This window comes from Vibrio sp. OPT24 (genome assembly GCF_015163545.1).
Classification (GTDB): Bacteria; Pseudomonadota; Gammaproteobacteria; order Enterobacterales; family Vibrionaceae; genus Vibrio; species Vibrio cyclitrophicus.
Genome location: NZ_JADDYI010000022.1, coordinates 1 through 57,671 on the forward strand (window position 1 = coordinate 1; position 57,671 = coordinate 57,671).

Consider the following 57,671-nt stretch of genomic DNA (forward strand, 5'->3'; position numbering starts at 1 on the left):
TAGACTGCACTCAAGTCTTGGATATCGAAGCCCGCATGAATATGAAGTCATGACGGGTTAAAGAAGATAGGGTGTCCATTTTATCGGGTGAAGATCATATTGACGTTGTTTCCGTTGGGCAGTCAAGAAAAAGAGAGTGTTTGGAACCAACCGGAGAAATTCAATCGACTACTTGGGCAAATGGATCAGGGTTTTCAGAAACTCTACCGGGGCAGTCAAAGTCGTGATGTATCGTTAGCGGGATCAGGGCTGGAAGCAGCGCAAGCCACTTGCAAAGGCTGTCATCGTTCACACATATCAATAATACAACCTGTCGTCGGTTTCATTATTTATTTTAAAGCGTAAAATATATTCAGCTTGCAACCGTTTTGGCAACCAATTTGTTCGCCACGTTTTTTTACTTCCACATTATAGGTTTCCTATGTTCAAGAAACTCTCGCTTAAGAATAAGTTAGCGATCTCAGCTAGCATGGCCATCATCCTGGGGGGGATTTTGGTCGAAGCTCTATCTTTTCGTGCTTCATTACAACGACTTGATGTTGAAGTTGCACAACGTTTAGAAGGCACGTCGGCATCTTACAATCAATATGTTTCGGATTGGATCTTATCTAAAGAGCGCGCGCTGACTTCTCTTTCGAAAGAATCAAAACAAGAAAGTTTGGTAACTCACCTTAAACAAGTTCGTGATTCCGCATCTTTTGATAATGTGTTCTTGGCCTTTCCGGATGGCTCACAAAAGAACGCGAACGGAGTGGTACTGCCACCGGGTAATGATGACCCTCGTCAATGGGGTTGGTACACAAACGCGGTAGCGAACCCAAGTAAAGTCTTCATGGACAATCCAACGGTGGCCGCTGCGACGGGCGCTAATGTTGTTTCACTAGGAACCGCAATGCAATTGCATGGTCAACAAGTGGTGTTAGGTGCAGATGTTGAGATTACCGACATTCTTAACAGCCTTGAAAAAGTGATTCTTCCTGGTGAAGGGTATATGTTTATCGCGACCAACAAGGGCACGGTCTACACTCACCCAGACACTAAGTTACTGAACAAAGATATTAGCTCGCTAGGATTGGACTTTTCGGATGTACAAAAAGCGCTAGCGAGTAGAAAAGATATAAGTATTGAGTTGAATGGCACTGATTACGTGCTTTATGCAAGCGCGATTGAGGGAACCAACCTGATTACGGTTAGCGTGGTGAACCATAATTCGTTGGTAGCGCCACTGTTTGATGCAGTGATGGGGCAAGTTTTGGTGACGTTACTGGTTGTTATTGTATGTACTGTGTTGTTTAACCTGTTGTGTACGATTCTATTCCGTCCACTTAACCATGTTTCGAAAGCCTTGGCACAAATTGCCAATGGTAGTGGTGATTTAACTCAGCGTATTCATGTTGAAAACCAAGACGAAGTCGGCGAGTTAGCCAATAACTTCAATACGTTTGTTGGTAGTTTACAGCAGTTGATTGGTCATATTCGTGGTCAATCAGAACAACTCAACAGCCAATCAGAGCAAAGTACTCAGCGTGCGAACCGTTCGGTGAACGAGCTCAATCACCAACAGCAAGAAATCACGATGGTCGCGACAGCTGTGACAGAAATGGCTAGTGCAACGCAAGAGATTGCCTCACACGCAGAACAAACCGCAAAAGCAGCGCAAGACTCAGCGACGAGCACCAACAGTGGTCACGCTCTGGTAGTCGACACCAAAGGTTCGATCAATAACTTAGCTAATGAGGTGAACGAAGCGGGTAATGTAATCAGTGAACTGAACAAACATGCTCAAGAGATCTCGACGGTATTGGCAACGATCCAAGGCATTGCCGAACAAACCAACTTACTTGCTTTGAATGCTGCGATTGAAGCGGCTCGCGCTGGTGAACAAGGGCGTGGTTTTGCGGTCGTAGCTGATGAAGTGCGGGTGCTTTCGCAGCGTACTCATTCTTCGACTGAAGAGATTAAATCGACGATTGATATTCTGCAAAAAACTACAGGCCAAGCCGTTGAACTAATGGAGAGTAGTTCTAAGCTCGCATTGCATTCAGTAGAAGATGCCGATAGAGCTTCGCATGCCCTGGAAGAGATCAACACGGCTGTAGCTTTGATAAGCGATATGGCGACGCAAATTGCAACCGCAGCGGAAGAACAAACACACGTGACGGGTGAGATTACTCAAAACATAACGACCATCAAGGATGTGACTGACCACTTGGTTGTGGGTGCACAAGACAGTTTGGCTGAGTCTAACGAACTTAAGAACCAAGCTGCTGGCCTAAGTGACAAAGTAGCAACGTTTAAGCTTGCTTAATCGCTTTGTTCGCTGATGCCTGATCGGTGAACGAGTGGTTAGCAACGCGCCAAAGCGACGTATATTACGTCGCTTTTTTTGTATCTTAATTGTTTGCTCAAGCTTTATTCTGCTTCTGAAAACTCTCTAAGTGCGCTCATTGCCGCATCCGCTTTGTCTTTTTGAACGAAGATATGGTCGTGATAGTAACCCGCAATAACGTTGGCACTAATACCATATGAACCAAGCTTGGTAGCAAAAGCAGCCGTTAAGCCAACTGCTTCAAGGCTAGAGTGTACGGATAAAGTAATAAGGCTAAACACGCCTTCAAAATTGAGTTGAGCTTGAGTCGCAGCGTCTTCAGTTAATACCAACGTTAAGCCTTCTTTTTCGCGAAAAGTTGAGATCGGGTTTAACTCAACATAGTCAGCTAACACTCCGTCAACAGTACAAAAAACATAGCTACCTTCAATTAGCTCTGGTGACATCGATTTCAGCAGAATATCTAAATCGGTAATGGCGGTCATAATCTCTTTCCTTATGGGTATAGATGAACTTTGATGTGCTTTGAATCATGTCACCACGATAGGATTTAGCTGGTTATAAGTAAAATTAATAATTCTAATTAGTCATCAGTTATATTAATAACGTAGGCAGCCTACCAGTTTTTAGATTGTTCCATTTCACTGGATAAGTGATCGATAAAAGCTCTTAACAATGGTGTTACTTGTTTACGTGTTCCATAAATAGCATGCACACCAAGTATTTTTGGTTTCCACTCTGGCAATAGCTGTACTAATTGGCCTTGACGCACTAAGGCCTCGACAGAAGGGAAGGGTAACATGCTGATTCCATTACCCTTTAGTGTGGCCGACAATAATACTTCAGATGTGTTGGCACTGATATTCCCTTTGATTGGTACTGATTCAGAACCGTTAGGACCATGGAACGTCCAAGCTGTTCGACCAAAGTAACTGAACGATAGACAATTGTGATGAGCTAAATCTTGTGCGTTTGCTGGTGTTCCCTTTTTTTGCAAATACTGCGGCGAGGCACATATCACGGAGCGACATTCACCTAGCTGTTTAGCGACAATATTGGGTGTCAGTTCGTTAGTGATTCGAATGGCCAAATCGATACGTGACTCAACGAGATTAACGGTTTGGTCGGTAGAAATAACATCGATAGAAACCTCTGGCCATTTGGTAATAAATCGGTTGATTGCATCCATCAAGAAACTATCGACAATGGAGTAGCTCGCGGTGATTCGAAGTTGCCCTTTCAAGTCTTCTCGATTTTGGTTTCTGATTCCCGCTAATGATGCCTCAAGGGTCAGTAGCTCTCTGGCGACTTCTAGTGTCTCTTTTCCGGCGCTGGTTAAACTCAGTCTACGAGTCGTTCGATGAAGCAAGCGTGTGTCCATCCAGCTTTCCAGTTCTCCCAAATAGCGCGTAACCTTGGTCCGAGAAAGATCAAGGTGCTCTGCCGCTGCACTCAAACTGCCACGTTCGACTATGGTGACAAAGACATTCATTGCTTCAAGTTTATCCATTGTTGTTCCGCCTAAAGAATCTAATTGGTCTGATTACTTGTTTATAAACCAGTATCTCTGAAATCAATGTCTCTGAAAACTACGATATGTTCGAAAAGTGCAACAGTGAAAGTCAATATGATGCCTATTTAATCTAAATTCAATCAAATAAGATGTTCACATACTCAATGAGCTGACCGATATTCAGTTTTAAATTACGGAATAAAACTATGACAAAGTTATCTAAGATCCTTTTATCAAAAACCGCGCTGTTAAGAACGATGAGTCTAGGAACCATACTGGCGGCATCAAGTGCAGTGTCTGCGGGGGATTTAACGATCACTCACTATAATCCCGGTGAAAATGCGATATTTCCAGCAAGTTCAGTCTTAGTCTCAGGTGAAAAGGAAGTGATTCTGTTCGATGCTCAGTTTAGTGTCGCAGATGGAGAAAAGTTGGTTGAACAAATTAAAGCTACTGGTAAAGAGCTATCAATGATTTACATCAGCAGTGGCGATCCGGATTTTTACTTTGGTTTGGAACCGTTAGTTTCGGCATTTCCTCACGTAGATGTTGTCGCTAGCGAAGCGGTAGTTGCACACATTAAGCGCACTAAAGACGCGAAGTTGGCATATTGGGGCCCAATCTTGGATGACAGTGCGCCATCTAAAGTGATTGTTCCGACGGTATTGAACGACACAACACTCAGCCTAGAAGGCGAAACTATCGAAGTAAAAGAAATCAACACACACCAAGCTTACTTGTGGGTGCCATCAGAACAAACGGTGTTTGGTGGCGTGTCGGTATACAGTGGAGTGCATGTATGGATGGCTGATACTGCATCGAAAGAGATTCGTAGCCAGTGGTCACAATCTTTAGAACGCATGAAGGCACTTGAGCCTGAAGTTGTTATTCCAGGCCACTACTTAGGTGAAATGCCAACGGGCACTAACGGTGTTCAATTTACGGTGGATTATGTGGCAGACATTGAAAAGGCACTGGTAAGCACAAGTAATCCAACGTCTATTGATATCAGTGATCACATGAAGAAAGCATACCCACAATTTAAGGCAACAGAAGGCGACCTAGAACTGGGTGCCAAGGTGCTAAGTGGTGAGATGGAGTGGCACTAAGTTCTTTATCTCGGTTGTATCTCAGAAAAGCTTGAAGATTGTGTGCTAGATTTAAGTTGATACAAAACTGGAGATATCGATGATCTGGCTTTCAGTGAAGGTACTACAGATTGGACTTGTCTACGGATACAGGAAGTATCAAAAAACAAAAAGTGCTCCTATTTAGGAGCGCTTTTTTTTGCACTGCGTTGGTTCAATAAAGGTATGCCGATAGTCAATCTCTTATTGAGGTGAGGCATGTGTATAACTCAGCGATAGCAATTGGCTAGCCATTTGATAGTCGCGTACCGTCAAAACGCATCAGTAACTTCTCTCATATGAGCTTGTTGTACCGTGAAGACAACTTCTATTATGGCGCTAATGGTCAATTCCAGATGCGTCGTAACAGCACTGCTCCTCTTGACTATAAAGCTTGTTTGAATAGTGATGAACCGTTGGGGATAAAAGGAGCTAGGGAGGGTCCAGCAAGGCTTGCCTATAACCTATATTTTGACGAAATGTTGGATTACGCCAAACCTATTACTGCTCTATAAAGTCGATATTCGAAGGACACTAAAATGTGTCAAAGATCGTACCTTGCCTTGTTGCAGTTGCTACTATTTGTTGTGGGCCCAGCAATAGTAGATTGGCAGGATACGGATTCACTCATAAAGTTGGTTGATATATTAGATAGGGAATATGGTATTGTATCGGCTAGAGGGTCTTATTGCTTTTATGAGAACTTACACTGACCACAAATCTACCCTTAAAAAGCAAAACACTGATATATATTTGATTGAAACCACACTGAGTGGAAGAGATATATAATATAATCCGCGCACAAATATAAAAACAAAATTGAATCATAAAATAATCAAACGTTAGGGCTTAGGAAGAAAAGTATTTTATATGAATGCGATTCGTAAAGTTTACCAGTACGCAGAACCAAACCTCACCTTGGTGGGTTGGATGGGCCTTATCGGCTTTCCGGCTTATTATGTTGTTTGGGAGTTTTTGTTCCCTCAGCCATATGAAAACCTGACCGTACGTTTGTTATGCTCGGTACTGTTCTTTGGGATCATTTATCGTAATCGAGTCCCGTTTGAATGGCGAAAATATCTTCCGGCTTATTATCAAGTTGCCATTACACTCTGCTTGCCGTGTTTCTTTTTCTTCATGTTGTTAATGAACAATTGGTCCAATGTTTGGGTAATGTCGTTCATGTCTGCCATCTTCCTGCATATCTTGCTGGTTCATGTAACAAAAGTGATGTTCGCACAGACTTTTGCTGGAATAGCCATCGCCACATTGGGCGCATGGGTCGCTCAAGGTTTCTATCTCGAACTCTCAATGGATTGGACGCATGTGCCTATCTTTTTGTTCATCTATTTGTTCGGTAACTTATTCTACTTCCGAAACCAGGTAGAGCACGAAGCCAAGGTGTCGTTGGCTAAGTCTTTTGGTGCGGGTATTGCGCATGAAATGCGAAACCCTTTAAGTGGTTTATTGACGTCTATAGATGTAATGCAATCGATATTACCGAATCCAAAAGCTGGTCATCACAAAGGACAATATGAGCTGAGCGATCAAGAAGTAAGGCAGCTTCGCGAGGTGGGTGACGAGGCAATGGAGATCATTCATTCTGGCAACGAAACCATTGATCTGTTACTGACTTCCATCGATGAAAACCGTGTCTCTCGTTCTACCTTCAAGAAGCATTCAGCTAAAACGGTCGTCGAGGATGCGATAGAGAGTTTCAACTACAAGCGTGCATTAGACAGACAAGCAATATCTTTGGATGTGAAGGGTGAGTTTAGTTTCTTAGGCAGCGACACGTTACTGAAGTATGTGATGTATAACTTGTTCAAGAACGCGTTCCATCATCGTAGTCCTGAAGATTTTCATATTCATGTCACTATGCAAAGCGATGAGATGGTCAACCAAATCGTGGTGACAGATAACGGTTCAGGTATTCCAAGTGATGAGATTCGCCGTATCTTTCAAGATTTTTATACAACGGGTAAATCGGGTAACTATGGATTGGGCTTACCCTTCTGCCAAAAGGTAATGAGCTCGTTTGGTGGCGAAATTAAGTGTCAGTCTGAAGTCGATGAATGGACCCAGTTTACGATGATTTTCCCGGCGTTGACTTCAAATACAGTGAAAGATATTAAGAGTGAACTGGCTAAGTTAAAAAATGTGTTGTTTGTGAGTGAGCAAAATATATTGGTCACGAAAGCTAAGGAATTAGCTGGCACGATGGGGTTTGAGCTGACGATTCTAGACATAGCATCAACGCTCAATAAAAAAGAGTATCAATTTGAGTTCGATTTGATTTTTGTCGATATGGAGAGTTTAGATTTAAGAGCCAGTTGTCTTGATAAAATTGAGTCGTTGCTTTCATTCACAGAGTCTCGAATCGTCTACTTGTTTGAGAGTCACCCAATTAAACGGGTTCGTAATGTCTCTTTTGAACCTATATGGGTCGAAACGCAAGTTTGGCTTTTGAATACGCAGCCGACAATGGACCGATTGTTGTTTGATTCGAACTATGTGATACCAGCTGCGTCTGCGGCGCCGTTAGATACCGCGAACAAACGCACCATTATGGTGGTCGATGACAATGAATCTTTACGCCGCTTTACTGCGATGCTTTTGGAAAAACAGGGCTTTGATGTGATCCAGAAAGAGGATGGCCAGCAGGCACTAGATGCGTTGGATACCGACGATATCGATTTGATCCTGATGGATATTGAAATGCCAATTATGGATGGTGTTGAAGCTTCTCGCCGTATTAGAAATGCTAACAAAGCGTACTCATCGGTGCCTATTATTGCACATACTGGAGACAGTTCTCCCGTCACCTTAGAGAAGATGGATTCTTCCGGTATGTCTGATTTCATTGTTAAGCCAGCAGACAAGAACCGACTGTTTGACAAAATCGCGCTGTGGATTTAGCTTTTAATCGTTCAAAACAGATAAGACGACAAGAAAGAGCTCAGCGATATGCTGGGCTCTTTTTGTATTGGACATGATAGCTTCCATTCCGTCCTGCCGTTTTATTGATTAGCGTGGCTGTTTATACGAACTCTAAGTCAGGGTGATTAAAAGCCTCTTGGCATGCTGTGAGAACATGGTCGATGTCCCGCGGCGTCATGTCTGCGTTAATCGAAAAGCGGATGATGTTTTTGTTTCTTCCTGTTGCTGGCCGACAAAATACCGCACCAAACACGTCACGCTCTTCTAAGAAGTCACGTACACGCTCAGTGTTGCTTTCACTGCCACATTCTAATGCCACAATCTGAGATTCACTGCGAATGTTAAAACCGATTCGCTTTAGCCCTGTAGTCAGTGCTTTAGCGCGTTTGAACAAGGTGTCTCGCTTATCATCAGAGGCTTTAATAACCTCTAAAGTCTTTTCTAAGCGGATAACTTCTTGTGGTAGTACGGTCGAGCTAAAAATAGCAGGGTAAGCGACAAAGGGTAATGTCTCCGATAATCGCTTAGGGCCGAGTATAGCGCCAGCGCGATAGGCAAAGGTTTTGGCCAAGCTGACGGTAATGAAATCCACTTTGTTAGTCAGCCCTAATGCCTGAACCAAACCAGCACCATTTGAACCATGAGTGCCTAGTGAATGGGATTCATCGACGACCAAGGCACAGTCAAACTCTTGCGCCATTTCGTAGATGTCGCGGAGTGGGGCTACCGTACCTATGGTGCTGTAAACCGAGTCGACTACAATCACACCCGAACCATAACGTTGAATCTGTTTACGAAGGTGATTCATGTTGTTGTGCATAAATGGGTGGCCAGTTGCACCAGCGGCACGAATACCCTCCCATAGGGACATGTGTGCAAAAAAATCGATATACACAGGCATATTAGGAGGGCAGATCGTTTGCAATAAGCCAATGTTAGCCGCCCAACCTGATTGAGAGAGCAAGCAGCTTTCCATTCCCATAAAGTTAGCCAGATCGGTTTCAAATGCAGGTTTCGACTGTTCATCTTGTAAGAAGATGGCAGACATCACCACATTGTCATCGTGTTGTGAAATTGCGTCCCGATGTGCTTTCTGGATTTGTTCATTGTGCGACAAAGATAGGTAATCGTTGCTTTGCATTACCACTGCGTCATGGCTGGGGTGACTCCCCAATACCAAATGTTTTTGGCTTTCGTTTTGTGTAATGAGATCTTGAATATAGAAGTTCAAGCGTTCTTCAATAAAGGAAGGTAGTGGTTTGTTTTTAGATTTATCACTCATAATAAGTTCTCTTCGAATACAAAAAAACGCCAGCGCTGACGGGAGGTATATTGAAGAAAATAAATGAGCTGTCATTAGTCAAGTTGCATAATTTGGCGCACCCTTGCAAACTCGACATTTAAGGGTTTTAAGGCGTGTGTTTCTCCTTACTGTTCGGAATTCTAACTTGGTTTTTTATGCAGAATAATCACTATTTTTCCGTTAAAAGTCATACGGACTTGGCATTTGAACATTGGTGGATAAGTTGAATCAAATCATCCAATTGCTGCTTTGTTTGCCCTTCAATGGAGTAACCCATATTGATCCGTAGGCAGTTGCTATACAGATCTAGAGTGCTGAATAGTTGCCCAAGTCGGATATCTATCTGTTGCTGAACGATACCTTCTGAAAAAGTGTGTTGATCAAGGCTTGGGATTTGTAACCACAACACCATTCCACCTTGAGGATTACTTATTTTCACGCCTTTAGGAAGGTGTTGGGTTAAATAGCTCAGGTATTGCTGCCTTAATAAAAGGAGCTGAGTACGTCTTCTTCTAACATGTTTCGCGTATTGGCCTGATTCAATAAAGTCAGCAACAGCAAGTTGCGTGGGCAGAGCAACACCATAACTCGCTGCAGAGAACTGAGCCTTGTATTCCTCGATGTATCTGCCGGGTAGACACCACCCTAACCGATAGCTTGGCGAAAGGCTCTTAGACACTGAACCACACCATAATACATAACCACCTTTGTCATAATATTTTGCAGGTAGCGGGGTATGCGAGGAATAGGAAAGCTCTAGATAGACATCATCTTCAATGATCGGGGTTTGATATTGGTTAGCTAACTCAGCGAGTTTTTGTTTTTGGTTTGCTGACATATTGATCCCTTGAGGATTCATATGTGACGTACAGAATATCGCAGCATCAACCTGTTTGTTTTTAAGATGGGTTTCCAGTTGTTGTAGGTCGACGCCGTCATCTAAAGACGGGATCTCTATGATCTTGCGCGACATTCTTCCCAATAATTCTAGTATCCCATTGAAGCAAGGCGAGCTTATCGCAATCGTGTCGCCTTGTTTGGTACACGATTCCAGAGCCGCTTTAATGGCCGACATACAACCAGCGGTTACCACCATATCCTCGGACGCAAAGTGTAGGTCGAGTTTGGCGAAGTGGGTAGAAAGCGCCTGTCGTAACATCGGCTCACCCTGTGTATCAGGATAATGATTGAGCCTACCACCCATCCGTTTGATTGAGCGACGAAAGCTGCGCTCCAACTCAATGGTTGTTTGCTCATCGTTGGTGGTACTGGATACACCCAAAGGGCCATTAGTGGTGTTATGTGTCGAAGAGGTTTGCTTAACGATGGACACCTTGCTTTCAAACTGTGCCCATTCAGGGGTTGAATGAGAAGGTTTATGTGGTGAAACAAAATACCCAGCTTGAGGTCGTGAGTGGATCCAACCTTGAGATTCAAGCTCTTGGTAACAGCTCACCACCGTCGACATACTGATCGCTTGTTGTTTCGCCAACTGACGAAGCGAAGGCATACGCCCACCTTCGGGTCTTTTCCCTGCTTCAATCTCATCAATAAACTGATTAGCAAGCTTTCTGTAGATACTCATCGGCACGACCTATCACTAACTGTACTGGTTTTTATTGTAAAAATTGTATCTGTACTGGTTTTATTGTTCAAGGGATACTCTTCCAACATAAAAGAGGGGTGAGTATGAAAAGAAATGATTTGTTGTTAGCTGTGTTTGTCATGGCAATTTGGGGGTTCAATTTCTCAATGATCAAAATGGGTGTTACGAATGTCCACCCCCTGTTAGCAACGGCGGCCCGCTTCGCTTTGGCAGTGATTCCGGTGATCTTTTTCGTGGCGAGACCTAATGTCGCTTGGCGCTATCTAGTGAGTTACGGCTTTGTGTTCGGTGTTGGCATCTGGGGCATGGCTTCGTGGTCTATTACAGCGGGCTTGTCTTCGGGGCTGTCATCAGTGTTGCTTTCAACTAATGTATTAATTGGTATGGCGGTGGGTGTATGGGTTTTCAAAGAGAGTGCGTCAGTACGTAAGCTAATGGGAGCTGTGTTAGCGATGTGCGCACTAGCGGTATTGGTATCTGCTGCTACGGGTAATGTGACCCTGAATGGTGTTATCTTGATTATGATTGCGGCGTGCAGTTGGACTTTAATGGGTGTAATTGTAAAGGCATCGAAAACGACTCAAGCTTTTGCGTTTAACGTGTGGGGCATGTTGTTTGCGCCCATTCCATTGGTGTTGTTTGCTGTGATGTTGCATGGTGAGCAGATTATTTGGCAGGGAATAGAGTTGTGGGATTGGAGCACCACCGTCGCGGTTGTTTTCCAAGCGTACCCAACCACCTTGTTTGGTTATTGGGTCTGGAACAAGATGTTGATTCAGTATCCACTTAGTACGACAGCGCCGTTAACCTTACTTGTGCCAATCTTTGCGCTAATCAGTGGCTACTTTATGTATGACGAAGTGTTATCTGTGGCTCAAGTTGTTGCGTCTGCGCTGTTTCTTGTGGGGATTGGCTTGATAGTAAGACCAGAAAAAACCAATAGCTCTACCGTGACAGATAAACTCGCGAAACAGTCGTAAACGATAAAGCCTTGATGTAACACGTATTAAGCTCGGTGCAGCGTTGTAAATCAAATAGAACGCTGCAAACCAAGTTACAACGTTGAGTTTAAAATTTAAGGCCTCGTAAATACGAGGCCTTATTCATCTCCATTTATCAATTCTGCTTTGGGGTGTCAGCCGAGAACCATCTGTTTTGGAATGTTTGTTCTGGAATAACTACAGAAAATATTTCGGAGTTGTCTGGAGAATTGTATCAGTAATTGTTATGTTATATCGTATCATTTTAACGTGTGGTTTTATCACTCAATATTTGGACATCAATTACATGGATAGCATTAACCAACTCTTACTGGTTGCCGGAACTCACGGTAACGAACTTTCAGGTATCTACCTGAATAAGCTGATTAAAGATCGTTTGTATTCGGCGGATCGTTCGACGTTTTCTACTACTTCTGTCATCGCTAATCCAAAGGCAGTAGAGCAGAATGTGCGATATATTGAAACGGATCTAAATCGTCTATTTTCAAGTGTAAATGAAGACCTTTCTTCAGATTCCGCTGAGCATGCGGTCGCGCAATGGTTTGTTGATCAACATGTGGGAAGTGAGCAACAGTTAATTGTTGATCTACACAATACAACCAGCAATATGGGCGCGACATTGATTTTGCTATCGAATGATTCTTTCTATCAAAAAATGGGTTCATACGTGAAGCAGCGTATGCCTGATGCCAACATTTTGTTTGAAGATAGGAAACCGTGGGATGAACAGCCATACCTTTGCACAGCAGGGAAGTATGGCGTGATGATCGAAGTCGGGGCTCAAGCACATGGTTCGCTCAGGTTCGAAACGCTTACACTGATGAAGCAGATGTTGACTGCTGTATTGGATTACGTAGAGAAGCAAAACCTTAAACAGATTAAAGAATTGAAAGATTACAGTGCGTTTTTCTATGTTGAAGAGGTGAATGTACCACTTGATAAAGATGGTATGAGAATCGCTACGGTGCACCCCAAAATATGTGGCCGAGACTTCGAGGTAGTCAAGCAAGGTGAACCGTTGTTAGCGACATTCTTTGGCTATGATGTTTCTTGGGAGCGTGAGCAAGACATATACCCACACTTCATTAACGAGAGCGCTTATGCTAAAGCGAACGTTGCAATGGCATTGGCAGAGAAACGGTTAGTTTCGGTCAGTTAGTGCGTTGATAAGTTAATCGATTAAATCGTTAATCTAATAACCAGTTAACTGTTAGCAAAACTCATGAGTGCCGCGATTCGCTACACTCATGAGTACTTTGGATTATCAGTGTTTTGCTGCGCGCTTAATCAGTTAACCAAGCACGTGAGTAATTGGCTTTCTAAGTCATTGTCTATGTTATGTCCGATCACTTCAATTCTGGTTTCAAGACAATCATCCAGCTCCGACTCCGTCAAACCATCTTCTGTTAAGTTGTAACCGAAGATACCACTTTGTGTAATGAACACCGCTTTCATTCGTTCCGCTTTCAAGCCCACTAAAAAATTTCGTAAGCGCTGGTGGTCGAACTGTTTTTCGGGTGAAAATCGCCAACCCACACTTTCAAATCCTTCACCTTGGTTAGTTGCTCTTATCATGCCACTTTTTGGCATCGGCAACTCAGAGGCGAGCGGCTTATCGTTTTGGTGATGGTGATGATGATGGTGTTCATCTGCTTGATGACGATAAAAGCTGGTGTTTCCATCAAATTCAGCTTGAGGAATATTGCCGTGGTGAGCGAAAACTAGTTTTGTCTCGGGGTGACAAAATTGAGCGACGTACTCCGCCAGTTTTTCAGCGTCACCATTTTGGTAGAGATCGACTTTGTTCCCTACGATGGTATCAGCAATGGCGATTTGTTGATTGAAGGTATCGTGATCAGAGTAGCGGGTATCTGAAAGTTTACGTGCATCGACCAAAGTAATGTTCTTCTGTAGCGATAACACTTGTCGGTAATGCTCTGAAGATAAGACCTGCAACACTTCTTTAGGGTGACCAAGCCCCGTTGGCTCAATCAATAAGCGATCCGGTTTCGCTTCTGACAATAACTGATTAAGTGCTATCTGCATAGGCAAGCCAGCCGCGCAACACATACAACCACCGGGCACTTCTCGAATGAAAATTTGTTGTTGTTTGCTTTGGTTGCCTTGAAACAAGCTACCATCGACGCCAATTTCCCCAAACTCATTCACCAAGACCGCCCAGCGCTCATTTGTTGGTTTGTGTTTCATTAAGTTGAGGATTGCCGAGGTTTTACCTACGCCAAGGAACCCGGTAATGATGTTGGTTGGAACCCCTAATACAGGTGAATGATCAGAGCTCATTAGCCATTCTCCTATAACCTTGAACCAAAGTATGGTTGGCAGAAACCACTGATTCTGAAAATGCTGAATATTCAGGTGGCACCTTTGAGATGTTATTCAAATCAAACCCTGAGCCAATATTGGTCATCGGTGGTACATGGAAGTTTTCAGGCAAATCATGCCCGTCTACCACGCAGTTATGGCGAATCACACAGCCTTTGCCTATAAAGGCATTAAACACTACCGAGTTAAAGCCAATAAATACGTCATCACTGACTTCACAAGGACCGTGAATGATAGAACGATGAGCGATCGATGATCGTTCTCCAATCGTTACCGCCGCACCAGCTTTAGAGTGAATAACCACACCATCTTGAATGTTGGTATCGCGCTTAATTACTATGGGCTCCATGTCATCTTGTTCATTAACTTCATCAGCTCGGATCACGGCGTAAGGGCCAATGAACACATTATCTTCGATGATCACCTTGCCACAGATGATGGCGGTTGGGTCAATGAAGGCCGTCTCCGACACCTCTGGCATATGACCGCTAGGGTTTCTTCTTAACATATTGAATTCTTTTGTTGAGTGCTTAATTTATTGATTGTTTGCGTACTAATTGCTTGCGTACTAACTGTTTTAGATGCTAATTGCTTTATATATGAATTATTTCCGTATAACGACTTTGAATAGATAGATAAGTCCGGTTGAACTAGCGTTCGAATGACAGTCTCATTGCTGGCATTTCGTTATCGCTTTGCCCTTGAGGAACATGTGTATTTTTGTTCTTACACGCATCTGGATTGGTATAAACCATGCTCCCATTCACCCAGGTATGTTTTATTTGAGCGGAGAATTCGTGTCCTGCGAATGGTGACCATCCGCATTGATACAAACTGTTTTCGTTGCTGACCATAGTTGGAGCTTGAGGATCAACCAAGACTAGGTCGGCATAATAGCCTTCGCGAATAAAGCCGCGTTTTTGTATCGCATAACGAATAGACGGGTTATGTGCGGTTTTCTCGACAACTTGAGTGACGGTCATTGTTCCCAATCGCACATGCTCAAACAGGCTCAGCAGGGCGTGTTGTACCAAAGGTAAGCCAGCAGGTGCGTGCTCATAAGGAGCTTGTTTTTCACCCCATGTATGTGGAGCGTGATCAGTGGCGATGATGTCGATTTGGCCGGTGCTTAATGCCGCTAACAGCGCGTCGCGATCACTTGGGTATTTAATGGCGGGATTACATTTGATTTGGTTTCCTAGGACGGCATAGTCATTGTTCGTAAACCAAAGGTGGTGCACACAGGCCTCTGCGGTAATACGTTTACCTTGAATTGCACCTTCACTAAACAGAGCCAGTTCTTTGGCTGTGGTGATGTGTAATACATGCAGTTGGCTATTGTGTTTCTTTGCCAGTTCTATGGCATAAGACGAGGAGGCGTAACACGCTTTGTCGTCTCGAAGAATAGGGTGGTCTTGGATGGTGAAATCGGCTTTTTTTTGTCGTAATTGTTCTTGGTTTTGAGCGATGATTGGCCCGCTCTCACAATGGGTGACGATGAGCACCGGAGAATCTCGGAATATATCATCCAGAGCTTGAGGATCTTCAACGAGCAGGTCGCCTGTTGAAGCGCCCATAAACACCTTCACGCCACAATGTCGTGCAGGGTCAAGTTGCTTGATTTGTTCTAGGTTGTCTTCAGTCGCACCAAGATAAAACGAGTAATTCGCAAGTGAGTTTTGTGATGCGATTTCAAACTTTCTTTCTAAGGCTTCGATGGTTGTGGTGGCCGGATTTACGTTCGGCATCTCCATATAGCTCGTAATACCGCCAGCAACCGCAGCGCGTGATTCTGTGGCGATGGAGCCTTTATGAGTAAGCCCTGGCTCGCGAAAGTGAACTTGGTCATCAATCATGCCTGGTATCAGGTAACAACCTTGAGCATCAATGACTTCATCGTTTGGTTTTGGGGGAATGTTCTTGGCGATCCGTTCAATTCGTTTGCCGACGATTAATAAGTCCGTCTTGGTGGTGATGCCTTCATTAACCACTCGGGCATTTTTGATGAGCATTGCAGACATAACGTTTCAATTTCTCCTTATAGTTCGGTCTATGCAGTAGATACGTATGAGAGATAAGGGTTACCTTTTATTGGTATTGGTATTGGTATTGGTATTGGTATTGGTATTGGGTTCCTCTGTATCTGCACATTCGTCGCACACGCAATTGATCTCTAATTGAGGCGTGACCACGGTAAAACCTTCCTGTTTTGCGTGGGATTGAAGATCTTGAATAATCGTAGGGTTGATTGTCTGCTCACTGATCTTGTCGCACTTAGAGCAAATCAAAAATTGAGGGATACCATGTTCATGTTCACAAAGAATATGGTCACAAAGTATGTACTTATTCGATACTTGCAGTTTGTGCGCTAAATGTTGCTGTTCAAGAAAATCCAATACTCTATAAACCGACATTGCTTGAACATGCTGGTCAAAGTGTACTTTACAATAATCGACGAGCTCATACGCAGACAGCGCTTTGTCTGCATGAACCAGCGCCCGCAATATCAATAGTCTCTTTGCCGTAAATTGTTGGCCATTGGTTTTACAGCTTTGTTTTACGTGCTCAATGATCGCTTCAATGTCTCTCATTCAATCTACATAATTAGTGATGGTATTGATATGTTATAACATATCAAGTTGAGGTGTGAAACGTACTTTTTACTTTGTTGTTACCTAGAATCAAGATTTAGAGGTGTTTGAGAGAAGTTCTGAATGGGGTAGGTAATATGTGCGGTAGCATGGCTCAATGCCTGGCATGAGCTGAAAGCATAGCTTAAAAAGTCGCAGTTCTGCGATGCATACCAATAGCGACTATTGACCCAATCGAATTAAATTCTGAAATGATACAAATCTCATATTTAATATCGGTTGTTAAGTAACCTCTGTTGAGTTCGATATCAAATCAAGTGGCTGATTTTATTGGGTATAGGAGAAAAGTCTCAGAAATTAACATTTAGAAAACTAAAGTTTTAAATTCTTATTATTGTCTTATTGTTAGTTTATAACTCTATTTCATGGCGGGTAAGTAGATGTTTTTTAGCTATATATGTGAGTTTTTAAGAGAGTTATCTTTCTGATTTGAAAGAATAATTCAATAGTTGAGATAAAAAAGTTGGCGAAAATCAGAAGCTTGGCATACACTTTCCTTGTAAATGACCTTATCTCATTGATTGAATAGGGTAAATGCTTTGGCGCTACTGGCGATAGTAGCAATGTTTAACATAGCTTTGAGGAAAGTTTTATGGCACTCACGAAGGCCGATTTGGCTGAGAACCTGTTTGAAACACTCGGATACAGCAAGCGGGATGCCAAGGAAACGGTTGAAGTGTTTTTCGAAGAAGTTCGTAAAGCACTCGAAAATGGCGAACAGGTAAAACTGTCTGGTTTTGGTAACTTTGATCTTCGCGAGAAAAACGAACGACCAGGTCGTAACCCAAAAACTGGTGAAGACATTCCAATTTCTGCTCGACGTGTTGTTACTTTTAGACCGGGACAAAAACTAAAGGCCCGAGTCGAGAATATTAAAATCGAGAAGTAGCCAAGCAATAGACCACGCACAGCGTGGTCTTTTTGTATGTGACGTCTAATTTTAAACTGCGTTAAAACTATTCCCTTTATTCTTATCTCTATCTCTATCTCTATCTCTATCTCTATCTCGTCTAGCTTTCTAGACTTTCTAGAGCTATAAGCCGATAGATTCACTTTGAGCTTTTCGGCTAGCTACGCTGCCTAACTGATCTCCAAAATGTAATATAGCCAAAAAGAAAGGGCTGCAAATTAATGCAGCCCTTTAAGTTGATATTCGGTGGCGTTCTAAACGGTTTACGCGGCTTTAATATGAGTCGTAATATACGGCTGCCATGCTTGCTGGTAAAGCTCTAGAGATTGGCGTCTAAGGCTATTAATTTGCGCCGCCTCGATATCGTTGATTGGACGTTTTTCTGCAATGGCATGACGTTCAATACCTTGAATGATTTCATACAGTTCGTGTTCAGGACCGCTTTTCACATCTGCAATTGCTTTAAGGTGAAGTTGAACTTCAGCAATGATGTTGGTCTTTGGCAGACGAACCAATAGGTTAAGGTCACGGTAGCCAGAATCAGCAGGAGATTTGAATTTGTTTTTCAATTTGACAACATCTGCTTCACGGCTCAGCGCTTCGTAGACTTCAACCAAGCTCTCTACATCGTTTGCGATGATAGTGGCACGAGCTAAGTCGGTAATTCTTGTGACGTCGCCATCCAGTTCCAATTCGATTTTCTCTTCCGCACGAGCTTGAGATTTAACGCCAGAAAATAGCGCCTCAGAATTCGTTAGTAGGGCAGTACTTTTACAAATAGTTTCTAGCTCGGCTTGGCCTTGGTGTGCTTTGCTGTACAGAATGTCGAAGTCGGTGTAGGGCTGAGTCGGACGCGAGTCGAATGCTTTGATACCGTATAGGCCGCTTAGGCTGTGACGGAATACGTTTGACGATACTTGATTTTGCGCAGGTGTGCGCGTTTGATCGGTTGAACTTGTTGAAACAGGTGCTGCTGCGAATGCAGGCGCTCGGCTCAATACTAAAAGCATTAGGGCCGTCGTACGGAGAAATACACTCATTCAAACTCCAAAATACAAGGTTACAAAAACGGGTAGTCAAAGGGGGTAACCAGTAACGCATAAGAGTAAAAATAGCTTAACTAAACTCACTATATATTAAATGGGGCTAGCTAAGGCAGAAACCAACTCTAACGTTTAATATTGCTTTAAAATGTGAACATATAGACAAATAATTCAAGCATTTGTTCCTCGGTTTTAAGAATTTTGAACTCAGCCAGTGTTTAACTTTTAGTGAGACCAACGATGAACTTTAAACCAAGGTAAGGTTGCTCTTACCTCTCTATACTGTACCCTTGCATTATGACTGTTTAACATGAACGAAAGATGAATAATCCTGAATTTTGGCACAATAAATGGGCAGCCAACCAAATAGGCTTCCACCTTGAAGATGTAAACCCACTTCTGATTGAATTTTGGGAAAAGACGGAACCTAGCTACGAGAAGAGTGTGTTCGTGCCTCTATGTGGTAAGAGTGAAGATCTGATTTGGTTAGCGACGAAGCATGAAGATGTTCAAGGTGTCGAATTAAGCCAGATTGCGGTTCGCGCATTTTTTGCAGAGCATCTTTACACGCCGACTGTGACTCAAATTAGTGGTCAGCATGAGCTTTATCAATTCGATGAACTTAATATTTATACGGGTGATTATTTCTCAGCACCGATTCAGCCTGTAGATATTATCTATGATCGTGCCTCTTTGGTAGCTTTACCTGCTGACATGCGTGTGCAGTATGTAGAGTGCTTGAAGCAACGGTTAAAGCCGGGCGGCAAGATCTTACTTGTGACATTAGATTACGCTCAGAACGAGATGGCAGGACCTCCGTTTAGCGTACCTAAGTTAGAGATCGAACAGTTGTTCTCAGGTTATAAGATCACACTGTTGAATCAAGATATCGCAGACGATGAACATCCTAAGATTGCCAAGAAAGGCTTATCTCGATTTAGTGAAGAAGTGTATTTGATTGAGTCTGAATCTTAAACTCAACTAGCTCTCAAGTGAAAAAACTATTTCAATATAAAAAATGATACCAACAAAAAGACGGGCTTAGTAGCCCGTCTTTTTTATTGTTCAGATTTGAAGTTGTGATTGTTGAGAATTAAATAGCTGTCTAGTAAATCACTTTTACTTTTGAAGCACTCTCAATAGCATCTTCAATCGCTGTTTCAGTGCTCTTACGACGAGTCAACGCCACACCTAGACGACGGCGACCATCGATGTCAGGCTTACCAAACAAACGAACTTGCGTTTGTGGTGCGTCTAGCGCCTCTGTAAGACCTTCGAAACGAATGTTGTTTGAAGTGCCTTGGCCTAAGATAACGGCAGATGCACACGGACCATATTGAGTAATTGACTTAATCGGCATGCCAGTAAATGCGCGAACGTGTAGCGCGAATTCAGAGGAATCTTGAGACATTAAAGTCACTAAGCCAGTATCGTGTGGGCGAGGGGATACTTCGTTGAAGATAACATGGTCGCCTTTAACGAACAGTTCCACACCAAAGATACCGTGACCGCCCAGTGCGTTAACGACTTGCTCTGCAGTGTATTGCGCCGCTTTTAGTGCGTTGTCTGACATTAATTGCGGTTGCCATGATTCACGGTAATCACCGTCTTCTTGGCGGTGACCGATAGGCGCGCAGAAATGAACACCATCAACAGCACGAACAGTCAGCAGCGTGATTTCGTAATCAAAATCGATAAAGCCTTCAACGATCACACGACCAGCGCCAGTGCGACCACCTTCTTGTGCGTAATCCCAAGACTTTTGAATATCGTCTTGTGTTTTAATAACGCTTTGGCCTTTGCCTGATGAACTCATAACAGGCTTAACCACACAAGGCATACCTACGAATTCTACCGCTGCTGAGAAATCTTCAAATGTGTCCGCGAAGCGATATGGAGATGTGCTCAGTTTTAACTCTTCAGCCGCTAGACGACGGATACCTTCTCGGTTCATCGTCAACTTAGTCGCGTTCGCTGTGGGAACGACATTTAGGCCTTGCGCTTCCATCTCTACCAGCTTGCTGGTGGCAATAGCTTCGATTTCTGGAACCACATAATCTGGTTTTTCTAGTTCAATGACAGCTTGCAGTGCATCGCTGTCCAACATGTCTAATACATGGCTACGATGTGCAACTTGCATAGCCGGTGCATCAGCGTAACGGTCACATGCAATAACTTCCAAACCTAAACGTTGGCACTCGATAGCAACTTCTTTACCCAGTTCACCTGAACCTAATAGAAGTACACGAGTAGCATTTTCACGAGTAGCGGTACCAAACATAGAAATTCCTTCCGATCTTTTGAACGATTGATTTAAACGGGGTGATCATACTTATTTAAAGGATAAAAGCAAACGTTTGCGCGGGTTGTCGCATGAATTTGAAGTATAAAAAAAGCAGCTCTATAAAATAGGGCTGCTTATTTAAAATATTGTTAACCAGATGTACTTAGATTGCTAAGTAAGTAACTGGAATGTCAGGGTTAATCGCCTCTAACGTAGACTGAGTATCGGCTAGGTGACTGATGCTACCATCGGCAATTTCAACTAAGGCAGCGTTTTCGATCTGCTCGAAATCGAAGCCAGCCAGTTTAAGTTGAACAAGCGCGACTTGTAATGGCGGTAGGCTAGGGTTGAATGCCGCGTTTTCTGCGTATGCACCTGTAAAGATTTCACCTGTTGTCAGTTGTAGCGAGACGCCACTTAGGTTCTTTGTGTAGGGAGCATGGCTACGGTTTAATGCTGTTAGTGCGCTTACCACAACAGGGCTCGTTTCTTCTGATGTGTACTGGTGATCCAGCTTAGTCATTAGGCCAGTTGTGATGCCCAAATCAGCAGGGCCGAAAGAGTCAGGTAGGTATTCTTGCAGTGACATTTCATCACGCTGTGGTAATTGAACTTTAAGTTCTTTTGCCGTTGTCAGTTCGTTCATGAATTGGCGACAGTGACCACAAGGGCTGAAGTTGATCGTGATATCAGAAAGGCCTTCTTCACCCTTCATCCAAGCGTGGCTGATGGCTGATTGTTCAGCATGAACTGTTTGACCAAGTTGTGCACCTGCAATTTCCAAGTTTGCACCGAAGTACAGGCGACCAGATAGGCCACGCACGATGGCACCAACATAGAAGTCAGAAAGTGGCGCATAAGAGTATGCTGCTGCGATTGGCAGTAAAGCTAGGCGAGCTTCTTTATCAGAAAGGCCGCTTGCATCCAGTAAGCTTTGAAACTGCTCTTTAGAGATAGTGGCGTCAAAGTTGTCTGCTAATACGATGTCACTCAAAAGCGCTTTTATTGATGTTGGAGCACTTTCCAGCGCCAGGGTAATACGACTGTTCATGTTGAATCCTTAATTGACCTTAGGCTTTAATTTTATGCAATACTCAGGATTTTTCTGTGATAGTGATCACCATTGTGCTGTTGTTGTTACATTGGCTTGCATAATTAGAGTGAGGTCACAGATGAAATCGATTGCAAGGACAAAAACTACCCTTGATCTCTCATTTGTTGTCTGAAATCGGGGTATGTTTAGCTAAAAATTGCTGAACAAATGAGAACAAAAAGCCCAAACAGACACTGAAATGCTCAGAGTTTCGCTTGGGCTTGTTGGATGTTTTTAAAGCTTAAGTCCCAATCTATGAATCTATTAGCTTGAGCTGTAGCCATTAACTGAAGTTGTAGATCATTAACGTTAGCTTTTAGTTACTAGCTTAAGCATAGATCCAAACCACGATAGAAAATATGGTCGGTGCAATAATCGAGGTAATGACGCCACAAAGTACTAAAGCTAGTGAACTGAATGCAGCATCTTGTGGATTCTTTTCAGCGCAAGTTGCCGTTCCCAACGCATGCGATACTGTGCCCATGGTTAAACCTCGTGCGATAGGGCTCTTGATACCGATCAAATTGTAGATAGGGTAAGCAAAGATTGCCCCGAATAAACCGACAATCAATACCAGAATTGCTGCAATTGCAGCTTCGCCCCCTAAATGGCTTGAGACCTCCATTGCGATCGGTGTGGTGACCGACTTACCCAACAAACTCGCGATCAAACTTAAATCCGCTTTAAAAGCCACGGCGATCAATGCGGTAGTGGTCATCGACATTACACTGCCTAGCGTGCAAGCAAATGTGATGATACGCCAGTTGGATCTGATTTGAGGTAACTGTTCATATAGAGGAAAAGCCAGCGCCACTACCGCAGGTTGGAGCATATAGGTAATCCAAGTATTGTCTGCGTAATAGGTTTCAAAAGGTACTTTGAAAAACAACAGAATTGGAATGATGATACCAATACTGATGAGTAGAGGATTACAAAATGGCGAATTAACTTTTTGGCTTACCCAACGAGCAAACAAGAAAACCACAATGGTCAGTAGAATCCACATGATTATTTACCTCTCGAAAGCAAGCGGTCTAAGAACCATGATAAGGAAACTAACACGATTAAGGTTCCGCCAACGGCGCTTGCCATAATTGGTAAAGCATTGGCGATAAGCATGTCAAAATGATCCATGAGCCCGACACTAATAGGGACAAACAATAAGATCATCAAACGGATAATCAAGCTTGCACCAGGCTGAACCCAATGCTCAGGGACAATACCAATCACCATAGCGGTAAACAGAATCAACATGCCAAAAATACTGCCAGGAATTGAGGTGTCTAATAAATGCTGTAACGCGTTACCTGCTGTGAGTGCACCTATGATTAAGGTGAAGGAGATTAAGCAGTACACGAGTTTGATCAATCTTTCTTTCAAAGTGTCACATCTCTTGATAATGGAATTAGCTCGCTAGCTTTTCTACGTATTGATAAACCGCTTTCAAGATAGCCATTTTCTTCTCGTCACTTTCATGCTCGTGTGCGAGGTTTTCTAGGTTCAGCATGTACTCTTCTAAGCGACTTTCGTAAAACTCTCGACAGTGGTTAGCCCATTTCAGTTGTTCCGCTTCGTCTAACGTCCACGGGAAATGACGAGCACGGTAACGGAACAACAAAGGTTTAATACGTTCGTCACCAAAAGTGATGTCTAAAGCAGCCAAGTTATTTGGGTCAGTTTGACGAATGATGTCCATTGCGGTTTTGTCGCCTGGCGAGAAGAAGCCGTCATACAGATGAGTGTCTACGTCATCACTTTTCTCGTATTCGCGTTCTTGTGAATACAAACCGATCAGTTTTTCGCGGATCTCTGGGTGTTCGCGTAATAGCGCTAAGTTCTTTAAGCACTGTTGGCGATCGATACCTATCGTTTCCGCATTTTCAGCCGTCAGAGTTTTGGCGGGTGCGAGAATAGGGCACTTGTTCAGTTGAACCAATTTGATGGGTACGGGTAACTCGTCTTCACCAAGTTCACTGCGTTTAGTGTAGAGCCTTTCACGGAGGGCGTCAGAATCAAGCTCCAGCAGCGGGCTAGGATCTTTGGCTAAGTCGACTACGATAACCGCATTTTGGTTGGTTGGGTGCCAAGCCATCGGCACAATCCAACTCGTGTAATTACAATCACGACCAAACATGCCTGAAACGTGCATTAAAGGCGTCATGTTTACAATGTCAACTAACTCATTCAATTTGCGTTTGTGACGCATGCTGTAAAGGTAATCAAACATTTTAGGCTGTGCAGCCTTCAACTTCTTTGCTAATTCAATGGTAGCAATAACATCGGCCATCGCATCGTGCGCGTTTTCGTGTTCAATGCCATTTGCCACTGACAAATGTTCCAGTTTGAAGCTTGGGTAACCTTCTTCATTCTCTGGCCAAACAATACCTTCAGGGCGAAGTGCATGTACCGCGCGCATCACGTCGAGTAGATCCCAACGAGAGTTGCCGTTCTGCCAGCTCCATGCATATGGATCGATGAAATTACGGTAACAGGTATAGCGTGTTACTTCGTCGTCGAATCGAATGCTGTTGTAGCCAAGGCTAGTTGTGTTCGGCTTAGCAAGCTCTGCGTGGATCTTCGCGATAAATTCAGGTTCAGGTAAGCCTTGAGACATCGCTTTTTGAGGTGTAATGCGAGTAATGAGTGCAGCTTCCGGCGCTGGTAAGTAATCAGCAGGAGGTTGGCAATAGATGACCAATGGCTCTCCGATAACGTTGAAATCTTGGTCGGTACGAACACCGGCGAACTGACTCGGGCGATCTTTCGCTGGGCTGACGCCCCACGTTTCGTAATCGAAAAAGAAATAGGTTGGCTGATTATCTGAACTCATTGAATTTCCTGAACAGTAAGCGAAGACCGTCTACTGTGGCTGAAGGTTAGTTTTGTTCAGTATCTGACAGGATGCGGTACGCGTGCAACCCAGATCACAAATAAATTACAGTAAAACGGTGCATTCGTATTCGATCACGTCGCTGTACTGAGTTTTGAGTTCAATTTTGGTCATTTATTAACACGTAAATCCGCAGCTCAAGCTTGTGATATTGGCAGGAAATGGCACCAACAAACAATGATCTTAGTTCAACTAGAAAGTAGGCATTGACGTCTATTAGTTTGTCTCTTTGAATGACTCCATCTGGATACTCAAATTTATAACCAATATTTTCACTGCCAGTCTTTTACATAACGATATATTTCAATTTTATTACAAGTATAGGTTTAATGTGCGCCTGTTTCATTGTTGAGACTTTATTGCAGAACGGTGATCTATAAAATCAATTAGGACAGTCAATTAGTTTTATTAGTATTAATTAATTTTTTGTTACTGAAAATTCCTAGTGATTTATAAGGTATCAAATCAACTTTTATAAAATTAATATTCTGTAGAGGTTAGGGAGTTAAATGTAAAACGAGTTTTATATATGATTAACACAAATACTCTAATATCAGTAATTTCACTAATGTTATTTATATCAATTTGCGTGATCTTATTCTCACTGTTCCTCATTTGTTTATAAATAAGTGTCAATGTTTACGCTTTCTAAATAGGATTGTATGTTACTTAATTGTTAACGTTATTAATGGTTAAGTGACTCTGAAAATAAGTCAATTTTATATAAAGGATTAAAAAAATGAACAAAGTTTTTAAGGTTGTTGCTGTATCTGCACTTTCTATCTCTTCTGCGAACGTTTTCGCGGTAAGTGACACTTTTGATGCAACACTCGAAGTAAAACAAGCAATTACAATGATAAAAACAAGTGATCTTGATTTTGGTGTCATCACTTCAGATAACACAACGGATGTTGTTATTGCTCAAGCAGATGCAGGGGCGGCAGCGTTTACTCTTTCTGGAGAGTCTGGTGATGCAGTGACCGTTAGTATTTCTGATACAAACTTGGCTAACGGTGCAAATACAATCGCAGCTGAATTTGACTTTAATAATGCAATCACTCTAACCGGTGGTTCTGCGGATCTTAAAATTGGCGGTACAGCTCGTACTTCAAGTGCGACATTAGTTGCTGGTACTTATACTGCAAACGTTGCAGTTGATGTAACTTACCAGTAATTATATAAAACAAGTCTAATACTTACGGCTGTTACTTATCAGCCGTTTTTACTATGAACTTTTTTTTAAAATACGTTGCCTGTATTGGCCTAATTATTTATTCAAGTCCATTTCATGCTTTAGAAATTATTCCTGAAAATATGGAAGTGAAATTTCCGGGTATGTATATTTCTGGATCAGGACAAAATGCAGATGCAAATCCAGCCAATGGTCAGGTCTATGTGGTGCGTTTTTACGCTGAAGGAGAACCAGGCAAGAAAATTGTGGTATCTCTCCCGTCTAAACAATACCTCAATCACTCACGTAAATCTAAACGTCTCCGTATTCGAAAGTTTTATTTTGGTTGTGGTTTATCAAAACGAGGTAGAGCAAAAATCCAAAGTAACGGAAGAAGCAAATTACTGTGTATTGGTGCAAAAGTGAAAATTGGCGCTAATCATCCTGCTGGCATTTACACCAGTACTATCCCTTTTGAGGTTAATTATAAATGAAGTTGTTCATCTCATGTGTCCTCGGCTTACTCTTCTCTGCTCAAGCTCATGCCCAACTCCTTATCGCGCCAACTCGTTTTGTTTTAGATGCTGATACATCTGTGACGGAAAAAATCGTGGTTGAAAACAATTCTGATCAACCCATTCGTCTTGAGATTAAACCGATCTATCGTCCAATTAAGGCCACTGGCTTGGTACGAACCGATGCAAACGTGACGGAGTCTGAAAATATCGCCAATTGGATCAAGGTGTCACCACCTATTATTCGAGAGCTAAAACCTAATCAAAGACGTACAGTTCGTCTGCGTATGAACGCGCTTCCTGATGATATGCCTGACGGCGAGTACCGTGCTTACTTGTGGTTTTCTCCTATCGCAAAGGCGAAAGAGTTATCTGAATTGGATTTGTCGGCTAAGGGCCAATCCAATAATGGGTCAGCATTCCAGCTTAACTTTCACATAAACAGCTACGTGCCTGTTTATGTGCAGAAAGGTAAGCAGATACAAGACGTAAAGTTTACTTGTGAAAACCAGAGCCTTACCATTCGCAACGATGGTAACTTTCAGTTCAATGCTAAGTTGAATGTCGATGATCACAGCGAAAAATTGGTGTTGCTGCGTAATGCTGAGCTAACGAAATCTTTCCCTATAGGATCCAAGGTGTCTTTGCTTCAAGACGATCAGTCGCTGCACGAATGCATTTTGTAATGTTTGCATTCTTGGTGCCGCGTATGCTGTTAACGTCTGTGTTTGTGACATTTGTGTTTTTGGCATTTGTGCGGTTGATATCGTTCCAACCAGATCCTGTGTCGTAATAGCGAATCGTGTAAAACAGAATGTTCAAACACATGGTCTGGCAAGTTCTCTTGTCGCTCTCTTTATTCTTGTCTTTGTTACCTTTAGGTGCACAGTCATCACCTAGTGATGATGCAAGCGAACTTTACCCCGCGCACATTGAAGTTCGAGTCGGGAGAGTGGGTGACAGTTTTTATCGCGTAATGATGGATGAATACGAAGAGCCGTTTATCTCGATCTCCAATGCGGCCTTTTATTTGTTAGAAATGAATGGCCAGTGTGATGAAAGCGGGTACTGTGAAATCTACTTACCGCAAGATGTAGGAAGAGAATCACCGCCGTATATCGTGGATACCCAACAAGCCATCTGTTATCGAGATGACAATAATATCCAGACGATCAAATACGAAGTGATTGACTCGAAAACCTATATACATTGGTACAGTTTACAAGCCTGTATCCCTGCTAAAGTCCGTTGGGACATTGATGATTATCGCCTTACTGTTACTCCTGAATTCAGTTCACTGACTGAGCTCGAAGCTGTCATCTCTAAGATAAAGAGCGAGTCTCGACAAAAAGCAGAAGCCTTAAAACAAGTTGGTAATATCCCTGCTATTGAACCACTGGCTAGTGTGGGGTTAGCGGCTCGATTTGCTACCTCTGTTTATCAGGACAGTGAGACAGGCACCGACGTTTACGCTATCTCTGACACTCTATTAACGACTGAACATTCCTTGTCGCGGTTATCAATCGATACTCGCGAAGATAACCCTGTCGTTTATTACAATATCGCGGTAGAAGCGCATGACGGCGAAGGGTCATTAGAAGTAGGGCATGTGCTGTTAGATGGCAGTGTTTTTACCGTTAATCAAACCCTAGAAGATGGTCTTTACTACACCAATAGAAAGCGTCAGTTGGAGTTTGGTAACCTGCAATTAGAGCGTACGACTGAACCGAATATCAGTATCGATGTGCTGGTAAACGGAATTTATCAAAACACCTATCGCTCTGATGAATTTGGACGTTTTGTTGTCGAAGAAGACAATATTTCCCCTGGCGACACTATTAAGTTCCGCTATTACTTGTCCAAAGGTGTGTGGAGAGAAGAAGAGATTACGGTCGCGGGTTTAGAAGATGCATTCTTGCCTAGTAATGAGTGGGGCGTTGAAGTGGTTGGTAACGAAGGGGCCGACCGAGCGGGTGCAGTGTCACTGGAATATGGTTTGGCTGATTACTTCACGGTGGGCAGTGCTTTTATTAGGCAAGATGGAAAAGATCTTATCGGCTTGCAGGGGCGATACTTACCAACACATTGGTTTGCGGCCCATATTGGTTGGCTGCCGGACTTTAATCGTTTTCCAATGGAGTTTGATGTTTTGCTGGGCAGCGACCAGTCTGCCTCTATTGAACTCAATAAAACTGACGAGTTGGACTTGGAGTCGATGGAATACGATGTGTTCAAATATAATCTGTCTCTTGCCAACATTACGGCATTTCTAACAGTGAGAAACGACGAAGATGAATTGAGTGTTGAGCCGAAACTGAATTCCAAGGTCTCGCGCAATCTGTTTCTGTCATATTCAGGTGATTATCGCTACACCAAGGCTTCTCATCAAGATGACTATTTACACACCATTGGTTTGGCCAAAAGTGGTTTTTCAGACACGTCGTGGAATGTGTCAGGAACGGTCAATGGGTCTGGTCACCATGAACGCACGGAACTCTCTCTAAGGAATGCCTGCAAAGAATGTGTATTGGATCCGCTTAATGTTTTCCAAGAACTCACCACTAACGTATCAGCCCGGTATCAAAAGCAGGATATCTCGTTTACGGCTTCGGTAGAAGCACGTGTGAATCCTTATTTCGTGTTCAAGTTAGAAGGAAATGAAGACAGATACGGCGTAGAAATGACCACTGAATTTGGCGCGAAAACCTATTTTGATGAGAACATCGGAGAGTTTGTTGAGTGGAATAAGTACAATCATTCAAAGCTAACTGGGATTGTTTACGATCACCACAAACAGCCCATACAAGGGGTAAGCCTACAAATCTTGGATCAACGAGCAGTCAGTGACGCAAAAGGCCGATTTGAATTCACCAGCGTCCCAGCCAGAGATAGTCTACCTATCTACATAGATGAGGGAGCGCTTGACTTGAACCTAACGCCAATACAAAACCCTGTATTTGTGAATACCAAACAGGTAGGCCTGACTCATGCACACATTGAAATGGTGGTGTCATTTGGTGTCGATGGCACAGTAGAAGGCGACATAGAAAACAATGCTTATCTGCACTTTAAACACATTCAGAAAGGCACTGAGTATTCGAGCGAAATTGAGAGTGATGGCTTTTACATGGTAGAGGGGCTCATCGCGGGCAAATACATTGTGACTTTAGAAATGGGAGACAAGCGATACGTGCAAGGCGCCGACTTGAACGGAGATTTCTGGGTAAGTGACCTCACATTCAACCTAATTGATTTTCATAAGGTGTACTAAATCCGAATCCGATCGCTTTGATTAGTCTGAAGGAGGTGAGAGTATCAATTGGATTTTTTGTTTCATGGTCAACTTTCGGCTCCTCAAATCTTTGAATATAACCTTCCATTCTTGAAAGGTAACCACTATCGGGTTAAAACTGTTTACTGGTTTAGTGACGCCGTAACGTACAGTTTCAACTTCAGGTTCGAACGTACTAAACAACTTATCCCAAATGATCAAAACGCCAGCGTAGTTCTTATCGATGTATTGCGGGTTTTTGCCGTGATGTACTCGATGATGCGAAGGGGTGTTAAAGATGTATTCAAGTGGCCCCAAGCTTCGTATCCATTGTGTATGGACGAAGAACTGCAAACCTAAATTCAGAAGCACCACAAAGATCACCCATCTAGGGTCGAAACCTATGATGACGAGCGGTACCCAAAATAGCCACATGCCTGCGAATGGGTACATCAAACTCTGACGAAAAGCTGTGCTAAAGTTCATTTTTTCTGAACTGTGGTGTGCGACGTGCGCGGCCCACATCCAGCGAATACGATGACTTGATCTATGGAACCAGTAATAGAAATAATCTTGTAACACCATCAATACAACAAAACTCAGCACGCCCATCTCAATGTCCATTAAGCGCCAGCCGAATAGCCAAAGATACAGCTGAACCACGAATAAACCAGTTAATAAGTCGGAGAGTTGATGCATGCCTGCTAACACGAAATTACACATCACTTCTGGCAGTTTGTATTGAGAATTGCTCGGTAATCGGCCTTGTTTCTGACCAATGAAATATTCGGCCAACATACAGATTACGAACAAGGGCGCCAATACTAACAGCAGCCATTCTGGGTGATTGATCAATGAGTCGATGTCCATTCGCTAATCCTTGTGGCGCGATAGTTGTGTAATGTCTGACTGAGTTGATGAATTGGTTTAGCGTATTATTTTTTAGGTAGAGGCTTACCAGCGAGCAAAGTGATCTTCCGTTAGGCCAAGAACGCCATCGAGTTGATGAGTTATGCCGTCGTTGTCTTGAATTGAGCCAGAAAAGTGACCAATGAACTGACGAAAGTTACTCTTTAACAGCCATAAATTGAGCTTTTCGCTGCGGTTATTTAAGGGCGTAAAGATCAGGTTTATACGTCCATCTTGTGATGTTATCTGCCAAGGCAAGTTTGTATCTTGGCGACTAAACGTAAACTGTACCGGGTTAAGTAAGTGTCTGGTTCCATTTACCCACAATACGTTTTCGCAGCCTCCAGTTTCATTGACGCCCGCTGCGAGGTTCAGGCCAATATCAGTGCCATTGGATTGAGTGTTGATGCTTGCCCAGCGCCAACTGGTTTCACGCCTCATGTAGCCTGCTGAAAAGTCATACCCAGCAAGAGCTTGCGTGAGGTTTAATGATGTGCCCTTGATTTGGATGTCTCCGATTATTCGCACAGCATTGTGCTTTTGGGTGTAAGTCCAACCTGAATAACCCGTTGGGCTGCACATCGCCATGGGCAAGCTTTCGGCTTCAGGCTTTAAAGCGATATCGGCCTTGATGAGTTTGGTATTCAAGTGAACTTGCCATTGTCCGTCTTCGATGTCGAAAGTCATACTTTGGCTTGCAATGCTTGTCTTTCCTTTAAATGGTGAAGGTGTTACTTGTTTATCAACACCCAGTGGTCGTAACCATGAACACTCTTCTAGTTTGTTACTCTCGATATCGTACACATAACAAAACGCAGAACCTAAGTAGCGAATATCCGCGATAGCGACACCAATAATGTGTGTGTCGGTGACGATACTGACAAACTGGAATTGCTTGTAGTGGAAGTGCTTCTGCCAAGGACCTGCTTTTGAATCCATCGAGTTTCGGTAGTCAAAGTTCTCGATGTTCAGTTGTTTTGGGATGCCATCGAAATGTCCAATGATCGGCTGACCATTAGAATCAATCAAACTGTGTGGGGCAGGGTTCGTTTTTATCATTGCGATGGTTCACATAAATTTAACAATTAAAGCCATTGTGCGATGAGTAGCGTAGAATTGGGAGGTCATATTCGGACAAGAGCGCGTTACCAATCACGATTTTGTCAGCAGTGTTGTTAAAGCTGAGTAGTCATGTTTATGGGAATGGGTTAGATATAAGGAGAGACGCTTGGAGATTATCGCGGAGTATAAGCCAACCGGACATCGGCATCAGTTGGGGACATTAGATATCGCGCTGCTGTTGAATACCTTAGAGCAACGAGGTCTCGATATTGAAAGGCTACTCAATGATGTGGGTTTGCCGAACATGGATTGGCGAGACCCGAATGGAAAGCTGACTTACGCTGATAAACTTGCGTTGTTTAGCGCGGCTAATCAGAGTTTTCCTCACGATGGCTTAGGGCTTTGGTTGGGAGAACACGCTAGCTTGAGCCATTTTGGCGTGTTGGGTTATGCGCTATCAACCAGTCAAAATGTCGGGGAGGCCATCAAGTCGGGCTTTAAGTATTTGCGCCTGAATGGTCCTATCTTCTCGGTTAAATTGTTTCTAGATTCCGAGCAAGCGGTGATTCAGATTGAGAACACCTTGGAAGTGGGTGATCTCCTTCCTTTCTGCAGTGAGTACTTCTTAAGTTCAATTGTCTCTTTGTTCAAAGAACTGACTGGTCATGAGTTGGATATTCATACTTTGGCTTTGCCTTACGCTCGTCCCAATTACACCAAGCTTTATGACAACCGCTTCCAGTGCCCGGTGATTTTTGAACAAAACCATTGTGAACTGCGTTTTGATGTTTCTGTTTTGTCACAAACCTTATTGACTCATGATGCCGCGACACTGAAGCGCTATCTCGCGTCTTGCCAGTCGATAGTGGAAACGCTGGACTCTGAGCATCTGCTGACTAACCAGATCAAAACGATTTTTTATCAAACTGCAGGCAGTTTCCCGAATATTGAACAACTCGCTGACGAATTTGGGTGTAGCTCTCGCACGCTCAGGCGAGAGCTAGTGACCCATGATTCCAGTTATCAAATATTGCTTACCGAAGTTCGAGTGGAACTCGCTAAAGAACTATTGCTCGGTACAACCATGAGCATTGATGACATCGGTGAAAGGCTCGGTTATAGCGACCCTGCAAACTTCAGAAGGGCGTTTAAAGGTTGGCTCAATAAAACACCTGCGCAGTTTCGTGACGGTTTAAGTTAAAGCGTTACTTGCTAAAAAATTGCTCCCTGAAATCGGATACTTGCTGCTGATAGTAACTGTCCCAATCTTGTTGAGTCCAAGTGGCATAACTTGAGGAACGCTGAGAGTCTAAGGTCGCTTTGAGCTGATCCAGTTGCTCGTGGTAAGTCATCACTGTTTGTTGCTGTTTCGCGATTTGGTGTTCTCTTGCGGTAATGTTGCTGGCTTGCATTTCATCTAAGTAGGTCTCTTGAAGGTCGGCTTTGAGTGAAACTATTTCAGCAGGGCTATAGCTGCTGGGTATCAAAGAGACTGCCAGTTCATATTTTTGAAGCGCTGTCTCGGCGTTTAATGTGCCCGTATTGTTTTGCCATTCACTAAGTAAATATTGATAGTTGGCCAAAAACTGGCTCGCTTCGTTTTCTTTAAGGGTGTTTGCGTCGAGCGTAAAATCTAGATGTGCAAACTGGTCTGCGAATAGCTGGTGGGCCAACTCTCCCCATACTTGCTGTGCAGATTGTTTGAATAGGGCAACACGCTCTTCAAGAGTTTCTATGGATTCGAGCGGAATCGTACTTTCCCTTACTTGCCAATCAGCAGAGAGCTTCGGGTAATCACTCAATAGTTCAAACCATTCTATCGGTAATTCAGATTTCAACTGCGCGAGTTGTTCAGTGCAATTGCCCACTTGTTGGCAAAGCGTCCAAAACTCATCGAGCTCATCAAGCAGCACCTTACCTTCAAGTTCAATTAGGTCTTCTGCATACGCTTTTCCGTGAAGGTTTTCAGCTTGGACTTGTTTTCCTTGCGAAACGGTATTGTCTGAAAAGCTTGCTGTCTTTGATGGGGGACTATTGTCATCAGTCGTTTTAGAAACGTGCTTTTTTGCTTCTGTGTGTTGGACAGAAGATTGCGATGCTTCAATCGATTTTGATGACCATGAATAGCCAACAATGCTCGTCACAGCGACGAGCATTAGGGTTAATATAACTCGATGCATTATCCGTTTACCGCGCTACTTGATGACAGCACTGACAGGGAAGTGGTCTGAAAGGTTGTAGTGCTTCCATAATTCACTGCTTGTAGAGCGAGGAACATCAACGCGGTTATTGTTGTGAGCTTTTTGCGCGTACTCCGAACTCACCACCACGTAATCCAAGTATTCAACATTTTCCCCGCCAGACATAGGTTCGCCAGCAAAGTTATTGATGCGAGGATCAAAGGTTGAAGCGGTATAACCTGAATACTCCGGCTCAGCGGCTTGTAGGTTAGCGAACATCTGCTGGTAGTCGCCTGGGAACTTCAGCTTGTTCACGTTGAAGTCACCACTGTAAATAACCGTTTCTGAAGTTGGTATTTCCAGTGATTGAGCAAGCTGACGCATTTGTTTAAATTGGCGCTGTCGGTAGTCACGAGCGGTGTCCGTATCAAACGATGCAGTGTGAGTGCCAAAGACATGGTAAGCCTGACCATTCTTGATCACTTCGGCGTAGTTAACGCCTTTATCAGCAAAGCAATCGGTGCCCGTGCAATCAGGGAAAACGTACTGCGCTTCGTTAACGATAGGGTAACGGCTGACGATGACCACGCCACCGTCATAGATGTTAATCCCATCTTTATCGAGCATTTTGGTTTGGTACGGGTACTCTTTTGCTAGTTCACGTAAGAACTCACCTCTGCCATTAGCAAACACCTCTTGAAGCGCCAGTACGTCATAGCCCTTTACGTATTGAGGGATCAGGTCATAGCGGTCACCAATATGCGAAGCGATGGCAGGTAGCGCCCAGATGTTGTAGGTCATGACTTTGAGTGTATTGGCACCTGGCTCTGGTTGCTCATCCACTTTTGGTGGGGTGATGGTGTAATAGATATCATCGTAGCGCGCCGTAGAATCGGCTTTAAGTGCTAGCTCTGCATTGACCCCGAATGCATCGGTCGTGCTGCGATGAATATTACGGTCGTCATGCAGCGTTAGGTTGACATCTGCAGCACTTAGGCCATGTTGTAGTGTCGAGTTATACCAATGTCCCTTCATGGTTTGGTTGAGCGTGACGCTCTCACCGACAGCGTTCGATACTACAGTGTCAAACTCGTAGGTCTTCCCAGATTTCACACCAGTCCAGCGATTGAAACTGATCAGCTTCTTCGTCTCCCAAGGGCCAATCTGTTCAACATGCTGTTGCCACTCATCACCGAATTGAAGCTGGTCGGTACCTGTGTGATTGGTTTGAATCGTCATTGCTTGGCTAGTGTTATTGGTCAGGTACACATCGGTATCTGCAATAGCCGAGGTTGAAATGAATGAAGCAGATGCAAGTATTGCACTAAGGCAAGCCCATTGAGTTTTCATTTTTACGTTATCCTTACTGATTGGTTTAAAGAATAACGTAGTAAAGAGTTGTGACATTGGAGTTATAACTCTATGGGAATTACACAAATATTAGATATATGCCATGGTTTTATAAATCATATTACTCATTGAAAATTAACATATTGCTTTGCCTGAATGATAAGTGATACGCGCGCACGCTAAAAAATAGAGGAAGGATTGGGTATGAGGGTAAGTCACTAGTGGGTGTTTTTGTGGAAATCATAGGTCGGTAAATAACCAGAAATGGATGCTGTGAATCACGATAAGGAATAACGCTAACCGCCTTGCTCTACCAGCAAAAATTTTGCCATTGTTCAGTAAACAGATTCCTCAAAAACAGGTATGATAGTGTCGTTTTTAATCCTGAACTGGGAAAGTCATGGCAAAGTTAACACTCCAAGAGCAAATGCTTAAAGCTGGCTTGGTAAATGAGAAAAAATTAAAGAAGGCGAAAAAAGGCTCTAAAAAGTCTCGCGTTCAGTCTCGTGAAGCAAAAGCGGCAGCAGAAGAAACTAAACTGGCGCAGCAAGCGAAAGACAAAGAGCTAAACCAACAGTTGAAAGAACAGCAGTTGAGCAAAGAAATTAAAGCTCAAGTGAAGCAACTGATTGAGATGAACAAGATCGAACAGAAGAACGGTGAGATCAAATACAACTTCACCGACGGTACGCTAGTTAAATACCTTTACGTAGAAGAGCTGACTCAAAAGCAACTAAGTAAAGGCATTCTAAGTATTGCTCGTCAAGGCGAGAGCTATGTTGTTATTCCAACAGCAGTAGCGAACAAGATTGCTATGCGCGACGAAGAATCTATCGTTGATACGCAGGCAGGCAGCACAGATGAAGTAGACGAAGACGACCCGTACAAAGACTTTGTGATCCCAGATGATCTAATGTGGTAATCCGTTTTACCTAGCTCCATTCTAATGGCTAGCTAAGTTTACAGGATCTAAGAATGCAGCGAACAATCACTCGATTGTCGCTGCATTTTTTTTGGCGCGAAATGACTTAAGCAAATGTGGACTAACACTTAATGCTCTGACATGCCGTAAACAAGGCTATCATTGGTACTTGCATGATCGATGAAATCGGTATTAGCACGTTGCTCGTGTTGGTCATAGCCATCGAAGTAACAGTCGCCAATTTCATTGCGCGGGCAAACATGAATGTGGTCTTTAATGACCAGTTCGGTAGAACAGCATGGGCAGTGCTTTACATGTCCAGTGAGTACCGTAGATCGATTTGGTTTCATACATCCTCCTGATAGGCACTGTAATATGATTGCCTATTTGCACCCTAAGTTACGCAAATTAGTGTGTCGTTATGATTTCATTTTTAAGTCAATAAAAAACGATTCGTAGAGTGAATGTTTAGATATTAATGTAAATGTAAGAGCAAGAAAAAATAAAAGAACTAGGACGAGTAGGCTTGAAAGTAGATCGGCCATATAGTCGACTTTCACTGGTATAACATTCAGCCGAAGAGGTTGAAGTAGAGCTCGCTACGACGAATATGTTGGCCAGATGAAACCAACAAGCCCTAGTGAGCTGTGCATCATTTTATCGACTTAAGCTTTCAAAGTAATTCTGAACAAATTTAACGAACACTTGGTGTTTCTTTGCCGGATAAATAACTTGCGGATAGAACAGGTAAATACTATTGCCTTGTGGCAGACATTCATTAGGCAGCACGCGCTCTAACTCTCCAAGCTCAACCTCTTTCGCAACGTAGTAACTCGCGATACGAATAATACCGCTTCCTACCATGGCTTGTTGCTTAAGCAAGTGATTGTCATTACTTGAAAGCCAGCCGGACACATCAATGTTTGCTGATTTTAAAGGCCACTCGGTTTGATGGAGCGTTGCTAAGCATTGATGATCACTTAAGTCACTCACATTGGTTGGACGACCAAATTGATCAAGATAACCGGGCGTTGCGACTAAATCATGCTGATAGCTAATCAAATGTTTCGCCACCATGTTGTCTGGTGGGGTATTGGTGGCGCGAAACGCGATATCGATATCATCTTGGTTGAGATTAAAGTTGGTGTAGCTGCTATTTATCTCAAAACGGATCTCTGGATATTGCTGCCTAAACTGTTGGCAGATATCGAATAGATATACCTCAGTAAACATCTTTGGCGCGGTGAGACGCAATAGACCTTTTACGATGTCATGCTGCTCTGAAACACTACGCTCGAGCTGCAACACTTGAGAACGAATCGTTAAACCTTGTTGTAACGCGCGTTCGCCTTCTTGAGTTAAACGAACACTGCGCGTGGTTCTGACCAAAAGAGGGCACTGTAAATCATTCTCTAAACGTTTGATCTGCTCAGAAAGGTAGCTCTTAGAGATACCGAGCTTTTCTGCTGCTTTGGTAAAGTTAAGTTGCTGAGCAAGTTCCACAAATAGGATCAGTCGTTCTATTCTCTTGTGCTCGTTCATGTGCGTATGCCTTCAAAATTGGTCAGCTCTATTGTTCGTTATATCAAACAATCATTTCGTAACTAGCATATTCTGTTTTCTAAAAAGAACAATATGATAAAGGCATATTTATTGGCATCAAATCTTCAAAGCGAGATCAGGTATGACGAACAGCATTGAATCTACAAACAAAACGAATGATAAAAAGAGCATTCCGTTATCAAACTATCTACCGAATGTCGGGCAGGTTGCCTACGGCTGCATGGGATTAGGTGGTGGCTGGAATAATAATCCAGTAACGGCGGCTGATGCAGCGCAAACACGCAGCGTAATCGACACAGCATTAGAGTCAGGAATCAATCTGTTCGACCATGCAGACATTTATACCTTCAGTAAAGCAGAGCAAGCTTTTGGTCAAGCACTGCAACAAGCCCCTGAATTACGTGATCAGATGTTCATTCAATCTAAATGTGGTATTCGTTTTGAAGGCGAGGGCAATGTTGGCCGTTATGATTTCTCGGCAGATTGGGTAAGCCAATCGGTAGACGGTATTCTCAACCGATTGAATACAGAAAAGCTCGAAGTGTTGCTTTTGCATCGCCCTGATCCGCTCATGGAACTCGATGAGTTGGCAAGAATGCTTGAGAACCTGAAAGCTCAGGGAAAGGTCGATTTCTTCGGTGTCTCTAACATGAACAGCCACCAAATTCAGTACCTGCAATCTGCGCTTGGGCAACCCATTGTCGCAAACCAAATTGAGATGAGTTTAGCTAAATTGGATTGGTTGAATGATGGTGTGATGATCAACTCGCAAGGTCACCATCAATCTGATTTTGCTGCAGGTACACTTGAGCATTGCCAAATGAAGGGGATTCAATTACAAGCGTGGGGCTGCTTGGCGCAAGGTCGATTTTCTGAGCAAGGTTTGTATTCAGAACATGACAACGTGAAAAAGACCGCGCATTACGTAGCTCAGTTAGCGAACCAATATGGCGTAGAAAGTGAAGCGATTGTGTTGGCATTTTTGCTTCGTCATCCCTCAAGTATTCAGCCTGTTATTGGCACGACTAATTTAGAGCGAATCAAAGCTTCGGCAGTAGCGACTCAGATAAATCTGTCTCGTGAAGAGTGGTACAACGTATACGTGTATTCGCGTGGTCAAGCACTGCCTTAAGGAATGAGTATGTTGAATCAAAAGCTCGTAAAGCAACTTGTGTCTAGCGCTCTCAACATTGCAGAGCATAATCAACAAGCAATCGCGGTGAGCGTGTGTGATACGCATGGTGAGTTACTGGCGTTTATTCGCACGGATAATGTGAGTGTACAAGCCGGATTGTTAGCACAGAACAAAGCTTACACGTCTGCAAGAGACAGGCAGCCAAGCGGTAACTTAGGCGCTTGGGCGAGAGAAACTGGTAAAGACTTAAGTTACTGGACCGACCCAAAGATCACTGGCTTTAAAGGTGGTGTTCCCATTGAGATAAAGGGGCAGGTGATTGGCGCTATTGGTATCAGTGGATTGAGTGAAGATGACGATGAAGCACTGGCTGAGAAAGTGATTCAGTTGTTGCTTTAAGTTCTGCCGTTTACAAAGTGACTCTGATAAAAGACAGATAATAAAAAACCGATGCGTGGGCATCGGTTTTTTGTTTAACGAGACTCAAGTTAATGAATCAATCGAACCTATTAAGCGTTCGCTTGTTCCAGATCTTGTTGCTTGTCCTTCTTACCTAATAGGCGGCTGGTGATTGTACCGGCTGTCATTGCACCAGATACGTTAAGCGCTGTACGTGCCATATCGATAAGTGGCTCGATAGAGATAAGCAGTGCCGCGATAGTTACAGGAAGGCCCATCGCTGGTAGTACGATAAGCGCCGCGAACGTTGCACCGCCACCCACACCCGCGATACCGAATGAGCTCACCGTAATAATCGCAATCAGAGACAGAATGAAGTTGATGTCCATTGGGTCGATTCCGACTGTTGGCGCAACCATTACTGCTAGCATTGCAGGGTAAATACCCGCACAACCATTCTGTCCAATCGTCGCGCCGAACGTTGCAGACAGGTTAGCAATCGCTGGTGGCACATTTAGCTTAGTGATTTGAGCATCAACGTTCAGTGGAATCGTTGCAGCAGAACTACGTGATGTGAAAGCGAACGTTAGTACTGGCCAGATTTTTTGGAAGTACTCCTTCGGGTTTACGCCAACAAAAGAAACCAACACACCGTGGACAACAAACATCAGGATGATTGCGACGTAAGAAGCAACGATGAAGCCCAGTAAGCTTAGGATGTCAGAAGCGCTTGATGTTGCTACAACTTTCGCCATTAACGCAGCGATGCCGTATGGCGTGAGTGCCATAATCATCTTAACTAAGCGCATAACGATAGATTGCGCAGCGTCAACGAAAGTACGGATCGGTGATTCTAGCTCTTCTTTCTCAGCCATTACTTTACGAGCAGCAATACCTGTTAGAACGCCGAAGATAACAACCGCAATGATAGACGTAGAGCGAGCGCCCGTTAGATCTGCAAACGGGTTAGTCGGAATGAAACTAACCAGCATTTGTGGAATAGTTAGGTCTGAAACACTTCCCATGCGGCTTTCTAGTGTTGCAATACGAGCTGTCTCACGAGCACCTTCTGTTAAGCCTTCAGCCGAAAGGCCGAATGCTTGAGCGACCGCAATACCCACAATCGCAGAAATCGCTGTTGTTGCTAACAATACAGAGATCGTGATACCAGATATCTTGCCTAGCGAACCGCCTTTTTCAAGTTTCACGACTGCCGCAATCATTGAAACCAATACCAATGGCATGATCACCATTTTCAGTAGGCCAACGTAACCGCGACCAACAATGTTTACCCAGTCTAAAGTTTCTTTGATTACCGGATTACCTTCGCCAAATAGAAGCTGAAGGCCAAGACCAAAAGCACTACCGAAGACTAAACCGAATAGAACTAAACGCGATAACGTGTTTTCTTTTCTTTGTTGTCCGTAGAGAAAAAAGAGGATACCCGTGAATACCGCTAATGCAGCGATAGCTGAAAATGACATTTGCTTTCCTTATGAATAGCTCTAAATCAATTAGGCACCTGGATGTATAGGTGCAAGTACTGCCGCTAAAATAACGTTCTGTTATAAAACGTAAAATAAGGAAAAGTAATTTAATAGAACAATTAGTAATATCCACCTAATAAGATGAGTGGATATTCAACATTGTGGTGAATAGGTGAGCTTTTTAGCGATATTTTGCCAATAAATTGAGCATGTTACTTGACGAGTAAATTTCTACATTTTGGAAGTTATTTTCGAATAATCTGAACAACATGGCTTGAGCAACATCTTTCGATTGAATAGGGCGCAGGTTTTTGAACTTACCAAACATAAAGGGAGAGAGGAGAGGGAAAATACGTTGCAGAAGCTTTTCGTCAGCTCTGGGTTCATCTCTTTCACCAACAAGTGGCCCTGGACGAGCAATAAATAGTTGTTTAAAACCAATTCGTTTTAAGTTCTGTTCCATTTGCCCTTTGCAACGAAGGTAGTGTGAATAGGAATCAATTGAAGCGCCGTAGCTGGAGACTACTGCGACTCTTTGAACGCCGAGAAATTTCATCGATTGAGCAACCTGGCTGACTAATTCAACATCTACTTTACGTAGCGCTTCTTTTGACCCGGCCTTTTTCTTGGTGGTGCCTAAACAGATAACGCCAAGTGTTGGAGTTGTTTTTGCGTCATCCCAGCTCGTTATCTGCAAGTCACTGTGAATAAGAGTACGGAGTTTTTGGGAACTGAACTGCGAATCTAATGCTCTTCGGGATAAGGCATAGATTTTTTCGACCGCGGGCTCGTCGATAAGTAACGTCATGACATGATGTCCAATTAGCCCAGTTGCTCCAGCCACTACGACCGATGTTTTGTCTCCAGAAATACTCATAGCTATCCTTAACGCTTTGCAAGTGCTTGTTTAATATAAACAGTGTTTGAATTTTAAGCGAACAAAACTTACACAAAACAATGATGGCGGCAAAGTAATCCAGTGATGGTGAAGAGTGACAGGTGTTGGTCACTGGATGTTTGGAAATAAAGCACCAAACAGCGAAAAGCCCGCTGGGCAACGGGCTGTTCACTTTCTAGGTGAAGGCTAGTGGGAGTTCCTTCACCTTTTTACTATTTTTCTTCTTTGATTTAATTGGTTTTTTTTTGCTTTGGTTTACGAACATTACACCTCCTAAATCTTTATCTCTTTCTTTGTGTCTGTTGTTTAGCAGTCGATTTTTGTTTCTTAGTGAGGGCAATCACTTTTGATACTTGTTACCTTATTGCTTAACTTACTTTGTTGTTAACTTACCAACGGAGAGAGGTTAATAAGTTACTTTATTTAAAGCATAATCGGTGCCAAAACGTAAGTTATTGATTTTTCTTTTAAGTGGTTGCTTAGTGTTACTTTTATGTCTTTTTGATTCTCAATTTGAGAAATAATGAGGTGTATTTGTTCAAATAAAGAACACTCTCTGCATTTTCTGCCAGATAGCCATAGATACGACTCTTTTTAACACGTAAACTGATTTGAATTTCACATAGACAAGGACGTGCTATGAACCTCAAGCTTGATACTCTTGCTCCCACTCAGATTTATCACCTGATGACACAAACCGTTGTTCCTCGCCCTATTGCGTGGGCATTGACGGAATCTTCAGAACAAGAGTTCAACTTAGCGCCTTTCTCTTATTTCACTCCAGTATTGAGCAACCCGCCTTTATTAATGCTGTCCGTTGGTAAGAAGCCAAGTGGTGAGATTAAGGATACGACTCGCAATTCGCTCGAAACAGGTAAGCTTGTCATTCATATAGCATCAGCAAGCTCTGCAGAAGCAATAACAGCAACAGCGGCCACACTTGATCATGGTGAATCAGAAGTGACTGCGAATAATATCGAGTTGGTTGAATTTGATGGCTTTTCTTTACCGAGAGTAAAAGAGTGCGCGGTCGCTTTTGGCTGCACCTTGTACGAAGTAAAAGAAGTTGGAGAGGTGCCACAAAGCCTTATCTTTGCTCAAGTTGAGGCCGTGTATATATCGGAGGATGTCATCGACAAAGACAGTGAGCGTCTTAAGATCGATGCGTTAGCACTGGATCCTTTATCTCGATTGGGCGGGGGTGAATACGCCACGCTTTCCAATGTGTTCTCTGTCGCTCGCCCTAAATAGTTTACCCATTTAGCTCAAGCAGAATAAGCGCTCTCAAACTCGTTTTCTTAAATTTAAGTACTCCTCAATTTATGTTAGATACCAAACACTCGCACTACATCCAACATCGCATTGACCAAAAAACCAAGCCACTCGGTGCGCTTGGCCTACTAGAAAAGGTTGCACATCAACTGGCATTGATTCAGAGCCAAGACAAAGAAGCTGCGGTTGAACACATCGAATTGAACAAGCCAAGTATCATCATATTTGCTGGCGACCATGGCATTGCTGACGAAGGCGTGAGTATTGCCCCAAGTGCTGTCACACAACAGATGGTGTTGAATTTCTTAAACGGCGGCGCAGCGATTAATTGCTTTTGCGCGGTGAACAACATCGATATTACGGTGGTGGATACTGGGATTTTGTTACCAGTCGAATCCGATAGCGACATGTTAATTTCACAGCGCTTGGGTACGGGAACCAATAACTTTGCCAACGAAGCGGCAATGAGTTTAGAAACGATGGAACGTGGGATTGAACTGGGCGCAGACCTTGCTTCTAGAACCATTTCGAATGGCACTAATATCATCATGTTTGGTGAAATGGGCATTGGCAATACCAGCAGTGCGTCAGCGATTTTGAGTGCATTAGCTAATCGCCCCACGCAGGAGTGCGTTGGTTTAGGTACAGGGATTAGCTGTGAACAACTGGAACACAAGAAAGTGGTTGTGAAACAAGGTGTTGCTCGTTGCAAAGGTTTAGATCCTAAAGAAGTACTTGCTCAAGTAGGCGGCTTTGAGATAGTTCAAATGGTCGGTGCTTTCCTTGGCGCGTACCAAAACAAAACCCCTGTGTTGGTCGATGGCTTTATCGTATCAGTCGCTGCGTATGTCGCGACCCTAATTGACCCGAATTGTCGTGATTACATGATCTTTGCGCATCGCTCTGAAGAATCGGGGCACAAAATTTTGTTAGAGCTGCTAGACGCTGAGCCACTGCTCGATCTTGGATTGAGATTGGGCGAGGGCACAGGCGCTGCACTGGCTATGCCAATTATTCGTGCGGCAGCTGAGTTCTATAACAACATGGCGAGCTTCGAAAGTGCTGGAGTCACGGTTTAATGAGTGATGCACCAGAAAGATCATTAAAAGATCGAGCTACTTATCAGTGGGAGCTTTTTACATTGGCGATGGGCTTCTTTTCTCGTTTGCCAATGCCGAAGAATACTCCCTATTCATCAGAGCGAATGAACCGTTCTGGACGCTACTTTTCAACGGTTGGTTTGTTACTTGGTGTTCTGTGTGGCGGTGTGTTCTTGCTACTCGATGACATACTGCCGAGTGTAGTGGCCATCTTTTTGATGATGAGTTTTAGCTTGATGCTCACTGGCGCTTTCCATGAGGACGGTCTAACCGATATGGCGGATGGCATTGGTGGTGGCATGACTTTAGAACGCCGCTTGACCATCATGAAAGATAGCCGCATCGGTACATACGGCGCGTCTGCGCTGATCATGGCTCTGCTTGGCAAGTGGGTTCTGCTCAATGAACTCGTCAGCATGACTGGATTGTTTTTGGTCATTGTGACGAGCTACACCTTTAGCCGTGCGATTGCTGCATCGCTGATTTACGACATGCCTTATGTTAGCGATTTGGATACCAGTAAAAGCAAGCCATTGGCCAACAAGCAAACTAAGGGCGAGCTCGTTTTTCTCTTGCTTGTAGGCGTATTACCTAGCCTGTGGTTTGGTCTTGAATTCGCTTTGATTTTATCTGTCGTTGCCTATCTGTTCAGAACAGGTTTCAAAAAGTGGTTGATGGCTCGAATTGGTGGCTTCACTGGAGATTGCTTGGGTGCAGCTCAACAGTTGATGGAGTTACTGATTTACCTTGTGTTCACTGCTGCTTTTTACAAAGGTTTTCTTTAATGGCTTCTTATGACAAACACGAATCAAGCTAGTCAAATTAATCAAGCAAGTCAGAGAAGCAGCCTCCTGGTATTGGGGGGAGCTCGTTCTGGCAAGTCGAGTTTTGCAGAGCAACAAGCATTATGTGCGTTGGAAGCATGTTCAAATGGACGCCTACATTATATTGCGACAGCCACTTATTTAGACGATGAAATGCGAGAACGAATCGCGCACCATCAACAACGTCGTGATGAGCTGTGGGCTGAGCATGAAGTACCCGTTGAGCTAGCCGAAAAACTGCAGTCTTTTGACCAAGATGATGTGGTGTTGATTGATTGCCTAACATTGTGGTTGAACAACGTCATATTTGAATTGGGTGATGACGCAACTAATGAACAGGTTGAAGCTGTGGTTGAAGTATTGGTCAAAAGCGTAGAGCAAAGCCCGGCGCAAATTATCATGGTTTCAAACGAAGTGGGGCTTGGTGTCGTGCCGTTGGGCAAAGTGTCGCGTTTATTTGTGGACAACGCAGGGCGCATGAATCAATCACTGGCTCGTGTTGTTGAGCGAGTTACATTGATTGCAGCAGGGTTGCCGTTGAACTTAAAACCGTCAATCCACTCTATACATTCCGAAGGTTAGGTCGAGTTCATGGAAAACGGAGCCATCAAAAATATCTATTTGCTCAGACACGGCAAGGTCGAAGGCAAAGCCGCGCTCAATGGTTTCTCTGACGTGTTGGTTCAGACTGAAATACAACAACGTATTTGTGAGTCGCTGATTGAGCAAAACCTCTTTCTGGATTGCGTTGTCACTTCGCCATTGAGACGATGCAGCGACTTAGCCAACTTATATGCGAAACGTATGGCTTTGCCTCTGTCGATTGAGCCTGAATTTCAGGAAATGAACTTTGGTGAAGTCGATGGTGTTGCGTTCGATGAGCTTGATGATAAATGGGCAAAGTTAGAAACTTTCTGGGAAGATCCCGCAAACCATCAGCTGTCTGGCGCTGAAAGTTTACAGAACTTCCATGACAGGGTTACCCAAGGTTGGTCGCAACTTCTGACCAATGAAAGTGACAATCTATTACTCGTTACCCATGGTGGTGTGATCCGAATGATCTTGGCACATTGTCTCGATATTGATTGGAAAAACCCGAGTTTGTATTCGAAGCTATCGATTGAGAATGCCTCGATAACCCATATTCAAATCACTCAGTTTGCACAGAGCTTTGTCAGCGTAAAGTCGATAGGGCTACCAGTTCTCTGAGTGTTCAGAAACATAGTTTAATAATTAACAATTTATTAAAAATATTAGAAGTATAAAGCGATGCTTACAATCGCTATTTACGTGAAAGGAATTTTGTCATGACAACACCTAGTTGGGATCTAAGCATCGCTTATCGCGATCTGGATGATGCGAAGATAGAACAAGATATTGAACTCATTCAGCAGTGTATTGAACTTTTGTATGTGCATGTTGAAAAGCGCCACATCATTCTAGCGATGCAAAACGCGATTCAAACTTCAGAAGCGGCAGGTACGTTACTTAGCACCATCAACACGTTTGCTAACTGTCACGCATCGGTAGACGCAACACATACTGAAGCGAAAGCATTGCTTGGTCGTGTCGCGAAACTGAACTCTGAGATGTCTCAAGCGTTCAGCCCTTATGAAGATACGTTAATTCATGCTGAGTCGGAATTTATCAATGCCGTTTTAGAGCATGATAGTGCTGATGTAGCAGGGCAAGGGTTTGCGATTGAAAGCTCTCGTAAACTTGCAAGTAGTAGACTGAGTGTAGCTGAAGAGCAGTTGCTAGCCGCAATGAAAGTCGATGGCCGCGATGCATGGGGGCGTTTATACGATAACCTGACGGGTTCTTTAAAACTGTCACTAAAGCTGGACGGTGAAGACGAAGCTCTAGGTTTTTCACAAGCCGCGAGTTTGTTGTATGGCAGCGAATTCGACAAACAAGAACCGGCATGGCGCGCGGTTCAAGGTGCAATGAAAACGCATCAAGAGTCGTTTGCTTCGATTCTAAATGCATTGGCAGGTTGGCGACTGACGGAAAACAAAAAGCGTTCGAAAATTAGCGATGTGCATTTCCTTGATCCAAGCCTGCATGGAAGCCGCATTGTACCAGAAACGCTAGATACCATGATGTCGGTGGCAAAAGCCAATCGAGCTGTTGGTCAGAAAGCAGGTTTGTTGATGGCAAGAGTTCACGGCTTGGATGAAATGAAACCTTGGAACCATTTAGCCGCGATGCCACCACTGGGTGACAATGAATCTAAAGTTTACCCATTTGATGAAGCGATCGAAGTGATCAAAACGGCTTTCTCTGAAGTCAATCCAGAGATGTCTGATTTTGTCGCATTAATGGTTGAGAACGGTTGGATTGATGCCGCGCCTGCTGCGAACAAACGCCTAGGTGCGTACTGTACTAAGTTTGCAGCCACTCGCACGCCATTAGTTTTCATGACTTGGAGTGGTAGTCGCTCAGATTTAATGACACTAGCTCATGAATTGGGCCACGCTTTCCATAACTGGGTAATGAAAGACATGCCATTGTGTCAAACTCGTTACCCAATGACACTTGCTGAAACCGCTTCGATCTTTGCTGAGAATATTGTTCGTGACCACTTGTTGAAGCAAGCACAAACACGAAATGAAAAATTGGAAATGCTGTGGGAAGAGCTCTCTTCTTCTTTGGCATTAATGGTGAACATTCCCGTTCGCTTCGAATTTGAAAAAGCCTTCTACGAGCAGCGTGAAAAAGGCGAACTGACGGCTCAGCAGCTTTGCGACCTAATGGAAAACACTTGGAAAGATTGGTACGGAGATGCAATGACAGAAGCCGACCCTTACTTCTGGGCGAGCAAGCTGCACTTCAGCATCTCTCAAGTGAGCTTCTACAACTACCCATACCTGTTCGGTTACTTATTCAGTAAAGGCGTTTATGCACAACGTGATTCTAAGGGCGAACAATTCTACGGTGATTATGTCTCATTGCTTCGTGATACTGGCAGCATGATGGCAGAAGAAGTGGTAAAAAAACACCTTGGCATGGATCTGACTGAAGCCGATTTTTGGCAACAAAGCATCGATATGGTCAAAGTTCAAATTGATGAATTTGAAAGATTACTGAATCAGAAAGATTAATTGATCTCAATCTGTTCATCGCGGGTAAGAGCTGTGTTAGCTTACGTGGCTCTTATCTTGCTGAAATGACTAAACTTAAAATGATCATCTAGAACAGAATTAAAAAATCATTATTTGGAACAGACGTCGGTTTGTTGATAAGCAAGAAATCTAAAATATATGGGCAGTATTTGTGAGTGATAACGGAGTTTCTGTTGATAAGTGCGATCCTAGCAACACAATTTCTATGTACAATTTATTAACATACGGCCGTGCAATTAAGGAGTAGCGCATGACGAAGACCCTCTTTCGCCAATCATTTCTTTTTGACAGCCTAGATCTTGAGCAAGAAGTGGTTGCAGGACAGACCGTACTGAGTAACGGTGTTCAAATTAAGCTTCATCAACGCGGTGTATTGGAAGTGATTCCCGCAGAGTACAATTCTGAAACCAAAAACATCATCTTTTCAACAGGTGTTCATGGTGACGAAACCTCTCCAATGGAGCTTATCGATAAGCTCATTGAGGATATAGAAACAGGCTTTCAGGAAGTGAACGCGAGATGCTTGTTTATCATCGCTCACCCTGAAGCAACCAACGCGCATACCCGTTTTCTTGATGTGAATATGAATCGTCTGTTTGATGAAAAACAGCACGAGAGCAATCGAGAAGTGGATATTGCGAAGAACTTAAAGTTCTTAGTGACTGAGTTTTATAAACAAACGGAACCTGCCACTCGCTGGCACCTCGATCTGCATTGTGCGATCCGCTTGTCTAAGCATTATTCGTTCGCCGTGAGCCCCAAGGTTCGACACGAAGTTCGCAATAAAGAGCTGTTTGATTTCATTAATAGCGCGCATGTTGAAGCGGTGTTGTTGTCGAACGCACCAACCAGCACCTTCAGTTGGTACAGTGCTGAAAATTTTGCAGCTCAAGCACTGACAATGGAGCTAGGGCAGGTCGCGCGAATTGGTGAGAACCAGCTTGATAAGCTCACTGCTTTTGACCTGGCGATGCGCAACCTGATTGCTGAAATAGAACCAGAGCATTTGCCAAAGAAAACCATTACCTATCGCGTAAGCCGAACGATTGTTCGTTTGCACGATGACTTTGATTTCATGTTCTCTGATGACGTTGAGAATTTTACCGCGTTTAAGCACGGTGAAGTGTTCGGTCATGATGGTGATAAACCATTGATGGCGAAGAATGAAAACGAAGCCGTGGTATTCCCAAATCGCAACGTGGCTATTGGTCAACGAGCGGCCTTAATGGTGTGCGAAGTTGAAACACGATTCGACCACGGTCAGCTTGTGTACGATTAATATCCAGTCGGATTTAATCGACTAAAACAACTACTCAACTGGTTGAAATATCAAGGTTCACATTACGGTGTGAGCCTTGAGTTTATTTGGGTATACAGGTAAGGTTACGCGAACATTTTCAAAGTAGCTTGATATGGATTTCCAACAACTTCTTCACCAAAAACAGCACAAATGGACGCGAGCCATTTATTTGATGGCAGCATTGCTTGTCGCGCTGAGTGCAATTTACCTAATGGTTGGCGATCTCTTCATTTCCCCTCTGGGCACCTTGTCCACGTTAGAACAAAAACTACTGATTGATTTACGCTTACCTCGACTATTGGCTGCTATTGCTATCGGGGCTGGATTAGCCGTTTCAGGCGCAAGTTTGCAAGTCTTACTCGGTAACGTATTAGCCGAACCCGGCGTGCTTGGTATTTCCGGTGGCGCGAGCTTGGCCATGGTGATAGTGCTGTTCTTCTTACCGTTTGCTCCAACTCCAGAACTGTTCATGATTGCTGCCGTTTTAGGCTCGCTCTGTTTCACCGTGATTCTGGTGAGCATGGTCAAAACGATGCGACTGACCACGGCCAAATTATTGCTGGTGGGTGTGGCGTTAGGCATTCTTTCAGGCGCGATGGTGACATGGGCATTCTATTTTAGTGATGACCTAAGCCTTCGCTTGCTGATGTATTGGTTAATGGGCAGTTTGGGTGGTGTGACTTGGTATCAACACTCGCTTACCTTAGTGATGATTCCCGTGATTATTTGGTTGTGTCTGCAAGGTAGCAAGCTCGATAAGCTGATGATTGGCGAGACTCATGCTGCGCAATTGGGTGTTAACGTTCCGAGATTACGCTGGCGCTTGATCTTCGCTGTCTCTATTTTAGTCGGCTGCGCAGTAGCTTTAGGTGGCGTGATCAGTTTTGTTGGTTTGGTTGTGCCACACTTGTTGCGCTTAGCGATTGGTACTGACAACAAATACCTGCTTCCTTTGTCCGCGGTTGCTGGTGCGGCACTGCTGGTGTTTGCTGATATTTGTGCGCGTACATTACTTGATTCTGCAGAATTACCTTTGGGTGTGATGACCACCAGTATCGGTGCGCCTATCTTCATTTGGATGTTAATCAAAAATCATGATTCAAATTAAGAGCCTGAGCGTAGGCGCTCGTTTATTACCGCTATCATTTGAGCTCAAGCAAGGGCAGGTGACTCATGTCATCGGTCCTAATGGCAGCGGTAAAAGTACCTTACTAGAAGCGATATCTGGTATTGGTGATGGTTACAAAGGCGATATAAAGATCGATGAGCAAGACTTATCTGTGTTGTCGTTACAAGACTTATCATTACACCGTGCTTATCTGTGTCAAAGCGCAAGGCCTGCCTTCAACTTAGAAGTGTTCCAATATCTCGCGCTCTCATTACCAAGTTCATCACATGGACTTAATACTGAAATCAACGCAGCTTTGGACGAAATAAGCCAGATGTTGGACATCACAGACAAACTTCATCGTTCAATTCAGACACTGTCTGGAGGTGAATGGCAACGCGTACGTTTGGCCGGAATGTGCCTGCAAATTTGGCCGACGCTTAATCCTTACGCAAAGCTGCTGATCCTCGATGAACCCGCAGCTCCGTTGGATATTGCTCAAGAAGGCTTGTTATACAAGCTGATTGATCGAGTGGCAAAGAAGGGCATTGCGGTGATCATGGCCAATCACGACCTGAACAGAACCCTAAGACACGCAGACCAAGTGTTGTTGCTCGACAAAGGTGTACTTCAAGCATCAGGTAGTGCAGAACAAGTTCTTACTCCCGAGCAGCTGGAGTCGGTGTTCAATACGCAAGTCAAAAGCATCTCTGTAGATTATCAAACCTATCTGCTATTTGGTTAGAGAGGGCGTTTGCTAAAGGTCATTGGGTTAAAGACGAGTGAGTAAAGGATCAAATATGTTTAGATACATCCAAAGACGACGAATCAAAAAGGTCATTAAGCTACTGTCTGTAAGGTTGGTAAAGAGCTATGGAAGCCGTGACTTCTTCTCAATTGGACAAGTTGAAACGAGTTCTCGCGAGTTGAGTAAGCGTCAACAACAAATCGCATTGGCTTTGTTTGCTGATTCACAAGATTTAGATGTTGAATTAGTTCCCACTATCCAGCTGTTACGTAATGATGTGTCTAATGACTTCTTCGGTGGCGAGAATTACACCGCACGTGATGTGCTCAATCTCTTGGGTGGAGGCGGCTGGAAGGGCGGTCGTATGGACGATGACATGTCACATCGCTTTGGTATGAACAGCCGCTACTAACTCTCTTCTTATTACTGAACTAGTGTACAACTCGTGCAGTGTACTTAGTGTCTAGCTCCAAAGCTCCAAAGCTCCAAAGCTCCTTAATCATTAAGTCGCTTTTTTATGCATCTCGGATGGTTTTTCCTCTATCAACACGGAATACTGAAATTTCATAATTCGAAGCAACATCATCTATCTACAACGCTTTTGTTTGAGTTGTGTGACTCTGATTCCTATCAGTATAAAACCCGCTGTCATTGATATAATTGACGTATATATTTTTCGTTGTTCTTTAAGTCAGAAACTATAAACCCTCGAATTACAGTGCTGGTTGGTTAGTAACCAATTAGTTTTGTGTTTAGGGTAAAATAATAGAGAGTGGGAAAGTGACAACAATAAATAATAATATTCTAAAAGTAGCAGTAGGTATGGCTATGCTATCGAGTGTGCCGTCAGTGGCAAACGCTCATGGCTGGTCTGAATTTCCAAGCGCACGTCAGAACACGTGTTACGAGCAAGGCGGGGTTTGGTCAGGTACACCACCCAATGCTGCATGTGCTCAAGCAAAAGATATTTCGGGTTCATATCCGTTCGTTCAACGTAACGAGTACGCGAAAAATATCCAAGATTTCAACAACATTAATGCTGTAAAAGCGGCGATTCCTGACGGCACTTTATGTTACGCCAATGATTCGCAAAAACGCGGCATGGGTGCACCTCATACAGGCTGGACTCGCACTGAGCTTAATACTGGTACATTTGAATATGTATTCAATGCGACTGCGCCACACAATCCGTCATTTTGGGAGTTCTACCTAACGAAACCAAACGCAGATCTAAGCAAAGGCCTAGCGTGGGGTGACTTAGATCTTATCCAAGAAGTGGGGAATGTTCCTGTAAGCGGTGGCAAATATCGTATCAACGTAACGATTCCTTCGGACCGCTCTGGCGACGCAATCTTGTATGTGCGCTGGCAACGTGATGATTCGGCGGGCGAAGGTTTCTACAACTGTTCAGACATCACTATCGCGGGTGGCACAACCCCTCCGCCAGAGCCGGGTCCTGAACCTGATCTGGTACGTGGCGACCTATTCATTTCAGAAATTTTTGGTACCCCACAAGTTGGCGACACCGTTAAGTACGACATCATCAACAAGTATGGTGAAGTAGCGCGTAGCTTCGACATCGCTATCGACGCTTCAAACGTTAACGATTGGGCTCGCTTGTTGGCTTCAGAAATTAACGGCTGGCATGAAGAGTTTAAAGATGGTGCGATTTTCATTGGTGATTGGCATGCTGAAATGCAGCACTACATGTACTTTCAAAACGATCCTTCACGTAACTTCTTCAACTCAAAAGATAGCCGTGCGTCAGGGAAACTAACATTGATTGATGGTGGTGACGGTGGTGTTGAGCCATTGAAAGGTGACATCTACGAGCTAGTGAAGAGTGATAATGTAGTGAATGCTGGCGACAAAGTTGTGATTGCAACAAGCGAAGCGGCAAATCTAATTCAGACACAAGGCTCTTCAGTAAGTATTCAAAATAACGGCACGGCTTCTATCGTAGTTGATACCACTGGCATCACTGCTAACGAAACTCTATCGTTTATGGCTAGCTCGATTGAAAGCGAGAGTGTTGAAACCTTCACTTTTGAAGTAATTTCTGATGACGGTGGCGTAACACCAGACCCAGATCCAACGCCGGATCCAGATCCGACTCCTGACCCAGGCACATGGGATTCATCAGCGACTTACCTAGGCGGTGAAGTAGTGACTTACTCGAACCAGTCATGGAAAGCGCAGTGGTGGGTTCAGGGTGGTACAAACCCTCAAGCAACATACGAAAGCGACAAATGGGGCGTTTGGCGTCCAGCTAACTAGTCTTTGTTTTAAAGATACTAATTAGCTTAGTCAAAACTACACAGTAACATCAGCACCATGCTTTATAAGTGTGGTGCTTTTTTGTGGGGTATAAGTAAAGCATGATGCGATATCGTCATGAAAATAATAGTACTGAGTCGACTGTGAAGTGAATTGTGTTTATCTTTATTAGTTCAAGTCTGACTAAAGAGTACATTGGGTTAACGGCTGGTTTTTTCGATGTTCCCATTTACTACTCCATCGAGTGTATCCAAGCCTCAGCTTTTGCGTTTTGTAATGTGTTAGCGAATTATTCCAGAATAAGGTTTTCTTTAATCTTATCGTTAAGATACTCCTGAACAAAATCTGGTGTAATGAATTCGACGAATGAGTCATCTAGATAGCTTGTCTCTAGATGACTCAGCTCTAGATAATGGCAATCTAAGTGATCAGCACTTGCGTAGGTGGGAATCGCAGAAAATAAAACGATACTGATCGCTGCAGCGATATTAATGACTTTGTTACGTTGAGGAGTCATTTTCATAGTAGTGCCCTCGAAAGGTGGGCAAATCCATCTGCCTATGAGAATTGAATCTGGGATGTTTAGAAGTCGTAAGACAAACCAAGCGTAATGATATTGTCGTTGTCGATCGGGCCCATCGATTGGCCGTTCAAGTAAAGGTCACCTTCGTTGGTATTAAAATAGGTGTATTTCACGTAGGGTGTCCAGTCGTCGATGCTCTTAGAAAGAACGACTTCGTGTTCATTGGTTCGGTAATCGCCTTGATGAAAGATAACGTTGTCATCGTTGTGAGTAAATCCGCCATTGGAGCCATCACTGTTTTCGTGAGTGTATTGGTAAGCTAAATCCCAACCGGCGAGTGAGTATCCCGCACCAGCGATGAATTTATTAGTGTTAATCGTGCCATCGCTTACATTTTCGAGTACTTGACCTGATTGGTTGTACCCCAATCCACTGAATACATTGAAGTTGTCGTTCACTTGATAATCGATAATACCTTCGATTAATAACTCTTCACCGTTGTCCCATTTGCCGATCTCTCCGTATAGGTTGAATGTGAAGGACTCGCTGATGTGGAAATCGTGCCCGTAACCCGCAGCCAACCAACCCTGGTCATCAAAACCTATATAGACTTGTCCATTTTCTGACGTATCGATCAATGCGCCAGCTTCTGTGGTGTAGATACCGTTATCAGCCGCATTAGAGGCAACGTTTTGTTCTATGTAAACTTGAGTCGACGTCGCAAATGCTGCGCTGCTTAGTAATGTAAGCGGTAGTGCAATAAGGTTAAGTTTGTTCATGGATTCTCCAGTGTCGTTCTATTGAATTAACTTGCTGGAGAGTATGAGATTAAACTGAATTTATATTAATAGGGTTAACTTTAGTTAAAACCTCAGTTTCATTTATGTTTTCTTAATGCCGATTTGATTGCTTCGCGGGTTTTGATGTGTTGCTCGTCATTAGCATAACGGCGGTGATAGAGCATCCGAAACGTTATCGGTCTTAATTTGATGGGGATAGCGTGAACGCGTAGGCCAAGCGCAGGTGCTAGCATTTCTGCGAAAGAACGAGTAGAAGCGGCGATATAATCCGTCGTGCTTGTCAAAATCAGCATGCTCGAAATTGAGCTGGTTTCAATCCTGACTTTTCGCGGCTCGATATCACTCTCTGATAAGAACTCCACCGTGTTCATGTTGGCGCGTTTAATCTTGAGCGCAATATGTTCCTCTTGGAAATATTCTTCTTTACTTAGTGTCTCACCAATTCGAGGGTGGTTAATTCGAGTCAGACACACGGGTTCCTCATCGACGATGGTTTCTTCAATCAATGAGTGTTTCTTACTCGAAAGCACATCAATGACGATATCCACTTTTTGTGCAGTAAGTGCATCAAACAGTTCTTCCTCTTCGAGCGGCGCTTCCGTGAAGCTTACTCCTTCAACCTGACTAACGAAATGAAGCAAGCTCTCCGTGCAATAGACTTTAAGGTCATCCTTTTGCTGCTCAACCGTTCCAATGATGTTTAATGGGTCTTCTATCTTATTAGCCAGTGATACTGCAGCTCCAGTAGGTGCGATACCTCGTCCTTCTCTCACAAATAAAGCTTTGCCCACGACACTTTCGAGTCTCTTAATAGCCGCGCTTACCGCGGGTTGAGAAATATCGAGCTGCTCTGATGCCACGGTGATAGAGCTGTGTTTGTAAACGGCCAAAAATGTCGTCAGTAAATTTAGGTCCATATTCAGTTCCCTCTATTCTTGCTGCTACTCATCCGGATCATTATGGAGCACTTGTTAACACATAAATGAAATGGAGGTTTTAAGTGAAGTTTACACTATATATCAAGGTTCTGTTTATTAATAAACTTGTTTGCATCGGAGTGGGGAAGGAACTTCATTCATTTACTTAATACTCAGATCGATAGGTGAAACTATGAGAACTTTCGCAAAATTATCAATCATCTCTACAGCAATAATCATCACGACAACGGCTTTTGCTGCTGACCCAATGATGCAATACAACACCAAGAAAACGAACTCTGATATTCAAAAACTCGAAAAATTCGAATATCACGAGGGTGAAACCCTTGAAGAGTACTTGAATTCTCAACCTAAAGGGAATTTGTACTCTTCAGAAGAAGAAGTGCTTTCTGTGTTAATGGGTGGTGTAAATAATGGTGATTATCGCAAAGAAACCAGTTCAGGTTGGAAAGAAGGTTTGATGTTTGAAGGCATTGCACCTTATGGCGATCATATGGTGTCGGGCGCGAACTGGTTCCCACGCACTGAAGAAGTTCAGCCGGATGAAATGCGAGTCACGTTCATGGGGACATCACCAATGATTCGCCCGGGGCAAGCAAATACGTCGATATATTTAGAACTGGGTAATGGCTCTAACTTTGTCTTTGATTTAGGTGAAGGTTCTATTGCGAACTACGTAGCGGCGGGTGTCGCGATGAATGAACTCGACCATATCTTCATTACTCACTTACACGTAGACCACTACGGTTCGTTACCTTACCTGTATCAATTTGGCGGTTGGAATGGTCGCTGGGAAAAGCCGCTTAACATTTATGGCCCAAGTGGTGCGACTCCAGAATATGGCACTCGTCATATGATTGAAGGTATGCAGCAAATGTTGAACTGGCACACCGACGCATTTGATGTGTTCCCATCAGGTAACGACATTGTGGTACACGAGTTTGATTTCCGCGACGACGGAGGCGTTATCTATGACCAAGACAATGTGGAAGTGATTCACTGGCGCCGTAGTCACGCGAAAGACGGTGCATCAGGTTACCGCTTAAATTGGACTCAAGATGACGGTCGAGTGCTGTCGTTTGTTTGGACTGGAGACGGTCGCCCAACGGAGCTGGATTTAAAATACGCAAAAGGCGCTGATTTGTTTATTACTGAACTGCAAACAGAAACCTTCGGTGTGTCTTCAATTATTCAAGGTGTGCCGCCATTCTTGGCGAGATACACGGTCGATACTCACCATACACCAGCGTACGCAGCGGGTTATGTGGCAAATGAAGTTCAGCCTCGTTTGTTCATGACAACCCACATGACATTCGACCCATACCTCAATGAGGAGACTGTTGCTGAGGTTCGTCATCATTGGCAAGGGCCTTACCACTTCGGCGCACCAGATGGGATTGTCGTAAACATGACCAAAGATAATGCGTGGGTTCGTGAAGGTATCTTACCTAATTTCCCGAATGCGCGAGCGCCACAATTTGATATGGCAGATGGGTCTGACTTTAGAATCCCGTTGCCGAAAAACAGCCGTGAAGACATACAAGAACAAGAGATTCGTGACTTAGAATTGGACCCGAAACTGTACTACCCAGAAGGCTACCATCCAGAACTGTTAACTGAATGGCCAGTCGACCGTGACATTGTGATCCCCGCTGAACAAGTACCAGAAGCAATGAAGCAAGGTATGAACACCAAGCAAGAATACATGGATCGAGTGCGTGCTCACCACAACCTTGAGCGCAAATCGGTCAGTCGTCCAAC

54 protein-coding genes (1 of these 54 running past the window's edge) are annotated in these 57,671 nt (G+C 43.6%); 29 read left to right on the top strand and 25 right to left on the bottom strand.

What is annotated here, in order from left to right; translation table 11 throughout:
- The first annotated feature begins 87 nt into the window (after window positions 1–87).
- Together IQO02_RS07660 and IQO02_RS07665 are read left to right on the top strand one after the other, a co-directional pair.
- Window positions 88–345 (top strand): cytochrome c, encoded by a 258-nt coding sequence (locus tag IQO02_RS07660; protein ID WP_322626531.1) that lies wholly within the window; start codon window positions 88–90, stop codon window positions 343–345.
- A gap of 76 nt (window positions 346–421) precedes the next feature.
- Window positions 422–2,308 (top strand): methyl-accepting chemotaxis protein, encoded by a 1,887-nt coding sequence (locus IQO02_RS07665; RefSeq protein WP_010441264.1) that lies wholly within the window; start codon window positions 422–424, stop codon window positions 2,306–2,308.
- A gap of 104 nt (window positions 2,309–2,412) precedes the next feature.
- On the opposite strand, the gene IQO02_RS07670 is transcribed toward IQO02_RS07665, so the two are convergent.
- Window positions 2,413–2,814 (bottom strand): ACT domain-containing protein, encoded by a 402-nt coding sequence (locus IQO02_RS07670; protein ID WP_010441262.1) that lies wholly within the window; start codon window positions 2,812–2,814, stop codon window positions 2,413–2,415.
- A gap of 131 nt (window positions 2,815–2,945) precedes the next feature.
- A complete protein-coding gene (locus tag IQO02_RS07675; RefSeq protein WP_016793557.1) occupies window positions 2,946–3,839 on the bottom strand; it encodes a LysR family transcriptional regulator in 894 nt (297 codons plus the stop codon).
- Window positions 3,840–4,048: 209 nt separating this feature from the next.
- Between IQO02_RS07675 and IQO02_RS07680 the strand changes: the two genes are divergently transcribed.
- The 3 genes from IQO02_RS07680 to IQO02_RS07685 all read left to right on the top strand — a co-directional run bounded on the left by IQO02_RS07680 (window position 4,049) and on the right by IQO02_RS07685 (window position 7,888).
- Window positions 4,049–4,951 (top strand): Vmh family MBL fold metallo-hydrolase, encoded by a 903-nt coding sequence (locus IQO02_RS07680; protein ID WP_016768008.1) that lies wholly within the window; start codon window positions 4,049–4,051, stop codon window positions 4,949–4,951.
- A 317-nt stretch (window positions 4,952–5,268) separates the two neighbouring features.
- Entirely contained in the window at window positions 5,269–5,484 is a 216-nt protein-coding gene (locus IQO02_RS22100) for a hypothetical protein (protein ID WP_016798712.1), read from the top strand.
- A 355-nt stretch (window positions 5,485–5,839) separates the two neighbouring features.
- Window positions 5,840–7,888 carry a hybrid sensor histidine kinase/response regulator gene (locus IQO02_RS07685; protein WP_016793555.1) on the top strand — a complete coding sequence of 683 codons (2,049 nt, stop codon included), beginning with the start codon at window positions 5,840–5,842 and terminating at the stop codon, window positions 7,886–7,888.
- A gap of 121 nt (window positions 7,889–8,009) precedes the next feature.
- On the opposite strand, the gene cqsA is transcribed toward IQO02_RS07685, so the two are convergent.
- The gene (gene cqsA / locus IQO02_RS07690) at window positions 8,010–9,191 is read right to left on the bottom strand and encodes an alpha-hydroxyketone-type quorum-sensing autoinducer synthase (RefSeq protein WP_016788746.1); all 1,182 of its coding nucleotides are present in this window, start codon (window positions 9,189–9,191) and stop codon (window positions 8,010–8,012) included.
- 208 nt (window positions 9,192–9,399) lie between these two features.
- Entirely contained in the window at window positions 9,400–10,797 is a 1,398-nt protein-coding gene (locus IQO02_RS07695) for a PLP-dependent aminotransferase family protein (protein ID WP_016793554.1), read from the bottom strand.
- A gap of 104 nt (window positions 10,798–10,901) precedes the next feature.
- Here IQO02_RS07695 and IQO02_RS07700 point away from each other — a divergent pair, with 104 nt between their 5' ends.
- Together IQO02_RS07700 and IQO02_RS07705 are read left to right on the top strand one after the other, a co-directional pair.
- Entirely contained in the window at window positions 10,902–11,798 is an 897-nt protein-coding gene (locus tag IQO02_RS07700) for an EamA family transporter (protein ID WP_010441252.1), read from the top strand.
- A 247-nt stretch (window positions 11,799–12,045) separates the two neighbouring features.
- Window positions 12,046–12,978, top strand: coding sequence for an aspartoacylase (locus tag IQO02_RS07705; protein WP_016768014.1), 933 nt, complete (start codon window positions 12,046–12,048; stop codon window positions 12,976–12,978).
- 128 nt (window positions 12,979–13,106) lie between these two features.
- On the opposite strand, the gene IQO02_RS07710 is transcribed toward IQO02_RS07705, so the two are convergent.
- From IQO02_RS07710 to IQO02_RS07725, 4 genes are all read right to left on the bottom strand, one after another.
- Entirely contained in the window at window positions 13,107–14,120 is a 1,014-nt protein-coding gene (locus IQO02_RS07710; protein WP_016784524.1) for a CobW family GTP-binding protein, read from the bottom strand.
- A complete protein-coding gene (locus tag IQO02_RS07715; RefSeq protein WP_010441247.1) occupies window positions 14,110–14,670 on the bottom strand; it encodes a carbonate dehydratase in 561 nt (186 codons plus the stop codon). Before IQO02_RS07715 ends, IQO02_RS07710 begins: the two co-directional genes overlap by 11 nt.
- Window positions 14,671–14,812: 142 nt before the next feature.
- Window positions 14,813–16,183 carry a dihydroorotase gene (locus IQO02_RS07720; protein WP_016793552.1) on the bottom strand — a complete coding sequence of 457 codons (1,371 nt, stop codon included), beginning with the start codon at window positions 16,181–16,183 and terminating at the stop codon, window positions 14,813–14,815.
- A 60-nt stretch (window positions 16,184–16,243) separates the two neighbouring features.
- Window positions 16,244–16,753 (bottom strand): Fur family transcriptional regulator, encoded by a 510-nt coding sequence (locus tag IQO02_RS07725; RefSeq protein ID WP_016789519.1) that lies wholly within the window; start codon window positions 16,751–16,753, stop codon window positions 16,244–16,246.
- A gap of 652 nt (window positions 16,754–17,405) precedes the next feature.
- On the opposite strand from IQO02_RS07725, the gene ihfA reads away from it, so the two are divergent.
- Window positions 17,406–17,702, top strand: a complete 297-nt coding sequence (ihfA, locus tag IQO02_RS07730; RefSeq protein ID WP_004734853.1) for an integration host factor subunit alpha — start codon at window positions 17,406–17,408, stop codon at window positions 17,700–17,702.
- A gap of 284 nt (window positions 17,703–17,986) precedes the next feature.
- Here ihfA and IQO02_RS07735 read toward each other — a convergent pair whose 3' ends face one another.
- On the bottom strand, window positions 17,987–18,763 hold the full coding sequence (locus IQO02_RS07735) for a RelA/SpoT domain-containing protein (protein WP_010441238.1): 777 nt from the start codon (window positions 18,761–18,763) through the stop codon (window positions 17,987–17,989).
- A 324-nt stretch (window positions 18,764–19,087) separates the two neighbouring features.
- Here IQO02_RS07735 and IQO02_RS07740 point away from each other — a divergent pair, with 324 nt between their 5' ends.
- Complete coding sequence (locus IQO02_RS07740; RefSeq protein ID WP_010441236.1) at window positions 19,088–19,741, top strand: thiopurine S-methyltransferase; 654 nt, start codon at window positions 19,088–19,090, stop codon at window positions 19,739–19,741.
- 130 nt (window positions 19,742–19,871) lie between these two features.
- Here IQO02_RS07740 and purT read toward each other — a convergent pair whose 3' ends face one another.
- The 5 genes from purT to sbcB form a co-directional block, all read right to left on the bottom strand.
- A complete protein-coding gene (purT, locus tag IQO02_RS07745; protein WP_010441234.1) occupies window positions 19,872–21,047 on the bottom strand; it encodes a formate-dependent phosphoribosylglycinamide formyltransferase in 1,176 nt (391 codons plus the stop codon).
- A gap of 166 nt (window positions 21,048–21,213) precedes the next feature.
- Window positions 21,214–22,101: a cytidine deaminase gene (gene cdd / locus IQO02_RS07750; protein WP_010441232.1), complete on the bottom strand. Its 888-nt coding sequence runs from the start codon at window positions 22,099–22,101 to the stop codon at window positions 21,214–21,216.
- A 370-nt stretch (window positions 22,102–22,471) separates the two neighbouring features.
- Window positions 22,472–23,149, bottom strand: coding sequence for an LrgB family protein (locus IQO02_RS07755; protein WP_010441230.1), 678 nt, complete (start codon window positions 23,147–23,149; stop codon window positions 22,472–22,474).
- 2 nt (window positions 23,150–23,151) lie between these two features.
- Window positions 23,152–23,523: a CidA/LrgA family protein gene (locus IQO02_RS07760; protein ID WP_010441228.1), complete on the bottom strand. Its 372-nt coding sequence runs from the start codon at window positions 23,521–23,523 to the stop codon at window positions 23,152–23,154.
- A gap of 25 nt (window positions 23,524–23,548) precedes the next feature.
- Window positions 23,549–24,973, bottom strand: coding sequence for an exodeoxyribonuclease I (gene sbcB / locus IQO02_RS07765; protein ID WP_010441226.1), 1,425 nt, complete (start codon window positions 24,971–24,973; stop codon window positions 23,549–23,551).
- A gap of 799 nt (window positions 24,974–25,772) precedes the next feature.
- On the opposite strand from sbcB, the gene IQO02_RS07770 reads away from it, so the two are divergent.
- The 4 genes from IQO02_RS07770 (at window position 25,773) to IQO02_RS07785 (ending at window position 29,990) form a co-directional block, all read left to right on the top strand.
- A complete protein-coding gene (locus tag IQO02_RS07770; protein WP_010441224.1) occupies window positions 25,773–26,207 on the top strand; it encodes a DUF4402 domain-containing protein in 435 nt (144 codons plus the stop codon).
- Window positions 26,208–26,260: 53 nt separating this feature from the next.
- The gene (locus tag IQO02_RS07775) at window positions 26,261–26,698 is read left to right on the top strand and encodes a DUF4402 domain-containing protein (protein WP_016786202.1); all 438 of its coding nucleotides are present in this window, start codon (window positions 26,261–26,263) and stop codon (window positions 26,696–26,698) included.
- On the top strand, window positions 26,695–27,405 hold the full coding sequence (locus IQO02_RS07780; RefSeq protein WP_010441221.1) for a molecular chaperone: 711 nt from the start codon (window positions 26,695–26,697) through the stop codon (window positions 27,403–27,405). The genes IQO02_RS07775 and IQO02_RS07780 overlap by 4 nt, the downstream gene beginning before the upstream one ends.
- 128 nt (window positions 27,406–27,533) lie before the next feature.
- On the top strand, window positions 27,534–29,990 hold the full coding sequence (locus IQO02_RS07785) for a carboxypeptidase-like regulatory domain-containing protein (protein WP_016796649.1): 2,457 nt from the start codon (window positions 27,534–27,536) through the stop codon (window positions 29,988–29,990).
- Between the two features lie 21 nt (window positions 29,991–30,011).
- Here IQO02_RS07785 and IQO02_RS07790 read toward each other — a convergent pair whose 3' ends face one another.
- Together IQO02_RS07790 and IQO02_RS07795 are read right to left on the bottom strand one after the other, a co-directional pair.
- On the bottom strand, window positions 30,012–30,860 hold the full coding sequence (locus tag IQO02_RS07790; protein ID WP_016793549.1) for a sterol desaturase family protein: 849 nt from the start codon (window positions 30,858–30,860) through the stop codon (window positions 30,012–30,014).
- 84 nt (window positions 30,861–30,944) lie between these two features.
- Complete coding sequence (locus tag IQO02_RS07795; protein WP_016793548.1) at window positions 30,945–31,958, bottom strand: DUF2804 domain-containing protein; 1,014 nt, start codon at window positions 31,956–31,958, stop codon at window positions 30,945–30,947.
- 169 nt (window positions 31,959–32,127) lie between these two features.
- Here IQO02_RS07795 and IQO02_RS07800 point away from each other — a divergent pair, with 169 nt between their 5' ends.
- Window positions 32,128–33,162: an AraC family transcriptional regulator gene (locus IQO02_RS07800; protein WP_016793547.1), complete on the top strand. Its 1,035-nt coding sequence runs from the start codon at window positions 32,128–32,130 to the stop codon at window positions 33,160–33,162.
- Window positions 33,163–33,166: 4 nt separating this feature from the next.
- Here IQO02_RS07800 and IQO02_RS07805 read toward each other — a convergent pair whose 3' ends face one another.
- Entirely contained in the window at window positions 33,167–34,117 is a 951-nt protein-coding gene (locus IQO02_RS07805) for a hypothetical protein (RefSeq protein WP_010441216.1), read from the bottom strand.
- 39 nt (window positions 34,118–34,156) lie between these two features.
- Window positions 34,157–35,491 carry a sphingomyelin phosphodiesterase gene (locus tag IQO02_RS07810; protein WP_016799765.1) on the bottom strand — a complete coding sequence of 445 codons (1,335 nt, stop codon included), beginning with the start codon at window positions 35,489–35,491 and terminating at the stop codon, window positions 34,157–34,159.
- Between the two features lie 400 nt (window positions 35,492–35,891).
- Here IQO02_RS07810 and IQO02_RS07815 point away from each other — a divergent pair, with 400 nt between their 5' ends.
- Window positions 35,892–36,413: a DUF2058 domain-containing protein gene (locus IQO02_RS07815; RefSeq protein ID WP_010441213.1), complete on the top strand. Its 522-nt coding sequence runs from the start codon at window positions 35,892–35,894 to the stop codon at window positions 36,411–36,413.
- Window positions 36,414–36,541: 128 nt separating this feature from the next.
- Here the strand turns inward: IQO02_RS07815 and IQO02_RS07820 are convergent, their stop codons facing one another.
- Both IQO02_RS07820 and IQO02_RS07825 read right to left on the bottom strand, forming a co-directional pair.
- Window positions 36,542–36,763 carry a hypothetical protein gene (locus IQO02_RS07820; protein WP_010441212.1) on the bottom strand — a complete coding sequence of 74 codons (222 nt, stop codon included), beginning with the start codon at window positions 36,761–36,763 and terminating at the stop codon, window positions 36,542–36,544.
- Window positions 36,764–37,070: 307 nt separating this feature from the next.
- Window positions 37,071–37,955, bottom strand: a complete 885-nt coding sequence (locus IQO02_RS07825) for a LysR family transcriptional regulator (protein ID WP_016799764.1) — start codon at window positions 37,953–37,955, stop codon at window positions 37,071–37,073.
- Window positions 37,956–38,097: 142 nt separating this feature from the next.
- Between IQO02_RS07825 and IQO02_RS07830 the strand changes: the two genes are divergently transcribed.
- Together IQO02_RS07830 and IQO02_RS07835 are read left to right on the top strand one after the other, a co-directional pair.
- Entirely contained in the window at window positions 38,098–39,108 is a 1,011-nt protein-coding gene (locus IQO02_RS07830) for an aldo/keto reductase (protein WP_016799763.1), read from the top strand.
- Window positions 39,109–39,117: 9 nt separating this feature from the next.
- Window positions 39,118–39,510 carry a GlcG/HbpS family heme-binding protein gene (locus IQO02_RS07835; protein WP_016799762.1) on the top strand — a complete coding sequence of 131 codons (393 nt, stop codon included), beginning with the start codon at window positions 39,118–39,120 and terminating at the stop codon, window positions 39,508–39,510.
- 110 nt (window positions 39,511–39,620) lie between these two features.
- Here the strand turns inward: IQO02_RS07835 and IQO02_RS07840 are convergent, their stop codons facing one another.
- Window positions 39,621–40,994, bottom strand: a complete 1,374-nt coding sequence (locus IQO02_RS07840) for an L-cystine transporter (protein WP_010441208.1) — start codon at window positions 40,992–40,994, stop codon at window positions 39,621–39,623.
- A 184-nt stretch (window positions 40,995–41,178) separates the two neighbouring features.
- The gene (locus IQO02_RS07845) at window positions 41,179–41,874 is read right to left on the bottom strand and encodes an NAD-dependent epimerase/dehydratase family protein (RefSeq protein ID WP_016799761.1); all 696 of its coding nucleotides are present in this window, start codon (window positions 41,872–41,874) and stop codon (window positions 41,179–41,181) included.
- Window positions 41,875–42,534: 660 nt separating this feature from the next.
- Here IQO02_RS07845 and IQO02_RS07850 point away from each other — a divergent pair.
- The 11 genes from IQO02_RS07850 to IQO02_RS07900 all read left to right on the top strand — a co-directional run bounded on the left by IQO02_RS07850 (window position 42,535) and on the right by IQO02_RS07900 (window position 53,649).
- Window positions 42,535–43,146 (top strand): flavin reductase family protein, encoded by a 612-nt coding sequence (locus IQO02_RS07850; RefSeq protein WP_102282594.1) that lies wholly within the window; start codon window positions 42,535–42,537, stop codon window positions 43,144–43,146.
- A 71-nt stretch (window positions 43,147–43,217) separates the two neighbouring features.
- Entirely contained in the window at window positions 43,218–44,246 is a 1,029-nt protein-coding gene (gene cobT / locus IQO02_RS07855) for a nicotinate-nucleotide--dimethylbenzimidazole phosphoribosyltransferase (protein ID WP_016799759.1), read from the top strand.
- Entirely contained in the window at window positions 44,246–45,052 is an 807-nt protein-coding gene (locus IQO02_RS07860; protein WP_102282595.1) for an adenosylcobinamide-GDP ribazoletransferase, read from the top strand. The genes cobT and IQO02_RS07860 overlap by 1 nt, the downstream gene beginning before the upstream one ends.
- 9 nt (window positions 45,053–45,061) lie before the next feature.
- On the top strand, window positions 45,062–45,673 hold the full coding sequence (cobU, locus tag IQO02_RS07865) for a bifunctional adenosylcobinamide kinase/adenosylcobinamide-phosphate guanylyltransferase (RefSeq protein ID WP_010441201.1): 612 nt from the start codon (window positions 45,062–45,064) through the stop codon (window positions 45,671–45,673).
- A 9-nt stretch (window positions 45,674–45,682) separates the two neighbouring features.
- Window positions 45,683–46,300 (top strand): histidine phosphatase family protein, encoded by a 618-nt coding sequence (locus IQO02_RS07870; protein WP_010441200.1) that lies wholly within the window; start codon window positions 45,683–45,685, stop codon window positions 46,298–46,300.
- A 98-nt stretch (window positions 46,301–46,398) separates the two neighbouring features.
- Window positions 46,399–48,195 carry a M3 family oligoendopeptidase gene (locus IQO02_RS07875; RefSeq protein WP_016799757.1) on the top strand — a complete coding sequence of 599 codons (1,797 nt, stop codon included), beginning with the start codon at window positions 46,399–46,401 and terminating at the stop codon, window positions 48,193–48,195.
- Window positions 48,196–48,466: 271 nt separating this feature from the next.
- Entirely contained in the window at window positions 48,467–49,495 is a 1,029-nt protein-coding gene (locus IQO02_RS07880; RefSeq protein ID WP_010441198.1) for a succinylglutamate desuccinylase, read from the top strand.
- Window positions 49,496–49,628: 133 nt separating this feature from the next.
- The gene (gene btuC, locus IQO02_RS07885; RefSeq protein ID WP_010441197.1) at window positions 49,629–50,624 is read left to right on the top strand and encodes a vitamin B12 ABC transporter permease BtuC; all 996 of its coding nucleotides are present in this window, start codon (window positions 49,629–49,631) and stop codon (window positions 50,622–50,624) included.
- A complete protein-coding gene (btuD, locus tag IQO02_RS07890; RefSeq protein WP_010441196.1) occupies window positions 50,611–51,369 on the top strand; it encodes a vitamin B12 ABC transporter ATP-binding protein BtuD in 759 nt (252 codons plus the stop codon). Before btuC ends, btuD begins: the two co-directional genes overlap by 14 nt.
- 55 nt (window positions 51,370–51,424) lie before the next feature.
- Window positions 51,425–51,784, top strand: coding sequence for a DUF6559 family protein (locus tag IQO02_RS07895; protein ID WP_010441195.1), 360 nt, complete (start codon window positions 51,425–51,427; stop codon window positions 51,782–51,784).
- A 410-nt stretch (window positions 51,785–52,194) separates the two neighbouring features.
- The gene (locus IQO02_RS07900; RefSeq protein WP_029203035.1) at window positions 52,195–53,649 is read left to right on the top strand and encodes a lytic polysaccharide monooxygenase; all 1,455 of its coding nucleotides are present in this window, start codon (window positions 52,195–52,197) and stop codon (window positions 53,647–53,649) included.
- 289 nt (window positions 53,650–53,938) lie between these two features.
- On the opposite strand, the gene IQO02_RS07905 is transcribed toward IQO02_RS07900, so the two are convergent.
- From IQO02_RS07905 to IQO02_RS07920, 3 genes are all read right to left on the bottom strand, one after another.
- A complete protein-coding gene (locus IQO02_RS07905) occupies window positions 53,939–54,172 on the bottom strand; it encodes a hypothetical protein (RefSeq protein WP_016788735.1) in 234 nt (77 codons plus the stop codon).
- Window positions 54,173–54,231: 59 nt separating this feature from the next.
- Window positions 54,232–54,951, bottom strand: a complete 720-nt coding sequence (locus IQO02_RS07915) for a hypothetical protein (RefSeq protein ID WP_016799755.1) — start codon at window positions 54,949–54,951, stop codon at window positions 54,232–54,234.
- A gap of 98 nt (window positions 54,952–55,049) precedes the next feature.
- Window positions 55,050–55,889, bottom strand: coding sequence for a LysR family transcriptional regulator (locus tag IQO02_RS07920; protein ID WP_016788733.1), 840 nt, complete (start codon window positions 55,887–55,889; stop codon window positions 55,050–55,052).
- A gap of 193 nt (window positions 55,890–56,082) precedes the next feature.
- On the opposite strand from IQO02_RS07920, the gene gntH reads away from it, so the two are divergent.
- Window positions 56,083–57,671: the 5' portion of a guanitoxin biosynthesis MBL fold metallo-hydrolase GntH gene (gene gntH, locus IQO02_RS07925; RefSeq protein WP_016799754.1), read on the top strand. Its footprint extends 37 nt past the window's final position; only the first 1,589 of its 1,626 coding nucleotides appear in the window; the start codon lies at window positions 56,083–56,085; its stop codon lies beyond the right edge, outside the window.

Coding starts and splice junctions, on each gene's coding strand:
- IQO02_RS22100 (WP_016798712.1), top strand. CDS start 5,269: ATGAGCTTGTTGTACCGTGAAGACAACTTCTATTATGGCGCTAATGGT.
- IQO02_RS07840 (WP_010441208.1), bottom strand. CDS start 40,994: ATGTCATTTTCAGCTATCGCTGCATTAGCGGTATTCACGGGTATCCTC.
- IQO02_RS07770 (WP_010441224.1), top strand. CDS start 25,773: ATGAACAAAGTTTTTAAGGTTGTTGCTGTATCTGCACTTTCTATCTCT.
- cqsA (WP_016788746.1), bottom strand. CDS start 9,191: ATGAGTGATAAATCTAAAAACAAACCACTACCTTCCTTTATTGAAGAA.
- IQO02_RS07875 (WP_016799757.1), top strand. CDS start 46,399: ATGACAACACCTAGTTGGGATCTAAGCATCGCTTATCGCGATCTGGAT.
- IQO02_RS07845 (WP_016799761.1), bottom strand. CDS start 41,874: ATGAGTATTTCTGGAGACAAAACATCGGTCGTAGTGGCTGGAGCAACT.
- IQO02_RS07780 (WP_010441221.1), top strand. CDS start 26,695: ATGAAGTTGTTCATCTCATGTGTCCTCGGCTTACTCTTCTCTGCTCAA.
- IQO02_RS07725 (WP_016789519.1), bottom strand. CDS start 16,753: ATGAGAGACATTGAAGCGATCATTGAGCACGTAAAACAAAGCTGTAAA.
- IQO02_RS07850 (WP_102282594.1), top strand. CDS start 42,535: ATGAACCTCAAGCTTGATACTCTTGCTCCCACTCAGATTTATCACCTG.
- IQO02_RS07870 (WP_010441200.1), top strand. CDS start 45,683: ATGGAAAACGGAGCCATCAAAAATATCTATTTGCTCAGACACGGCAAG.
- IQO02_RS07665 (WP_010441264.1), top strand. CDS start 422: ATGTTCAAGAAACTCTCGCTTAAGAATAAGTTAGCGATCTCAGCTAGC.
- IQO02_RS07715 (WP_010441247.1), bottom strand. CDS start 14,670: ATGTTAAGAAGAAACCCTAGCGGTCATATGCCAGAGGTGTCGGAGACG.
- IQO02_RS07775 (WP_016786202.1), top strand. CDS start 26,261: ATGAACTTTTTTTTAAAATACGTTGCCTGTATTGGCCTAATTATTTAT.
- IQO02_RS07895 (WP_010441195.1), top strand. CDS start 51,425: ATGTTTAGATACATCCAAAGACGACGAATCAAAAAGGTCATTAAGCTA.
- IQO02_RS07805 (WP_010441216.1), bottom strand. CDS start 34,117: ATGCTCGTCGCTGTGACGAGCATTGTTGGCTATTCATGGTCATCAAAA.
- IQO02_RS07735 (WP_010441238.1), bottom strand. CDS start 18,763: ATGAGTGTATTTCTCCGTACGACGGCCCTAATGCTTTTAGTATTGAGC.
- cobU (WP_010441201.1), top strand. CDS start 45,062: ATGACAAACACGAATCAAGCTAGTCAAATTAATCAAGCAAGTCAGAGA.
- cdd (WP_010441232.1), bottom strand. CDS start 22,101: ATGAACAGTCGTATTACCCTGGCGCTGGAAAGTGCTCCAACATCAATA.
- IQO02_RS07810 (WP_016799765.1), bottom strand. CDS start 35,491: ATGAAAACTCAATGGGCTTGCCTTAGTGCAATACTTGCATCTGCTTCA.
- IQO02_RS07680 (WP_016768008.1), top strand. CDS start 4,049: ATGACAAAGTTATCTAAGATCCTTTTATCAAAAACCGCGCTGTTAAGA.
- IQO02_RS07695 (WP_016793554.1), bottom strand. CDS start 10,797: ATGAGTATCTACAGAAAGCTTGCTAATCAGTTTATTGATGAGATTGAA.
- IQO02_RS07675 (WP_016793557.1), bottom strand. CDS start 3,839: ATGGATAAACTTGAAGCAATGAATGTCTTTGTCACCATAGTCGAACGT.
- IQO02_RS07900 (WP_029203035.1), top strand. CDS start 52,195: ATGGCTATGCTATCGAGTGTGCCGTCAGTGGCAAACGCTCATGGCTGG.
- IQO02_RS07710 (WP_016784524.1), bottom strand. CDS start 14,120: ATGAGCTCTGATCATTCACCTGTATTAGGGGTTCCAACCAACATCATT.
- purT (WP_010441234.1), bottom strand. CDS start 21,047: ATGTTTGGTACCGCTACTCGTGAAAATGCTACTCGTGTACTTCTATTA.
- IQO02_RS07835 (WP_016799762.1), top strand. CDS start 39,118: ATGTTGAATCAAAAGCTCGTAAAGCAACTTGTGTCTAGCGCTCTCAAC.
- IQO02_RS07795 (WP_016793548.1), bottom strand. CDS start 31,958: ATGATAAAAACGAACCCTGCCCCACACAGTTTGATTGATTCTAATGGT.
- btuC (WP_010441197.1), top strand. CDS start 49,629: ATGGATTTCCAACAACTTCTTCACCAAAAACAGCACAAATGGACGCGA.
- IQO02_RS07740 (WP_010441236.1), top strand. CDS start 19,088: ATGAATAATCCTGAATTTTGGCACAATAAATGGGCAGCCAACCAAATA.
- IQO02_RS07720 (WP_016793552.1), bottom strand. CDS start 16,183: ATGTCTGCAATGCTCATCAAAAATGCCCGAGTGGTTAATGAAGGCATC.
- IQO02_RS07815 (WP_010441213.1), top strand. CDS start 35,892: ATGGCAAAGTTAACACTCCAAGAGCAAATGCTTAAAGCTGGCTTGGTA.
- IQO02_RS07860 (WP_102282595.1), top strand. CDS start 44,246: ATGAGTGATGCACCAGAAAGATCATTAAAAGATCGAGCTACTTATCAG.
- IQO02_RS07705 (WP_016768014.1), top strand. CDS start 12,046: ATGTTATATCGTATCATTTTAACGTGTGGTTTTATCACTCAATATTTG.
- IQO02_RS07825 (WP_016799764.1), bottom strand. CDS start 37,955: ATGAACGAGCACAAGAGAATAGAACGACTGATCCTATTTGTGGAACTT.
- IQO02_RS07700 (WP_010441252.1), top strand. CDS start 10,902: ATGAAAAGAAATGATTTGTTGTTAGCTGTGTTTGTCATGGCAATTTGG.
- IQO02_RS07905 (WP_016788735.1), bottom strand. CDS start 54,172: ATGAAAATGACTCCTCAACGTAACAAAGTCATTAATATCGCTGCAGCG.
- IQO02_RS07670 (WP_010441262.1), bottom strand. CDS start 2,814: ATGACCGCCATTACCGATTTAGATATTCTGCTGAAATCGATGTCACCA.
- btuD (WP_010441196.1), top strand. CDS start 50,611: ATGATTCAAATTAAGAGCCTGAGCGTAGGCGCTCGTTTATTACCGCTA.
- IQO02_RS07755 (WP_010441230.1), bottom strand. CDS start 23,149: ATGTGGATTCTACTGACCATTGTGGTTTTCTTGTTTGCTCGTTGGGTA.
- cobT (WP_016799759.1), top strand. CDS start 43,218: ATGTTAGATACCAAACACTCGCACTACATCCAACATCGCATTGACCAA.
- IQO02_RS07915 (WP_016799755.1), bottom strand. CDS start 54,951: ATGAACAAACTTAACCTTATTGCACTACCGCTTACATTACTAAGCAGC.
- IQO02_RS07820 (WP_010441212.1), bottom strand. CDS start 36,763: ATGAAACCAAATCGATCTACGGTACTCACTGGACATGTAAAGCACTGC.
- IQO02_RS07785 (WP_016796649.1), top strand. CDS start 27,534: ATGTTCAAACACATGGTCTGGCAAGTTCTCTTGTCGCTCTCTTTATTC.
- IQO02_RS07830 (WP_016799763.1), top strand. CDS start 38,098: ATGACGAACAGCATTGAATCTACAAACAAAACGAATGATAAAAAGAGC.
- IQO02_RS07880 (WP_010441198.1), top strand. CDS start 48,467: ATGACGAAGACCCTCTTTCGCCAATCATTTCTTTTTGACAGCCTAGAT.
- IQO02_RS07790 (WP_016793549.1), bottom strand. CDS start 30,860: ATGGACATCGACTCATTGATCAATCACCCAGAATGGCTGCTGTTAGTA.
- ihfA (WP_004734853.1), top strand. CDS start 17,406: ATGGCACTCACGAAGGCCGATTTGGCTGAGAACCTGTTTGAAACACTC.
- IQO02_RS07920 (WP_016788733.1), bottom strand. CDS start 55,889: ATGGACCTAAATTTACTGACGACATTTTTGGCCGTTTACAAACACAGC.
- IQO02_RS07685 (WP_016793555.1), top strand. CDS start 5,840: ATGAATGCGATTCGTAAAGTTTACCAGTACGCAGAACCAAACCTCACC.
- sbcB (WP_010441226.1), bottom strand. CDS start 24,973: ATGAGTTCAGATAATCAGCCAACCTATTTCTTTTTCGATTACGAAACG.